The following is a 57,097-nucleotide window of genomic DNA, read 5'->3' as shown; positions in this document are numbered from 1 at the left end:
ACCGGCTGTGGCCCGCCGGGGGCGCGGGGTCGGTGGAGGAGGAACGGCTGCTCCGCCAGCACCCCGACGGGCTGGAGTTCCTGGCCGAACTGAAGGGCATCGGCGCCCATCTGCCGACGGAGGGCCGCCGCCCCCTGCCGCCGGGCGCCCTGCGCCGCGTGCTGCGCCGGCTGGAACGGCCGGAAGGAGTGACCATGACCCACCACATCGCCTACGGCCTGTTCCGCAAGGACGTGTTCCGCAAGGACGGCGCCCAGCCCCGCGGGGTGTTCGTCACGGGCACAGACACCGGCGTCGGCAAGACGCTGGTGTCCGCCTGCCTCGCGCGGGCCTGGGACGCCGCCTATTGGAAGCCCCTGCAAACCGGCCTGAAGGACGAGGCCGGCGACACGCCCACCGTGGCCGCCCTCGCCGCCCTGCCCGCGGACCGCGTGCATCCACCGACCTATGCGCTGGCCGAGCCGCTGTCCCCGCACGCCGCGGCGGAACTGGAGGGCATCGCCATCGACCCCGGCGCCTTGTCCCTGCCCGACACCGGCCGACCGCTGGTGGTGGAGGGGGCCGGCGGGCTGATGGTGCCAGTGACGGAGGACGTCTTCATCATCGACCTGATCGCCCGCTTCGGCCTGCCGGTGGTGCTGGTGGCGCGCAGCACGCTCGGCACCATCAACCACACGCTGCTCAGCCTGGAGGCGCTGCGGGCGCGCGGGCTGGCGGTTGCCGGGGTGGTGTTGAACGGCCCGCCCAACCCCGGCAACCGCGCCGCCATCGAGCGGTTCGGCAAGGTGCGCGTGCTGGCCGAGATTCCCACCCTGCCCCGGCTCGACGCCGAAACCGTCGCCGAAGCGGCGGCGCTCATCCCTTCATTCAACAGCGTGTTTCCATGACCGACACCGTTTCTCTCGACCGGCGCCACGTCTGGCATCCCTTCACCCAGGCGCAGACCGCGCCGGAGCCGCTGGCCGTCATCCACGGCAAGGAAGTCAGCCTGTTCACCGAGGACGGGCGGGAGATCCTCGACCTCATCTCCTCCTGGTGGGTGAACCTGCACGGCCACGCCCACCCGGCCATCGCCGGGGCCATCGCGGAGCAGGCGCACCGGCTGGAGCAGGTGATCTTCGCCGACTTCACTCACAGTCCCGCCGCCCGCCTCGCCGCCCGGCTGGCCGAGGTGCTGCCGGGCGGCCTCGACCGCGTCTTCTACTCCGACAACGGCTCGACCGCGGTGGAGGTGGCGCTGAAGCTCGCTTGGCAATACTGGCGCAACAAGGGCGAGAGCCAGCGCCGCCGTTTCCTGGCCTTCGAGGGCAGCTACCACGGTGACACCTTCGGCGCCATGGCGGCGGGCGTCGGCTCCGGCTTCTACGCGCCGTTCCAGGAGCTTCTCTTCGCCGTCGACCGCATGCCCTACCCGGCCACCTGGGACGGCGACCCGGAGGTCGAGGCGAAGGAGGCGGCGGCGCTGGACTGGCTCGACCGCTGGCTGTCCGCCAACGGCGCGGAGATGGTCGCCGTCATCATCGAACCGCTGGTCCAGGGCGCGTCCGGGATGCGCTTCTGCCGCCCGGAGTTCCTGCGGGCCATGGCCGCGCGGGTGCGGGCGGCGGGCGCGCTGGTGATTTTCGACGAGGTGATGACCGGCTTCGGCCGCACCGGCGCCCTGTTCGCCAGCCACAAGGCCGGAGTCGCTCCGGACCTGATCTGCCTGTCCAAGGGTCTGACCGGCGGCTTCCTGCCGCTGTCGGTCACCGCCTGCGGCGCTTCGATCTACGAAGCGTTCCTCGGCGCCGGCTTCGACCGGGCCTTCGCCCACGGCCACAGCTTCACCGCCAACCCGCTGGGCTGCGCCGCCGCCCTGGCCTCGCTCGACCTGACCACCTCGGCGGAGACCGCCGCCAACCTCGCGCGCATCGAGGCGCGGCACCGCGCCGCCATCGCCGACCTGTCCGGCCACCCGAAGCTGTCGCGCGGGCGCGTCCTGGGCACCATCGCCGCCATCGAGGTGACCGACGCGCAGGGCTACACCGCCGCGGTGGGGCAGACGCTGAAGCGCTTCTTCCTGGAGCGGGGATTGCTGCTGCGCCCGCTCGGCCCCGTGATATACCTGCTGCCGCCCTACTGCGTGACGGACGGGCAGCTGGACCGCGCCTACGCCGCGATCCGCGACGCCGCCGATACCCTTCTCTGATTCGTTTTTCCCGAGGACCGACCATGCCCGACACCGCCATGCAGACCGCGGACTCCACCACCTCCACCATCGCCCGGCGCTGGACCCGCGAGGACATCCTGGCGTTGTTCGAGCTGCCCTTCATGGAGCTGCTGCACCGCGCCCACGAGACGCACCGCCAGCACCACGACCCGAACAAGGTCCAGCTCTCCACCCTGCTGAACATCAAGACCGGCGGCTGTCAGGAGGACTGCAAGTACTGCGCGCAGAGCGTGAAGTACGACACCGGCGTCGAGGCCGAGAAGCTGCTGGACCGCGCCCAGGTGCGCGCCGCCGCCGAGAAGGCCAAACAGGCGGGCGCCGGCCGCTTCTGCATGGGCGCGGCGTGGCGCGAGCTGAAGGACCGCGATGTTGAGAAGCTGGCCAACATCGTCCGCGACGTGAAGGAGATGGGGCTGGAGGCCTGCATGACGCTGGGCATGCTGACCCGCCCGCAGGCCGACGCGCTGAAGGACGCCGGGCTCGACTATTACAACCACAACCTCGACACGTCGGAGGAGTTCTACGAGCAGATCGTCTCCACCCACAGCTACCGCGACCGGCTGGACACGCTGGCCAACGTCCGCGACGCCGGGCTGAAGGTCTGCTCGGGCGGCATCGTCGGGCTGGGGGAGAGCCGCACCGACCGCGCCGGCCTGCTGGAGACCCTGGCGAACCTGTCGCCGCAGCCGGAGAGCGTGCCGATCAACAAGCTGGTGTCGGTCGCGGGCACCCCGCTCGGCGGCGTGGACACGCTGGACGCCTTCGAGTTCATCCGCACCATCGCGGTGGCCCGCATCCTGATGCCGCGCTCCTACGTCCGTCTGTCGGCGGGGCGCCGCTCGCTCAGCGACGAGGGACAGGCGCTCTGTTTCTACGCGGGCGCGAACTCCATCTTCTATGGCGACAAGCTGCTGACCACCGGCAATCCGGAGCATGAGGCCGACCGGCGGCTGTTCGACCGGCTGGGGCTGGAGGCCGACGGCAGCGCCCACTGACGCGCCGGCGTCCCCGGCCCCTGCGCAAGAAACGCCAAGGGGGAGGACGCCGAGCATGGACGACATCGCCGCCAAAGCACCCAAGACCCACTACACCTCGGCCGAGGTCACGGCCCTGTCGCATCTCTACAGGGCCGAGATCTACCGCAGCACCGTCTGGCGGACCCGGCTGGACGCCACCACCAACTGGGCGGTGGTGACCACCGGCATCGCCTTGTCGCTGACCTTCAGCAGCGCCACCGCCTCCCCCCTGCCGCTGGTGCTGGTGGGGCTTCTGGTCGCCGTGTTCCTCTACATCGAGGCGCGGCGCTACCGCTTCTTCGACTTCTGGCGAATCCGCGCCCATGTGCTGGAGCTGTACTTTCTCGGCCCCATCCTGCGCGGCCAGGGCGACCAGTTCGCCCGGGGCTGGAACGAGACGCTGTTCCAGGACTACCAGAACCCCAACCTGCACATCACCTACCTGGAGGCGGTGGGCCGCCGGCTGCGGCGGAACTACGGCTGGATCTTCCTGATCCAGGTGGTGGCCTATCTGGGCAAGCTGATGATCCATCCGGTGCCGCTGTCGAGCCTGGACGAGCTGTTCGCACGGGCGACCATCGGGCCGGTGCCGGGGGAGATCGTCTTGCTCTGCGGCCTCGCCTTTCACGGCACCTGGATGGCCATCGCCTTCCGGACCTTCCGCAGCCGCCGCGGCGCCGACCGCGAACGCCCGCCCCCGCCCGCCACCGACGCCGTGCTGGATCTTGCCCGCGGTCCGTGATGGCCACGGCGGATTTCCCTTTTCGCGCAAAGGATAAGGGGTAGTTTTCCGTCCGGCCTGCCCCTTTCGCGCACCGTGGCATAAATGGGATCAGCACCGTCGCGCTCACGCTATGCAACGGATCGTCTTGTGTTCTCCTTCCGCGGGGGGCTAGAAGGGGCTCCATCGGATGCGGTTGCGCGGTCATACCAGAAGGACACCCGTTCGCAGGACGGATCTTCACCGGTTCCCCGCACAGCCGACGGCCGGACGACCATAGAGGTGAACGAGGATTTCACGATGGCGAGCCAGGGCGAGAACAAGTGGGTTTACTGCTTCGGTGCCGATGCCACCGAAGGCCGGGCAGACATGAAGAACCTGCTCGGCGGCAAGGGAGCCAATCTGGCCGAGATGGCCAATCTGGGCCTCCCGGTTCCTCCGGGTTTCACCATCACAACCGAGGTCTGCACCTATTTCTATGCCAACGGCCGCAACTATCCGCCGGAGCTGAAGGCCCAGGTGGACACCGCGGTGAAGGGGCTAGAGCAGGCCATGGGCGCCACCTTCGGCGATCCGGCCAACCCGCTGCTGGTCTCGGTGCGCTCCGGCGCCCGCGCCTCCATGCCGGGCATGATGGACACGGTGCTGAATCTCGGCCTGAACGACGCGACCGCCGCCGGCCTCGCCAAGCGCTCGGGCGACGCCCGATTCGCCTACGACAGCTACCGCCGCTTCATCCAGATGTACTCGAACGTGGTGCTGGACGTTGACCACCACCACTTCGAGGAGATCCTGGACAACCACAAGCGCGACAAGAACCACAACCTCGACACCGACCTGAGCGCCGCCGACTGGCAGGCCGTCATCGAGGACTACAAGAAGGCCGTCGAGCACGAACTCGGCAAGCCCTTCCCGCAGGACGTGCAGGAGCAGCTGTGGGGCGCCGTCGGCGCCGTGTTCGGCTCGTGGATGAACGCCCGCGCGATCACCTACCGCAAGCTGCACGACATCCCCGCCGACTGGGGCACCGCCGTCAACGTGCAGTGCATGGTGTTCGGCAACATGGGCAACGACTGCGCCACCGGCGTGGCCTTCACCCGCAACCCGTCCACCGGCGAGAACGCCTTCTACGGCGAATACCTCGTCAATGCCCAGGGCGAGGACGTGGTGGCCGGCATCCGCACGCCGCAGCACCTGACCATCGCCGGCAAGGAGGCCAACAAGTCCGACCTGCCCGCCATGGAAGAGGTCATGCCGGAGGTCTTCAACCAGCTGAACGAGGTCCGCCTCACGCTGGAGAAGCACTACCGCGACATGCAGGACATCGAATTCACGGTCCAGCAGAACAAGCTGTTCATGCTGCAGACCCGCAACGGCAAGCGCACCGCCCCGGCGGCGCTGAAGATCGCCGTCGATCTCGCCAGCGAAGGACTGATCGACAAGGCCGAGGCCGTGCGCCGCATCGACCCGGCCTCGCTCGACCAGCTCCTCCACCCGACGCTGGACCCGAAGGCGGAGCGCAAGGTCATCGCCAAGGGCCTGCCGGCGTCGCCGGGTGCGGCCTCGGGCAAGGTCGTCTTCACCGCCGACGAGGCGGAGACGCTGGCCGGCCAGGGCGAGGCGGTCATCCTCTGCCGCGTGGAGACCTCGCCTGAGGACATCCACGGCATGCACGCCGCCCGCGGCATTCTGACCACCCGCGGCGGCATGACCAGCCACGCCGCCGTGGTGGCCCGCGGCATGGGCCGCGCCTGCGTGTCGGGCGCCGGTGACCTGCGCGTGGACTACAAGTCCAAGATCATGTCGGTCCGCGGCGTCACCATCAAGGAAGGCGACATCGTCACCATCGACGGCTCGACCGGCGAGGTGATGCTGGGCCAGGTCCCGACGATCCAGCCGGAACTGTCGGGCGACTTCGCCACCCTGATGGGCTGGGCCGACTCGCTGCGCCGCATGAAGATCCGCACCAACGCGGAGACCCCGCTGGACGCCCGCACCGCGCGGAAGTTCGGCGCGGAGGGCATCGGCCTCTCGCGCACCGAGCACATGTTCTTCGACCCGGACCGCATCCTGGCGGTGCGCGAGATGATCCTGGCGGAGAGCGAGGCCGGCCGCCGCGCTGCGCTCGCCAAGCTGGAGCCCTTCCAGAAGAAGGACTTCGCCGAGCTGTTCACGATCATGTCGGGCCTGCCGGTGACCATCCGCCTGCTTGACCCGCCGCTGCACGAGTTCCTGCCCAACACCGAGGCGGAGATGGCGGAGGTCGCCAAGGCCACCGGCACCGACCAGCTCAAGGTGAACCACCGCGTGGTGCAGCTCCACGAGGCCAACCCGATGCTCGGCCATCGCGGCTGCCGCCTCGGCATCACCTACCCCGAGATCTACGAGATGCAGGCCCGCGCCATCTTCAGCGCGGTCGCCGAGGTCTCCCAGACCACGGGCGAGACGGTGATGCCGGAGGTCATGATCCCGCTCATCGGCACCAAGAAGGAGTTGGACATCCTCAAGGCCGTCGTCGACCGCGTCGCCAAGGAGGTCATGGACTCGACCGGCGTCAGCTTCGAATACATGGTCGGCACCATGATCGAGCTGCCGCGCGCCGCGCTGAAGGCCGGTGAGATCGCCGAGACGGCGGAGTTCTTCTCCTACGGCACGAACGACCTGACCCAGACGACCTTCGGCCTGTCGCGCGACGACGCCGGCGCCTTCCTGCCGGAGTACCAGCGCCAGGGCATCCTGGAGCACGACCCGTTCCAGACGCTGGACCAGGACGGCGTCGGCGAGCTGATCGCCATCGCCACGGAGCGCGGCCGCAAGGTCCGTCCGAACATCAAGCTCGGCATCTGCGGCGAGCATGGCGGCGACCCGGCCTCCATCTCCTTCTGCGAGAAGGTCGGGCTGGATTACGTGTCCTGCTCGCCCTACCGCGTGCCGATCGCCCGTCTGGCCGCCGCCCAGGCGGCGCTCGACGCCGACACGGTGAAGCGCGACTGACCGGTACCCGACGACGCGAAGGCCCCCACCCCTGGGGGCCTTCGTTTTTTGAGGGATGGTTCCGTGGACACTGACCCCGCCCTTCCGACCTCACACATCGACCGGTTGACCGACCGTCTCGTCGCCTGCCTCGACGAGGGCGACGGCTCCGCCGCGGCCCGCGCCGCGGTGGTGGCGGTCCGTTCGGGTCCGCGCTTCTGGACCGCCGGTTTCGCCCGCGGCGGCGCAGCACCTCCGCCGGTCACCGCCCGCTTCCTCGTCTACAGCATCACCAAGACCCTGACCGCCGCCGCCCTGCTGCGCCTGTGCGGACAGGGCCGGATCGACCTCGACGCTCCGCTGGACCGCTGGTTGCCGGACTTCGCGGCGGCCGACCGGATCACCCTGGCCCAACTGCTCGCCCACCGCGCCGGCCTGCGCAATTACGGCGGCAGCCCCGCCTACCACGCCGCCGTGCGAGCGGGCGAAGAGCCGTGGAGCGAGGACGGCTTCCTGGAGCGCTGCCGCGCCGCCGACCTGTTCGCCCCGCCGGGGCGAGAATTCTCATACTCCAACATCGGCTATCTGCTGGCGAAGCGGGTGCTGGAGCGGGCCACCGGCCTGCCCTTCGCCCAGGCCCTCGACCGCGAGCTGTTCCGCCCGCTCGGCCTGACCGGCTGGTCGGTGCCGACGGAACGCGACGACCTGTCCGGCCTATGGACCGGCCCCAGCCCCTATCTCGGCGGCAAGGACGGTCCGCCCGCCGACGTGGCCGCCCTCTACCATCCCGGCTGGGTGGCCCATGGCGTGGTGGCCGCGACGGCGGAGGACATCGCCGGCCTTCTCCACGCGCTGTTCGCGGACGGCCTGCTGCCCGACGCCCAGGCGGCGCGGATGCAGGACTCCTTCCCGGTGCCGGGGACGATGCGCGGGCGCCCCTGGGTGGAGCCGGGCTACGGCCTTGGCCTGATGGTGGAGCGCGACGGGCAGGCCGGACCCTATTGGGGACACACCGGCGGTGGGCCGGGCGGATCGGCCTGCGCCTATCACTTCCCCGCCCGCAGGCCGGGGGAGGAGCCGGTGACCGTCGCCCTCTTCACCGATGGCGAGGACAACGACCAGGCGGAATGGATGACCGTGGAGGCCGCGGAAATCCTGCGCGAGTGATTTCCGTCAGCGCCGCTCGAACAACTCCATCTCGCCCTCCATCGGGGTGCGCCGCAACGCCTGGAGATAGTCCATCTCCTGATGCACCGTCTCCCGCTCCGCCTCGGGGCGCAGCAGACGGCGGAAGGCCCGCCCGGTGGCCGGGAAGAAATGGACGCGCCGCCCCTTGTCCCCGCCGAGATCCTGAACGGCCAGCGTCAGCCCCTCCCGCCGCACATAATCCACCGCGAAGGCGGCGTTGGCGGCGCCGACGTCCAGGCTGGTGTCGATGACGCGGGCCGCCCCGAACAGCTTGACCTCCATCCGCTCGCGGCGGGCGCCGCGCTCCAGCAGGTCGTTGATCAGCCACTCCATCGCCACGCTGCCGTAGCGGGTCGCCACCCCATACCCCTCGCCGCCGGACGGGGAGCCGGGCAGCAGGAAATGGTTCATGCCGCCGATCCGGGCGACCGGATCGTTGATGCAGGCGGCGACGCAGGAGCCGAGCGTGGTCACCAGCATGTCGTCGTCGCGACCGGAGATCCGGTGATGACCCAGCACCACCGGCACCACATAGGCCCCGAACTCGCGGTCCAGATAGCTGCCGTCCGCGCGCGGCCCGTCGCCTTCCGCACCACGGCGGTCGAATCCAGCGGAGGATTGGAAGTGAAGCGGTCCGGACAGAGGCATCACCGTCAGCCTCGAAGGAGCAGAAACGTCGACGATGGTAGCCCGTGGTACTTAAAGAAAATACAACAAGTCCGTATGCCCCGCCGCCCTGGTCGGCCCCGGGGGCTGCGTCACAGCAGAACGACCCAGGACGCCTCTCGCCCCTTCGGCGCGGCGCGCGCCCGCAGCAGCACCCGCTGCCCGGAGTCCAATCCGGTCAGGTTGCAGCGGCGCAGGACGCTCTTGTGGACGAAGACGTCCTTGGCTCCGTCGTCCGCCGTGACGAACCCGAAACCCTGCTCCGGCTTGAACCACTTCACGGTGCCCGTCAGCTCTTCCTCGGGGCCTGATGCCGCGTTGCGGTGCGCGTTGCGGCTCTCAGTGGGGGTACCGGTGCTCATCACCTCCAGGATGTCGGCCACCTGCGGCCCTTTGCCACCCGGAAGCACCCGGCACAGAAGCTCGGCCCCCTCGCCGATCTCGTGCAGCCCGGCCCGGTTCAGAACGGAGATGTGAAGGAAGGCGTCGGTCGTCCCATCCTGCGGTGCTGCGAAGCCGAAACCCTTGATCGGATCGAACCATTTTACCGAAACGCGGAGCGGAGCCGCTTCGCCTGAGGAGGGAACATCCAGAACGTCGCTGGGATGCGAATCGGCTGAAGGCAAGGGTCCGATCCTTTCGGTCAAGGCGCAAGCGCGGAAGGCGGATCGTCCGCCGAACACGAATTTAGCCACACGGAAAATAGGGTTTCCAGCGTAATTTTTTCTTCACGTCCGCCGTTTGCCTCTGGCGACAGCACCGTCACAGGGACCATTTCTCCGGATGAGGGGTTACAAAAAGGGCTACAATGCGCCAAAGGCCCGCAAACAAGCCCGAACAAACAAGAACCGATCATGGGAGGGATAACGATGATGGGGGATGCGGCCCGTACACTGCCGGACCAGAGCTGGACCCTGGGCTACCCACCCGATGTGGACTGGAACGCGCCGATTCCGGTGAAACCGCTGACCGCGCTGCTTGAGGACGCGGCGGCGCGTTTCGCGGAGCGTCCCTTCCTGGACTTCATGGGCAAGCGCTCGACCTACGCGGAGGTGGCGCGGATGGTGGACCGCGCCGCCCGCGGCTTCCAGGCGATCGGCGTCGGCAAGGGCGTGCGCGTCGGGCTGTTTCTGCCCAACACGCCCTATTTCGTGATCTGCTATTTCGCGATCCTGAAGGCCGGCGGGACGGTGGTGAACTTCAACCCTCTCTACGCCGAGCGGGAGCTGCACCACCAGATCACCGACAGCGGCGTCGAGCTGATGGTCACGCTGGACCTCACGGTGCTCTACGGCAAGATGGCGCGGATGCTCGCCGAATCGGGGCTGAAGCGGCTGGTGATCTGCCCGATGGCCGACATCCTGCCCTTCCCCAAGAACTGGCTGTTCCCCATCGTGAAGCGCGCGGAGGTCGCGCGCATCCCCGCCGACGACCGCCACCTGTCCTTCCGCCGGCTCGTCGCCAACGACGGCGCCCCGAAGCCGGTCGCCATCGACCCGGCGGAGGACGTGGCGGTGCTGCAATACACCGGCGGGACCACCGGCGTGCCCAAGGGCGCCATGCTGACCCACGCCAACCTCTACGCCAACACCGAGCAGTGCAGCCTGTGGTTCGTCGGCGCGCGGCAGGGGGAGGAGCGGATGCTGGGCGTCCTGCCCTTCTTCCACGTCTTCGCCATGACCGTGGTGATGAACTTCAGCATCCGCATCGGGGCGGAGATCGTCATGCTGCCCCGCTTCGAGCTGGACCAGGTGATGGAGACCATCCACGCCAAGAAGCCGACGCTGTTCCCGGCGGTGCCGACCATCTACACGGCGATCAATCACCACAAGCATCTGGAGAAATACGACCTCTCCTCGATCCGCTACTGCCTGTCGGGCGGCGCCCCCCTCCCGGTGGAGGTCAAAGAGGCGTTCGAGCGGAACACCGGCTGCGTCCTGGTGGAGGGCTACGGCCTGTCCGAGTCCTCCCCCGTCGCCACCGCGAATCCGATAACCGGGTTGAACAAGGCCGGCTCCATCGGCCTGCCCCTGCCCGGCACGCTGATCGAGATCGTCAGCCTGGAGGAGCCGCGCCGCGTCCTGCCCGTCGGCGAGAAGGGCGAGGTGTGCATCCGCGGCCCGCAGGTCATGAAGGGTTACTGGAACAAGCCGTCGGAAACGGCGCTGACCCTGGTGGAGGGGCGCCTGCACACCGGCGACGTCGGTTATATGGATGAGGACGGCTACACCCACATCGTCGACCGCATCAAGGACATGATCCTGTGCAGCGGCTTCAACGTCTACCCGCGCAACGTCGAGGAAGCGATCTATCTGCACCCCGCCGTCGCCGAATGCGTGGTCGCCGGACTGCCCGACGAGTATCGCGGCCAGACGGTGAAGGCCTACATCCGCGTCGACGACGGCAAGACCCTGACGCGGGAGGAACTGATCGACTTCCTCAAGGACAAGCTCTCTCCCATCGAGATGCCCAAGGCGGTCGAATTCCGCGGCGAACTGCCCAAGACGATGATCGGCAAGCTGTCGCGCAAGGCCTTGCTCGACGAGGAGGAGGCGCGACGGCGCGCGATGTGAGCGGTCCCTATTCCGCATCCTGGCACAGCCTGCCGCGCACCGCCCTCACCGGCGTCCCGCCTTCCACAGCCCGGCTGACACAACACCACCAAAAGCTGGCAAGGCACTTTATTTCGCGGGCGCGGTCGCCAGGGTGACCTTGTTCATGAAGTTCTCCGCCTGTCCCTTCACGACCAGCGGGAAGGCGTCGGCGACGGCGTCGATCAGCGGGTCGAGCCAGCTCTGCTCGGCCTTGGCGAAGTCGTGGAGCACATAGCCGCTGACCCGGTCCTTGTCGCCGGGATGGCCAATGCCCAGGCGGATGCGCCAGTACTCCTTGCCGAGATGCGCGTCGATGGAGCGCAGGCCGTTGTGCCCGCCATGGCCGCCACCTTTCTTGACGCGGATCTTGCCGGGCGGCAGGTCCAGCTCGTCATGGATGACGACGACGTCCTCGGGCTTCATCTTGAAGAACTGAACGGCGGCGGTGACCGACTGGCCGGACAGGTTCATGAAGGTCAGCGGTTCCAGGGCGGTCACCTTCTCGCCCCCGATCATGCCCTCGGCGGTCTGGCCCTGGAAGCGCTTGCGCCAGGGGCCGAAGCCGTGGCGGCGGGCGATCTCCTCCACCGCCATGAAGCCGATGTTGTGCCGGTTGCGCGCGTACTCGGCGCCAGGGTTGCCCAATCCCACCAGCAGCAGCATGGCGCATTCTCCTCATCTCGAAACAGCGTAGGCCGGAAACGAAACAGGGGGCCGAAGCCCCCTGTCGCAACCCCAAAGGCGGCTTCCGATCAGGAAGCGGCGGCCTCGGTGCTCTCGGCCTCTTCGGACTTCAGGCCCGACGGGGCGACGATCGTGGCGATCGTGAAGTCGCGGTCGGTGATGGTCGAGGCGACACCCTCCGGCAGCTTCACCGAAGAGATGTGGATCGAATCGCCGACGTCGTAGCCCTCGCAGGAGATCGTGATCTGCTCCGGGATGTTGCCGGCGGAGACGGTCACGTCCAACTCGTGGCGGACGATGTTGAGCACGCCGCCACGCTTCAGGCCCGGCGACTTCTCCTGGTCGACGAACTCGACCGGAACCTGCACGGTGGTGCGGGTTTCGGCGGAGACGCGCAGGAAGTCGACGTGCAGCGGGACGTCGGTGACCGGATGGAACTGCACGTCGCGCGGCAGGACCCGGTGGGTGGCGCCATCGACGGTGACGTCGAACAGGTGCGTGAAGAAGCCCGCCTGGTTCAGAACACGGGTGAACGTGAACTTCTCCAGCGAAATCATAATGGGGGCCTGCTTGCCACCGTAGATCACGGCCGGGATACGGCCATCACGACGGGTCTGGCGGGCGGTCCCCTTGCCGGCCCGGTCGCGCGCTTCGGCGCTGAGCGGAACGATCTGCGTCATCGGAAGAACTCCTTGAACGGAAAAAAGCGCCAGCCTCCAGGGGTGCTGACGCGTGGGCGCGGTGATTAAGCCATGCGGGGCGCGGCGTCAAGGAAAGAGTCCGGAAACTCCCGGATGGTCCTTATGAAAAGATGGCGCCAATGAAAAAAGCCCTTCCCCTGCGAAGGGGAAGGGCTTTTCGCGTGGTAGGCCGGCGCCGTTACGAGAACAGGCTCGACACCGAACGCTCCTCGCTGATGCGGGTGATCGCGTCGGCGAGCAGCGGGGCGATGGTGAGCTGGCGGATGTTGCGGGACACGCGCACGGCCTCGGTCGCCTGGATGCTGTCGGTGGTGACCAGCTGCTCCAGCGGCGACACGGCCACGCGGGCCACCGCACCGCCCGACAGGACGCCGTGGGTGCAATAGGCGTGGACGGACTTGGCGCCGGCGTCCATCAAGGCGACCGCGGCGTTGCACAGCGTGCCGCCCGAATCCACGATATCGTCGAGCAGGATGCAGCGGCGGTTCTTGACGTCGCCGATGATGTTCATCACCTCCGACACGCCGGCGCGCTCACGCCGCTTGTCGATGATGGCGAGATCGGCGTCCAGCCGCTTGGCCAGCGAGCGGGCGCGCACCACGCCGCCGACGTCGGGCGACACCATCGTCACCTCGCCGATGTCCTCGAAGGTCGCGCGGATGTCCTTCTCGAACACCGGGGCGGCCATCAGGTTGTCGGTCGGGATGTCGAAGAAGCCCTGGATCTGGCCCGCATGCAGGTCCATGGTCAGCACGCGGTTGGCGCCGGCCTGGGTGATGAGGTTGGCGACCAGCTTGGCCGAGATCGGCGTGCGCGGGCCGGTCTTGCGGTCCTGACGCGCATAGCCGTAGTAGGGGAGGACCGCCGTGATGCGCCGGGCCGACCCGCGACGCAGGGCGTCGATGGTGACCAGCAGCTCCATCAGGTTGTCGTTGGCCGGGAACGACGTCGACTGGACCACGAACACGTCTTCGCCGCGCACGTTCTCCAGGATTTCGACGAACACCTCCATGTCCGAAAAACGGCGGATGCTCGCTTTGGTCAGCGGCACGCCGAGACAGGTGGAGATGGCCTCGGCCAGCGGACGGTTGCTGTTGCCGGCAAGCACCTTCATCGCAGTCGGCTCTCTCTGCAGGGAATAGGTTCCGGTGCGCCCGTCAGTCCCTTGCCGACGCCGCCCCTTGAAAACGCGGCGGACCATAACAAAGGGGCGCACCTATGTAAACGTTCCATGACGGGCGGTTCAAGACGCCGCAGCCAGCCGGCCCTGCGATTCCCGCATGGCGCAAGCGTGGCGGCAGGCGGTGGGCGAGGGCCGCCCGCGCATCACCGCACCGCGAACTTCGCAAGGTGCGATTTCATGGGCAGGTCGGCCTTCACGAAATGGTCGAAGAACCAGAATTGCAGAAGCTCGTCCGCCTTGGCCTTCACATAGCTGTATTCGAAGGCCGACTCCTCGGCGTCCACCTGCCCGACGATGTCGTCCAGGAGGGTGGCCAGCCGGCGGTGCTGCGCCCGGTGCTCCTCCAGATGCGGGTAGCGCATCGAAGCCTGGACCCGCTCCTCCCGCAGGAAATGGCGGACCGAGACGCGGCGCAGCTCATTCAGCAGCGCCAGCGCCGGCTTGCGCTCGGATTCCTCGCCCGGCAGGGCGACGAAGCGGCGGATCAGCTCGTGCTGCATCCGGTGGTCGGCGTCCAGCCCGCCGTTGTCGAGCACCATCCGCGCGCTGCGCCAATCGCCCCGCCCGTCGCCCCGATGCGTGTCTTCCCGGTGCGCGTCCATCGTCATGCCGGCGTCTCCCTGTCCGGAGTGCCCTCACCCCTGAGAATCAATCTTACCCGAAATGGGTCGTATCGCAATCAGTCAGAGGTAAGAACAAATTTCGGGTGGGTACTTTTCCATCCTGTTCAGCCCTGAAGGACGATGGCCGAGAGGCCGCGCCCATAGTCCTTTTCGCCACGCAGGCAGGACCGGCGGTAGCTGAAGAAGCGGTCCTCCTCGACCACCGTGTCGTTGGGGCAGCGCTGGATGATCTCCACCCCGGTGTCGCCCAGGCGGCGGGTGATGTAGCCGGCCAGATCGAACAGGAAATGATCCGGGCGGCGGGCCGGCGCGAAATAGTCGCGGTTGCGCGGGTCTTCTTCCAGGAAGGGGGCGGGGAATTCCGGCCCGACTTCGTAGGAGCGCTGGGCGATGCAGGGGCCGATGGCGGCGACGATGCGGTTGCGCTTGGCGCCCAGTTCCTCCATGCGCTCGATGGTCGCCTCCAGCACGCCGCCCTTGGCGCCCTTCCAGCCGGCGTGGGCGGCGCCGATGACGCGGGCCTTTTCGTCGGCGAACAGCACCGGGGCGCAGTCGGCGGTCAGGATGCCCAACGCGATGCCCGGACGGTCGGTCGCCATGGCGTCGGCGTGGGGCGCCTGATCGGGGGTCCAGGGCTCGGTGACGGCGACGCAGGTCGGGCTGTGCACCTGATAGCAGGTGACGAGCCGTTCCGGCGGAACGTCCATGCGGGCCGCGGCGCGCGCACGGTTCTCCGCCACGGCGGCGGGCGCATCCCCGGACCCGAAGCCGACGTTCAGCGAGGCGTACAGCCCCGTCGACACGCCGCCGGTGCGGGTGAAGAAGGCGTGTCGGATGTGGGTGATGTCGTTCAGCGCGCCAAGCGTAATCACGAACCCGTCCCTTTGCTGTCGCGGTCTCTTGTTAGGATGCCAATTCCGGGCTTTCGAAGCCCGCCGGAGGCCCCAAGCCGGGCGAGGCGAGGGCCAACACCTTGAAGAGGGTGCCCATTTGGTCGGGCGCGATCAAGCGGGCCAGTGCGGAGTCGATGTCCGTAGCCTGCTTCGCCGTGGCGCTGCGCTTCAGCGCGGCGGCGCGCGGCTGGATGCCCAGCCGGATCAGCCAGTCGCCCTGGTCCACCGGGCCGAAGCTCTCCGCCCCACCCTCGCGCGCCGCCGCGGCGATGGCGGCGAAATCCACATGGGCGGTCAGGTCGGCCTCGCCCGGCGCGTCCAGCACCGGGGCGTAGGCGTGGCGCCGCAGCGCCTGGAGCGTGTCGCCGATTGCCGGCCCGCCGCGATAACCGTAGTCGATCACCAGCGCCGCGCCGGGGTGGGCGGCCAGACGCTCCCCGATCAGCCGGGCGACCGCCTGGGACGCCGGGGAAACCTCGACCACGCTGCCCTCCGGCGCGTCGCGCAGGGCCGGTGGGATCAGCCGGGCGCCGGCGCTGCCGAAGGCCTCCAGGACGAAGCGGAAGCGGGGCGTGTCGGCGGGCACGGCGGGGTCGATGTCGACCAGCCGCTCGAACCAGCCGTGGCTGGTCTTCTGGACCTGACGGATGGGCAGGGCGTCGAAGAACTCGTTGGCGAGGATCAGGGTCGGGCCTTCGGGCACGTCCTCCAGCCGGTCGTGCCACGTCACCGGGAGGGCGCCCAGAGTCTCGCGCTGGCGGGCGCGCAGCGTCGAGCTGGTTTCCACGAGATGCACCCGGGCGGCCTCGCGGAAGGCGGGGACGAGCGCGGCGGCGCGCAGGGCGTCCTGCATCAGCGTACCGCGGCCCGGCCCCAACTCCACCAGATGGAAGGGGGCGGGGCCGCCCAGCCGCGCCCAGCTGTCGACGCACCACAGCCCGGCCAACTCGCCGAACATCTGGCTGATTTCCGGGGCGGTGGTGAAGTCGCCGGACACGCCGAAGGGGTCCTGGCGCATGTAGTAGCCGAAGCGCGGATGCCCCAGCGCCTCCGCCATGAAGGCGGCGACCGACAGCGGCCCGTCCATCAGGATGCGGCGGGCGAGATGATGGGCGAGGCTGTCCGGGGCGGCATCACTCATGACGGAACCTTCCGACCTCAGACGGCGGCGGGGCGGCGGCGGGCCTGGGCGACCAGCCAGACACCGAACAGAACCATCGGCACCGACAAAAGTTGTCCCATCGTCGCCCCGGCGTAGAGGAAGCCGAGTTGCGCGTCCGGCTCGCGGAAGAACTCCGCGATGATTCGCGACAGGCCGTAGCCGATGAAGAAGATGCCCGCCGTCATCCCCGCCCGCCCGCGCACGGCGGGCATCCGCACCAGGATGGCCAGGAGGACGAACAGCACCGCCCCCTCCAGGAAGGCTTCATAGAGCTGGCTGGGGTGCCGCGGCACCTGCAGCGGGTCGCGCGGAAACACCACCGCCCAGGACACGTCGGGCGCCGGGCGGCCGTACAGCTCGCCATTGATGAAGTTGGCGATGCGGCCGAAGAACAGCCCGATGGGGGCCGCCGCCGCGATCAGATCACCGAAGGCCAGCGGCGAGAGGCCGCGCTTCCAGCAGAACAGCAGGATCGCGCCCAGGACGCCGATCAGCCCGCCGTGGAAGGACATGCCACCGTGCCAGACCATCAGCGCGTCGAGCGGATTCTGCAGGTAGAAGGGCAGGTTGTAGAACAGCACATAGCCGATCCGCCCGCCCAGGATGACGCCGACCACGGCCCAGGTCAGGAAGTCGTCGTAATCCTCCGCCGAGGGACGGCCCGGCGTGCTGCGGGCCAGCGCCAGGCAATAGCGCCAGCCGAGCACGAAGCCCGCCAGATAGGCCAGCGCGTACCAGCGGATGACGATCGGCCCGAGTTCGAACGCCACGGGGTCGATGGCGGGGAAGGCGATGGCGAGCATGCGCAGCGGGTGCCTTTTGTTGTTTGGGCCCTTGTTGGGGCGTTTCCCCCGTCGGCGGGGGAGGCGGGACCGTCAGCGGTAGGGGTCGGGCTGCGACAGGAAATCCTGGACGTAGCGGCGCACGCCCTCCTCCAGCTCGGTGAAGGGCCGGTCGAATCCGGCGGCGCGCAGGCGTTCGGTGCGCGCCTCGGTGAAATACTGGTATTTGCCCTGAAGCTCGGCCGGCATGTCGAAATACTCGACGCGCGGCTCCAGCCCCAGCGCGGCGAAGGTGGCGAGCGCCAAGTCCTTGAAGCTGCGCGCCTTGCCGGTGCCGACGTTGAACAGCCCGCTGACCTGCGGGTTGTCGTAGAGCCAGAGCATCACGGCCACGCAGTCGTCCACATGGATGAAGTCGCGGAGCTGCCCGCCGTCCTCGAACTCCGGGCGGTGCGACTTGAACAGCCGCGCCGGCTCGCCGGCCTTGAGCTTGGGGTGGAGCTTGGCGACGACGCTCATCATGTCGTCCTTGTGCCGCTCGTTCGGGCCGTAGACGTTGAAGAACTTCAGGCCCGCCCACTGCGGCGGCAGGATGTCGCCCTCCGTCACCACGCGGGCGACGCGGCGGTCGATCAGATGCTTGGACCAGCCGTAGGCGTTGAGCGGGCGCAGGGTCGCCAACGCCTCCGGCGACCCGTCGTCGTCGAAGCCGGCGGAGCCGTCGCCGTAGGTCGCGGCGGAGGAGGCGTAGATCAGCCGAGCCCCCCGCCAGGAGGACCAGCGCCAGAGGTCCAGCGTCAGCGCCACGTTGTTTGCGACGATCCGGTCCACGTCGCGCTCCGTCGTCGCCGAGATGGCACCGAGGTGGAAGATCACGTCGATCTCCGCCGCGTGCTGGTCGAGGAAGGCGAGCGCGTTCTCCGGCGCGACGAGGGTGGCGAGTTCCCGCTTGGCGAGGTTCTGCCACTTCTCCCCGTCGCCGAAGCGGTCGATCACCGCGACGTTGGTGATCCCGCGCGCGGCCAGGGCCGCCACGAGGTTCGAGCCGATGAAACCGGCCCCACCGGTGACCACGATCATGCGCTTTTCCTTGCCGCCGGACCGAAAGAAAGGACGAGCGTCCTTATAGGGTCCGGGGAGCGGGGCTGCAAGGTGGCGAGGGTCTCAAGGCTGTTCAGAAAGTGGCCGAACGTCGCCGCAAGGCGCCCGACACACACTGTGAGCGAACACCGTGTTTATGACGCGGTGGAATCAACACCGGGCCGCCGTCGAGGACCGGATCACGCCTCCGCCGGAGCGGCGGCGCGGCCGGTCCATACCGCCAGCAGCCCCTTCTGCAGCAGAATGAAGACGAACAGCAGAACGCCGATGGCGATCTTGGTCCACCAGCTGCTGAGGCTGCCGTCGAAGGTGATGTAGGTCTGGATCAAGCCCTGGATCAGCACGCCGATGAAGGTGCCGATCACGTAGCCGTAGCCGCCGGTCAGCTGGGTGCCGCCGATCACCACCGCGGTGATGGTGTCCAGCTCCACCCCCGTCGCCGCCAGCGAGTAGCCGGCCCCGGTGTAGAGCGAGAAGACGATGCCCGCCAGCCCGGCCAGCAGCCCCGACAGGGCGTAGACCGCCACCGTGGTGCGGCCCACCGGCACGCCCATCAGCTCCGCCGACTGCCGGTTGCCGCCCAGCGCGTAGAGGTTGGCGCCGAAGCGCGTCCAGTGGGCGCAGACCACCGCGGCGGCGACCACCCCCAGCATCAGCAGCGCCGGCAGGGTGAGCTTGCCACCGCCGTCGAAGCGCAGCGCCAGATCGCCCAGCTCCGCGTAGAGCGGGTGGTTGATCGGAATGGAATCGGTGCTCAGCACGAAGCCGAGGCCGCGGGCGACGAACATGCCGGCCAGCGTGACGATGAAGGGCGGCATCTGGAAGACGTGGATCACGGCGCCCATCGCCGCGCCGAAGCCGCCGGCCACCGCCAGCGCGACCGCGAAGGCGGAGACGGGGTGCCAACCGCCTTGCTCGATCAGCACGGCCAGCAGCACGGTGGTGAAGCCGATCACCGCCCCCACCGACAGGTCGATGCCGCCCGACAGGATCACGAAGGTCATGCCGACCGCGGTGATCCCGAGAAAGGCGTTGTCGGTCAGCAGGTTGCCGACGACCCGCAGCGAGGCGAAGTTGGGAAACTGCGCGGCGCAGAGCAGGAAGCCGACCACCAGGACGGTGCTGGTCACCAGCAGGGGCAGAAAGCGGTGGATCATGGCGTCACGCTCCCGCGCTCGGGCTTGGGCTCTCGGGCTTGGCCCGTGGCGGGGTCGGCGGCCGGACCGGCGGCTGGGCGGGCCGGTGGCCGGCCGGGCGCGGCAGGAACAGCGTCAGGGTCGGCGACTGCAGCAGCAGGACCACCATCAGGACGCCCGCCTTGACGATCAGGTTGAACTCCGGCTTGAAGCCGCTCAGCAGGATGCCGGTGTTCATCGCCTGGAGGATCAGCGCCCCGATCACCGACAGCAGCAGCCCGAACCGGCCGCCGAGCAGCGAGGTGCCGCCGACCACCACCGCCAGGATGGCGTCCAGCTCCAGCCACAGGCCGGCGTTGTTGGCGTCGGCGCCGCGGATGTCGGCGGCGACCACCAGACCGGCGACCGCGGCGCACAGGCCGCACCAGACATAGACGGCGATCAGCACGACCGGCGTGTTGACGCCCGCCCCGGCACTGGACAGCCGGTTGACGCCGACCGCCTCGATCATCAACCCCAGCGCGGTGGTCCGGACCAGCAGCGCAGTCCCCCCCAGCAGGACGGCGGTGATGACCACCGGCATCGGTACGGTCAGGAAGGACCCGCTGCCGATGAAGGCGAGGCCGGGGCTGGTGAAGGTGACGATCTGCCCTTCGGTGACGAGTTGGGCGATGCCGCGGCCGGCGACCATCAGGATCAGGGTGGCGACGATCGGCTGGATGCGCAGGACCGCCACCAGCAACCCGTTCCACAGGCCGCAGAGCAGGCCGGCCCCCAGCGACGCCGCGAGCACCGGCGCCAAGCCCCAGCCCGCCTGGGTCAAAGTGGCGGCGACCGCGCCCGAGATCGCCATCACCGCGCCCACCGACAGGTCGACGCCGCGGGTGGCGATGACCATGGTCATGCCGATGGCGAGCAGCGCCACCGGAGCGCCGCGGTTCAGCACGTCGATCAGGCTGCCGAACAGCCGGCCGTCCTGCAGGCGGATGGAGAAGAAGTCGGGAAAGAGCAGCCAGTTGGCCAGCAGCACGGCGGCCAAAGCGCCGTATTGCGGCAGGTTGCGCGACGGGCCGGGAAGCGACCGCGTCATGGGCGCGGCTCCTCGGGAACGGGCTCCGACGCGATGGCGGCGACGATGCGGTCCACGGCGACCTCCCCTCCCCTCAGCTCCGCCACGTGGCGGCGGTCGCGCAGCACGACGACGCGGCGGCTGTAGGCGACGATCTCCTCCAGCTCGGACGAGACCACCAGCAGGGCCATGCCGTCGGCGCACAGCCGTTCGATCAGGCGGATGATCTCGGCATGGGCGCCGACGTCGATGCCGCGCGTCGGCTCGTCGAGAATCAGCAGGCGCGGCTCGGTCACCAGCCAGCGGGCCAGCAGCGCCTTCTGCTGGTTGCCGCCGGACAGGAGCTGGATCGGCTGCTCGGCGTGCGGCGTGCGGATGTCGAGCAGCCGGATGAAGCGGTCGGCGATCTCCTCCTGGCGGCGGCGCGGGATCGGCCGCAGCCAGCCCTGCCGCGCCTGGAGCGCCAGGATGATGTTCTCGCGCACCGACAGCGCGCCGACGATGCCCTCCTTCTTGCGGTCCTCCGGGCAGAAGCCGAAGCCGAGCCGGATGGCGTCGCGCGGCCCGCGCAGCCGCACCGCCCGGCCGTCCACCGCCGCCTCGCCGCGGTCGGCGCGGTCCATCCCGAAGACCAGCCGCGCCGTCTCCGTCCGGCCGGAGCCAAGCAGCCCGGCGAGCCCCACAACCTCGCCGGGGCGGATGGCGAGGTCGAAGGGCTCGACGCTGCGCGCCTTGCCGTATCCGCGGAAGCGGACAAGCGGCGGCCGGGCGTCCTCCTCCCCGTCGTCAACCGGCAGGGCGATGCGGTGGGCCGCCGCCTCCAGCTCCCGCCCCAGCATCATGGCGACGAGGTCGAGGCGCGGCAGCTCCGCGGTGCGCCGCTCCCCCACCAGACGGCCGTTGCGCAGCACGGTGATGCGGTCGCACAGCGCGTAGACCTGATCGAGGAAATGGGTGACGAAGACGATGCCGATGCCGCGCGACCGGAGGGTCCGCATCACCTTGAAGAGGACCGCCACCTCCTGCGCGTCGAGGCTGGCGGTCGGCTCGTCGAGGATCAGCACCTTGGCCGACATGTCCACCGCGCGGGCGATGGCGACGATCTGCTGCGTCGCCACCGAGAAGCGGCCGAGCGGCGCCGTCACGTCGATGGACAGGCCGTAGGGGATCAGCACCGCCCGCGCCCGCCGCCGCATGGCGCCGCGGTCGACCAGACCAAAACGCATGGGCTGCCGGCCGAGGAACAGGTTCTCCGCCACCGACAGGTTCGGCAGCAGGTTCACCTCCTGATAGACGGTGCCGATGTGCAGGCGCTGCGCCTCCTCCACGCGGCGGGGGGCGATCGCCCGCCCCTCCAGCGTCACGGTGCCGGCGTCGCGCTGGTAGACGCCGGTCAGCGTCTTGATCAGCGTCGACTTGCCGGCGCCGTTCTCGCCGAGCAGAGCGTGGATCTCGCCATGGCGCACGGTGAAATCGACGCCGTCGAGCGCCTGGACACCCAGGAAGGCCTTGGACAGGCCGCGCACCGCCAGCAGCGGCGGCGACGCGGTGGGGGTGGGGTCCGTCATGCGGGGGCCTCGCCGGCGATGCGTCGGGACGCCGGGTTAGTAGGCGTCCTTGCGGCGTTCGTACTCGGCCTTGGCGGTGTCGGGGGTGAACAGCGCCGATTCCGTCTGGATCCATTTCGGCGGCGCCTTGCCGTCCGTCTTGAAGGCGATCAGCGCGTCGAAGGCCGGGCCGGCCATGTTCGGCGTCAGCTCCACGGTCGCGTTCGCCTCGCCCTCGGCCATCGCCTTGAAGATGTCGGGCACGCCGTCGATGGACACGACCAGGATGTCCTTGCCCGGCTTCAGCCCGGCCTCCTTGATCGCCTGGATGGCGCCGACCGCCATGTCGTCGTTGTGGGCGTAGACCGCGCAGATGCCCTTGCCGCCGTTCTCCGCCTTGATGAAGCTCTCCATCACCTCCTTGCCCTTGGCGCGGGTGAAGTCGCCGGACTGGGTGCGGACGATCTTCATGCCGGGGTTCTTGGCGACGACCTCGTCGAAGCCCTTCTTGCGGTTGATGGCGGGGGAGGAGCCGACGGTGCCCTGGAGTTCGACCACGTTGCAGGTGCCGCCGGTCTGCTTGGCCAGCCATTCGCCGGCGACCCGGCCTTCGAGCACCGTGTCGGAGGTGACGGCGGTCATGTAGAGGCCGGGGTCCCGGGTCTCGATCTGGCGGTCGAGCAGGACGACGGGGATCTTCGCCTCCTTGGCCTCCTTCAGCACCGAATCCCAGCCGGTCGCCACCACGGGGGCGATGAAGATGGCGTCCACGCCCTGGGCGACGAAGGAGCGCACGGCCTTGATCTGGTTCTCCTGCTTCTGCTGGGCGTCGGAGATCTTCAGGTCGATCCCACGCTTCTCGGCCTCCGCCTTGGCGGTCTTGGTCTCGGCGGCGCGCCAGCCCGATTCCGAGCCGATCTGCGAGAAGCCAACGACCAGCTTCTTGTCGGCGGCCTGCGCACCGCCGAGCCCGATCAACAAGGCCGCGGCGGCAGCGGCGGAGATCAGCCATGTCCTGGACATACCGTTTCACTCCCCTGGGTGTCTTGTCATCGATCCGGGCGGCGCCCGCTCGCATCTGTTCGTTGGGCCAACATTAGGCATCGAAAACCATATCTGTCCAATATGATTCTCGACCGAAGCGATACCGAAACCGGCATGATCGCCCGATGCGGGCAGAGCGTTGCCGGTCCTTCCCTCACCTCTGTCCGGGCACGCCGTCGATCCGCCGCCACAGGCCGAGCGGATTGCCGTCGCGCAGCGCCTCCGGCAGCAGGGCGGCGGGAATGTCCTGGTAGCAGACCGGGCGCAGGAAGCGCCGGATCGCCAAGGTGCCGACCGAGGTGGTCCGGCTGTCCGAGGTCGCCGGGAACGGGCCGCCATGCACCATGGCGTGGCAGACCTCGACGCCGGTCGGCCAGCCGTTGGCGAGGATGCGGCCCGCCTTGCGCTCCAGCGTCGGCAGCAGTACGGCCACCGCGTCGCCGTCCGCCGCGTCCATCTGCACGGTCGCGGTGAGCTGGCCCTCCAGCCGCTCGGCGACGGTCCGCATCGCCGCCACGTCCGGGCAGCGGATCAGCAGGGACGCCGCCCCGAACACTTCATCCTGCAGACTTGGGTCGGCGAGGAAGGCATCGGCCGTCGTCCCGAACAATGCGGCTTGCGCCTGGTTCGGGCCGCTGCACGCCAGCCCGCGGGCGAGCGTCGCCACGGCGGCGCTGCCGGACAGCCGCGCCACCCCCGAATCATAGGCGGCGTGGATGGCCGGGGTCAGCATGGTCGTGGCGGTGCTGCCGCCCAGCGCCTCCACCGCGGCGGCCAGGAAGCGGTCGAGGTCCGGCCCGTCGACGCCCAGCAGGATGCCGGGGTTGGTGCAGAATTGGCCGGCGCCCATTGTCAGCGAGGCCACGAAGCCCTTGCCCAGCGCCTCGGCCCGCGCCGCCAGCGCCGCCGGCATCAGGAGAACCGGGTTGATGCTGCTCATCTCCGCATAGACCGGGATGGGTTCGGGCCGGCGGGCCGCCGCTTGCATCAAAGCCAAGCCGCCGCCACGCGAGCCGGTGAAGCCCACCGCCTTGATGCGCGGGTCGGTGACCAGCGCCGTTCCGATGGGATTGCCGACTCCGAACAGCAGCGAGAAGACGCCCTCGGGCAGTCCGCAGGAGGCCACCGCCGCCCGGATGGCCCGGCCGACCAGTTCCGACGTGCCGGGATGGGCGGAATGGCCCTTGACCACCACCGGGCAGCCGGCGGCCAGCGCCGACGCGGTGTCGCCGCCGGCCACCGAGAAGGCCAGCGGGAAATTGGACGCGCCGAACACCGCAACCGGGCCAAGCGGGATGTGGCGCTGCCGGACGTCGGGGCGTGGCAGCGGCTGGCGCTCCGGCTGGGCCGGGTCGATGCGGGCCTCCAGCCAGCCGCCCTCGCGCACCGTCTGGGCGAACAGGCGGAGCTGGCCGACCGTGCGGCCCCGCTCCCCCTCCAGCCGCGGGCGCGGCAGGCCGCTCTCGGCCATGGCGCGGGCGATCAATTCGTCGCCGAGGTCGAGGATGTTCGCGGCGATGGTTTCCAGGAAGGCGGCCCGCGCCTCCAGCCCGGTCTCGCGGAAGGCGTCGAAGGCGGCCCAGGCCAGCGCGCAGGCGCGCTCGACCTCCGCCGCTCCGCCGCCGCCGAAGACCGGCTCCAGCTCCGCGCCGGCGGCGGGATCGATGGCGCGGAAGGCGCCGTCGGAGCCGCGGTGGCTGTGGGCGCCGATCAGCATCTCGCCGGTGATGGTCGTCATCATAGGTCTCCCGGTTTGGCGGGTCGTGGTGGCGGCGCCCTCAGCGCGCCCAGCGCAGGACCAGCGGGTCGAGGCGGCGGGCGGCGTCGAGCAGGCCGGCGCGGCTGGCCGGGTGCGGGTCGGCCAGCGGGTGGCGCACGGCGTCGCAGGCGATGATGCCGCCCTCCTTCATCAGGATCTTGGCGGTGGCGAGCCCGCACTGGCGGTTCTCGTGGTTGATCAGCGGCAGCCAGCGCCCGTAGGCGGCCACCGCCGCCTCGCGGTCGCCGGCCAGGAAGGGGTCGATGATCTGGCGGATGCCGTCGGGATAGCCGCCGCCCGTCATGGCGCCGGTGGCCCCGGCGTCGAGGTCGGCCAGCAGGGTGATCGCCTCCTCGCCGTCCCACGGCCCTTCGATGGCGTCGTCGCCCAGCTCGATCAGCCGGCGCAGCTTGGCGGCGGCCTGCGGCACCTCAATCTTGAAATAGGCGACGTTGGCGATCTCCCGCGCCATGCGCGCCAGCAGTTCCGCCGACAGCGCGGTGCCGCTGACCGGGGCGTCCTGGATCATGATCGGGATGTCGATGGCGTCGGACACCCGCTGGAAGAAGGCGGTGATGCCGGCTTCGGGCACGCGGATGGTGGCGCCGTGGTAGGGCGGCATGACCATCACCATGGCGGCCCCCAGTTCCTGGGCGCGGCGGCTGCGCGCGGCGCAGGCGGCGGTGCTGAAATGGGTGGTGGTGACGATGACCGGCACCCGGCCGGCGACGTGGCCGAGGATGGTCTCCATCAGCACTTCGCGTTCGGCGTCCGTCAGCACGAACTGCTCGGAGAAGTTGGCGAGGATGCACAGGCCGTCGGAGCCGGCGTCGATCATGAAATCGACGCAGCGCGTCTGCCCAGCGAGGTCGAGGTCCCCCGTCTCGGTGAAGATGGTGGGAACGACGGGGAACACTCCCCGGTAGGGGCGAGCGCTGGGGGCCATGGCCGTTGGGGTCCTTCTGTCGGGTATGCGGAGGGGCAGGGTCAGCCCGGCGGGTGCCCGAAACGGCCGGGCGGCAGGCCGCGCACGCCGCCGGGATCGCACTCGAACAGCGCACCGGCCAGCGGTTCGTCGGGGCGGCCATCGCGGCCGATGCCATGCGCCGCGGTGGTCACGAACAGCCGGTCGAGGGCGGGGCCGGCGAAGACGCAGGAGGTGACGCGCGAGACCGGCAGCGCGATCGCGCGGTCCAGCGTGCCGTCGGGCCGGAAGCGGCTGACCCGCCCGCCGTCCCAATGGGCCACCCACAGGCCGCCCTCGGCGTCGCAGGTCATGCCGTCGGGATAGCCGTCGGCCTCGGCGAAGCGGATGTGGACGCGCTTGCCGGACAACCGCCCCTCGCCGTCCAGGTCGAAGGCGTGGATCGTCCGCGCCGCGCTGTCGGTGTGGTAGAGCGTCCGCCCGTCCGGCGACAGGGCCGGTCCGTTGGCGACGGTGTAGCCTTCGTCCACACGCGCGATCGCCCCGTCGGGGTCGAGCCGGTGGAAGGCGCCGGACGGCGCTTCCTCCCCGTCGTCCATGCTGCCGATCCACAGGCGCCCCTGCGCGTCGGCCTTGGCGTCGTTCAGCCGGTTGCCCGGCCGGTCGGGGTCGATCCACGCCAGTTCCCCGGCGATCACCGCACGGCCCGGCTCCAGCCGCAGGCGGACCACCCGGCGCGAGCGCAGCCCGGCGATGAAGCCGTCACCATCGGCGCATTCCACCAGCCAGCAGGCGGCGTCCTCCAGCGCCCAGTCCATTCGGGTCCCGTCATCAAGCCCGTGGCGCAGAATCCGCGAGCCGTGGATGTCGACAAAGAAGACGGCGCCCTGCCCCGGCGACCACAGCGGGCCTTCGCCCAGGAGCGCCCGGGCGGGCCAGACGCAACGAACCTCCTGCGGCATGCCGTCTCGCCTCCCCCTCGCGGTCCCGTTCCGAATTTTGTTGACCATGCGAACAATAGAGGGCGTTCTGATACGCGTCCAATACGAATATCGGCGCCGGCGATACGAGATTCCGTATGTCGGTGCTATCGCCAGACCGGAGGCCCCCGCCCGTGACCCCGCACCGTTTCCCGGCCAACTGGTTCCTCAAGGCCCGGCTGAAGCTGCGCCATCTTCAACTCTTCGTGGCTCTGGACGAGCACCGCAACCTGCACCGCGCCGCCGCCAGCCTGACCATGTCGCAGCCCGCCGCCTCGAAGCTGCTGGGCGACCTGGAGGAGTCGCTGGGCGTCACCCTGTTCGAACGCCATGGCCGCGGCGTCGAGCCGAACTGGTACGGCAGCCTGATGATCCGCCACGCACGGATGATCCTCAGCGGCCTGCAGGAGGCGGGGGAGGAGCTGAACGACCTGCTGGCCGGCCACAGCGGCAGCGTCTCCATCGGCACGGTGATGGCCCCGGCGGTCGAATTGGTGGTGCCGGTGATCACCACGCTGACCCGCGATCACCCCGACCTGAAGATCGCCGTGGCGGTGGAGACCAGCGACGTGCTGGCCGAGCGGGTGCAGCAGGGCGTCATGGATTTCGCGGTTGGCCGCCTGCCCGGCCATGTCGACGCCGCGTGCTTCGACTATCAGGAGATCAGCAGCGAGGAGCTGTGCTTCGTCTGCCGCGACGGCCACCCGCTGCTGCGGCTCGGCCGCCCGCTGACCGCCGCCGATCTGGTGGACGCCACCTGGATTCTCCAGCCGCTGGGCAGCCTTCTGCGCAGCCGGGTCGAAGCGCTGTTCCGCGCCGAGGGGGTTCCGCCGCCGCGCAAGGTGATCGAAAGCGCCTCCCCGGTCATCTCCCTGGCGATGGTCGCCGAGAACGACTCGGTCACCGTCTTCGCACGCGCGCTCGCCCAGGTGTTCTCGCCCACCGGCTGCTGCACCATCGTGCCCTTCCACAAGCGTTTCAGCGTCGAGCCCTACGGCATTTTCTGGCTGAAGGACCGTCCGCTGTCGCCGGGTGCCCGAACCGCCCTGGCCGCCTTGCGGGCGGCGTCCGACGCCAAGATGCGCCGCGCGCTGGAAACGCCGCAGCCCAGCCCCTCAAGTGATATCGACCCGCCAAGTGATATCGAAATGTGTATGGATTCCGCCAATAATCGTATTTGACAGTTATGGTATTTCGGCCGATTGCTAGACCTACAAACATTGCGCCACCCGACACCCGTTCAAGAGCCGCGGGTGTGGCCAACCCGGTGCCGCAGAAGGGGGAGGAAATCGGCCCATGTCTTATCGGCCCAAATCTTCATTCGCGACCACACTGGCCGGGATGGCCGTCGGCGTGCTGGCCCTCACCGTCGCCGCCGCACCGACACTGGCGCAGGACAAACCCACCGTCGGCATCGCGATGCCCACCAAGTCCTCGGCCCGCTGGATCGACGACGGCAACAACATGGTCAAGCAGTTCCAGGCCAAGGGCTACAAGACCGACCTGCAATACGCCGAGGATGACATCCCCAACCAGCTCGCCCAGATCGAGACGATGGTCGCCAAGAACAGCAAGGTTCTGGTGATCGCCGCCATCGACGGCACGACGCTGACCGACGTGCTTCAGCAGGCCAAGGACCGCGGCGTGAAGGTCATCGCGTATGACCGGCTGATCCGCGGGTCGGAGAATGTGGACTATTACGCGACCTTCGACAATTTCCAGGTCGGCGTGCTCCAGGGCAGCTATATCGTCGACGCGCTGGGCCTGAAGGACGACAAGGGTCCCTTCACCATCGAGCTGTTCGGCGGCTCCCCCGACGACAACAACGCCTACTTCTTCTACAACGGCGCCATGTCGGTGCTGCAGCCCCACATCGACAGCGGCAAGCTGAAGGTGGGCAGCGGCCAAGTGGGAATGGACAAGGTGTCCACCCTGCGCTGGGACGGCGCCACCGCCCAGGCCCGCATGGACAACCTGCTGAGCGCCTTCTACGGCAACCGCCGCGTCGACGCCGTGCTGTCGCCCTACGACGGGATCAGCATCGGCATCATCTCCTCGCTGAAGGGGGTCGGCTACGGCTCGCCGTCGCAGCCGATGCCGGTGGTGACCGGCCAGGACGCCGAGGTGCCCTCGATCAAGTCGATCCTGGCGGGCGAGCAGCGCTCCACCGTCTTCAAGGACACCCGCGAGCTTGCGCGGGTCACGGTGGAGATGGTCGACGCGGTGCTGGGTGGCGGCACGCCCCCGGTCAACGACACCAAGACCTACGACAACGGCAAGAAGGTCGTCCCGGCCTACCTGCTGAAGCCGGTCAGCGTGGACGCCTCCAACTGGAAGAGCACGCTGGTCGACAGCGGCTACTACACCGAAGCCCAGTTCAAGTGATGCGGCGCGGGGCGGGCGCATTCGGCTTTCATAACCCTCTCCCCTCTGGGGAGAGGGTGGCCCGGAGGGCCGGTGAGGGGGATGCGCGTGGAGATGCGTTCGGCAAAAGCGCATCCCCCTCACCCTAACCCTCTCCCCAGAGGGGAGAGGGGATTTCAAGTGCGATCACCCTGCGGAGCGATTGCAGGTTTCTCGGAGGTGTTCATGGGCGCCATCCTGGAAATGACGGGCATCACCAAGACGTTTCCCGGCGTGAAGGCGCTGGACGACGTCAACCTGTCGGTCCGCGAGGGCGAGATCCACGCGCTGATCGGCGAGAACGGCGCCGGCAAGTCGACGCTGATGAAGGTGCTGAGCGGGGTCTACCCGCAGGGCAGCTTCGACGGCGAGATCCGCTTCCGCGGCCAGCCCCAGGCCTTCCGCGGCATCGCCGACAGCGAGCGGCTGGGCATCATCATCATCCACCAGGAGCTGGCGCTCGTCCCCCTGCTGTCGATCACCGAGAACCTGTTCCTCGGCAACGAGCAGGCGCGCCGTGGAGTGATCGACTGGGACGCCGCCACCCTGCGGGCGCGGGAGCTGCTGCGCCTCGTCGGGCTGCACGACCCGCCGGAGACCCTGATCACCGACATCGGCGTCGGCAAGCAGCAACTCGTGGAGATCGCCAAGGCGCTGTCCAAGGAGGTCAAGCTGCTGATCCTGGACGAGCCGACCGCCAGCCTGAACGAAAGCGACAGCGACGCCCTGCTGGAGCTGCTGCTGCAATTCAAGGCGCGCGGCATCGCCTCCATCCTCATCTCGCACAAGCTGAACGAGATCGCCAAGGTCGCCGACCGGGTGACCATCCTGCGCGACGGCACGACGGTGGAGACGCTGGACTGCCGCGAGGCCGTGGTCAGCCAGGACCGCATCATCCGCGGCATGGTCGGGCGCGCCCTGTCGGACCGCTATCCCAGGCGGACCACCGTCCCCGGCGAGGTGCTGTTCGAGGTCAAGGGCTGGAGCGCCGACCACCCGGCCCATCCCGGCCGGCGCGTCGTCCGCGACGTGAACCTGACCGTCCGCCGCGGCGAGGTGGTGGGCATCGCCGGGCTGATGGGCGCCGGCCGCACCGAATTCGCGATGAGCCTGTTCGGCCGCTCCTACGGCCAGAACATCCGCGGGCGGGCCTTCCTGAACGGGCGGGAGATCGACGTCTCCACCATCAGCCGGGCCATGGCGAACGGCCTCGCCTACGCGACGGAGGACCGCAAGCATCTCGGCCTCGTGCTCGACAACGACATCCGCCACAACGTCACTCTGGCGAACCTCAAAGGGGTGGCAAGGCGCTGGGTCATCGACCATGAGCGCGAGGTCCAGGTGGCCGAGGAGTTCCGGCGCCGGCTGCGCATCCGCTGCGCCGACGTGTTCCAGGAGACGGTCAACCTGTCGGGCGGCAACCAGCAGAAGGTCGTGCTCAGCAAGTGGCTGTTCGCCGACCCGCAGGTGCTGATCCTCGACGAGCCGACCCGCGGCATCGACGTCGGCGCCAAGTACGAGATCTACACCATCATCAACCAGCTGGTCGCCGAGGGCCGGGGCGTCGTCCTGATCTCCTCGGAGATGCCAGAGCTGCTGGGCGTCGCCGACCGCATCTACGTGATGAACGCGGGTGCGATGGTCGCCGAGATGCCGGCGGCCGAGGCCAGCCAGGAGAGGATCATGGGGGCGATCATGCGCTCCGGCGAGACGCTGATGTCCGGGGAGGCTCTGCCATGAGTGCCGAACTCAACCTTCCGGCCCGCGGTCCGCGGGTGTCCATGGGACGGTTCGTGAAGGCGCACATGCGCGACTACGGCATGCTGTTGTCGCTGGTCGCGATCGTCCTGTTCTTCCAGTACATGACCGACGGCACGCTGCTGCAGCCGTTGAACCTGACCAACCTCGTGCTGCAGAACAGCTACATCGTCATCATGGCGCTGGGCATGCTGCTGGTGATCGTCGCCGGGCACATCGACCTGTCGGTGGGCTCCGTCGTCGCCCTCATCGGCGCGCTGGCGGCGACGCTGATGGTGCGGCTCCACCTGGACATCGTCACCACGACGCTGCTGTGCCTGCTGGCCGGGGCGGCGATCGGGGCGGTGCAGGGCTTCTGGGTCGCCTATCTGCGCATCCCGTCCTTCATCGTGACGCTGGCCGGCATGCTGGTCTTCCGCGGCCTGTGCCTGATCCTGCTGGCCGGCCAGTCGGTCGGCCCCTTCCCGGTGGAGTTCCAGCGCCTCAGCTCCGGCTTCATCCCGGACGTCCTGGCGCTGGACGCCTTCAGCCTGGGCAAGTTCCACCTGACCAGTCTGCTGCTCTGCGCGGCCGTGGCCGCCGCGATGGTGGCGATGAACACCAGGGCGCGCCTGCGCCGGCAGAGCGTCGCCATAGAGCAGGAGCCCCTGCCGCTGTTCGTGGCGAAGAACGTCGCGCTGGCCGCCGTGCTGATCTATGTCGGGCAATTGCTGGCCTCCTACCGCGGCCTGCCCAACGTGCTGATCATCATGAGCGTGCTGATCGCGCTCTACAGCTTCGTCACCCGCAACACCACGGTGGGGCGGCGCGTCTACGCGCTGGGCGGCAACGAGAAGGCGGCCAAGCTGTCCGGCATCGACACCCGGCGGCTCAGCTTCTACACCTTCGTCAACATGGGGGTGCTGGCGGCGCTGGCCGGGCTGATCTTCGCCGCGCGCCTGAACACCGCCACGCCGAAGGCCGGCGTCTCGTTCGAGCTGGACGTGATCGCCGCCTGCTTCATCGGCGGCGCCTCCGCCTCGGGCGGGGTGGGCCGGGTGACCGGTGCGGTGATCGGCGCCTTCATCATGGGCGTGATGAACAACGGCATGTCGATCCTGGGCATCGGCATCGACTGGCAGCAGGTCATCAAGGGCATGGTGCTGCTCGCCGCCGTCACCATCGACGTCTACAACAAGAACAAAGCGTGAGGGCCGTCATGACCCGTTCCACCCCCGCCCCTCTTACGCTCGGCATCGTCGGCTTCGGCAAGATCGCCCGCGACCAGCATGTCCCGGCCATCGCCGCCACCGGCCTGTTCCGCCTCGCCGCGGTGGTCAGCCCGCACGGCCCCCCCTCCGAAGAGACCGGGCTCGGCGACGTACCGGTCTTCCGCAGCCAGGGGGAGATGCTGGCCGCCCTGCCCGACCTCGACGCCGTGGCGATCTGCACGCCGCCCGCCGTCCGCCACGCCCTGACGGTGGAGGCGCTGCGCGCCGGCAAGCATGTCCTGATCGAGAAGCCGCCGGCCGCCACCCTGACCGAGCTGCGCCTGCTGCTCGACGCGGCGGAGGGGGCCAAGCGCACGCTGTTCGCCGCCTGGCACTCCCGCTTCAACGCGGCGGTGGAGGAGACGCGGCGGCGGCTGGCCGGCGCCACCGTCCGCCACGTCGCCATCACCTGGAAGGAGGACGTGCGGCGCTGGCATCCCGGCCAGGACTGGATCTTCGCGGCGGGGGGCTTCGGCGTCTTCGATCCGGGCATCAACGCCCTGTCGATCCTGACCGAGATCCTGCCCGGCCCCGTCGTCGTCCGCGACGCCGAGCTGCGGGTCCCCGCCAACCGCGACACGCCCATCGCCGCGACGCTGCGCATGGAGGGGGTTGCGGGCTCCGCCGTCGGGACGGTGACAGCCGCCTTCGACTTCCTCCAGGAGGGCGAGCAGACCTGGACCATCGCCATCGAGACGGACGGCATCGGGGCGGAGGGTGGGCGGCTCGACCTGATCCACGGCGGGACACGGCTGAGCGTGGACGGCGTGCCCGTGCTGGCCGAGCCCGACACCGAGTACCAAGGCATCTATCGCCGCTTCCACCACCTGATCGCGGACGCGGCGGGCGATGTGGACGCCCGTCCGCTGCAACTGGTCGCCGACGCCTGTCTGGTCGGGCGCTGGCGCACCACCGAGGCCTTTCACTGGTAGGACACAGGGCGAACCGCCCCTGAGACTTCGAGCGAGGCTCCGAACAAATCCGGCGCCGGCCGCCCCCGGTCCGCGCCCCCAACCCGAATTGGTGCCGATATGTCCGATACGAAACCCTTCTCCCAGCACCCGGAAATCGGCTCCGGCCGGCGGCTGCGGTCGCGCGCGTGGTTCGACAACCCCGACAACCCCGACATGACCGCGCTCTATCTGGAGCGCTACCTGAATTTCGGGCTGACGCGGGAGGAGCTGCAATCGGGCGCGCCGATCATCGGCATCGCGCAGACCGGCTCCGACCTCAGCCCCTGCAACCGGCACCATCTGGTCCTGGCCGAACGGCTGCGCGAGGGCATCCGCACCGCCGGGGGCATCGCCATCGAGTTCCCCGTCCACCCGATCCAGGAGACCGGCAAGCGGCCGACCGCCTCGATCGACCGCAACCTCGCCTATCTCGGCCTCGTCGAGGTGCTGCACGGCTACCCGCTCGACGGGGTGGTGCTGACCATCGGCTGCGACAAGACCACCCCCGCCTGCCTGATGGCGGCGGCCACCGTGAACATCCCGGCCATCGCCCTGTCGGTCGGCCCCATGCTGAACGGCTGGTTCCGCGGCGAGCGCACCGGCTCGGGCACCATCGTGTGGAAGGCGCGGCAGATGATGGCGGCCGGCGAGATCGACTATCAGGGCTTCATCGAGCTGGTGGCGTCGTCCGCGCCCTCGACCGGCTATTGCAACACGATGGGCACGGCCTCCACGATGAACTCGCTGGCCGAGGTGCTGGGCATGCAGCTTCCCGGCTCCGCCGCCATCCCCGCCCCCTACCGCGAGCGCCAGCAGGCCGCCTACGAGACCGGCAAGCGGATCGTCGAGATGGTCCGCGAGGACCTCAAGCCCTCCGACATCCTGACCCGCGACGCCTTCCTCAACGCCATCGTCGTCAACTCCGCCATCGGCGGCTCGACCAACGCGCCGATCCACATCAACGCCATCGCCAAGCACATCGGCGTGCCGCTGACGGTGGAAGACTGGCAGACCCACGGGCACGACGTGCCGCTGCTGGTCAACCTCCAGCCGGCCGGCGAGTATCTGGGCGAGGACTTCCACCGCGCCGGCGGCGTGCCCGCGGTCGTCGCCCAGCTCATGGGCAAGGGGCTGATCCGCGAGGGGGCGCCCACCGTCAACGGCCGGACCATCGGCGAGAACTGCCGCCACCAGCCGATCCTCGACACGCGGGTGATCCACCCCATCGACGAGCCGCTGATGCCCAGCGCCGGCTTCGTGGTGCTGCGCGGCAACCTGTTCGGCGCCGCCATCATGAAGACCAGCGTCATCTCCGACGAGTTCCGCGAACGCTACCTGTCCAACCCGCAGGACCCGGAGGCGTTCGAGGGCAAGGTCGTCGTGTTCGACGGGCCGGAGGACTACCATCACCGCATCGACGACCCCAGCCTGGGCATCGACGCCTACACCATCCTGGTCATCCGCGGCACCGGCCCCATCGGCTATCCGGGGGCGGCGGAGGTGGTCAACATGCGGCCCCCCGCCACGCTGATCCGCCGAGGCGTCCATTCCCTTCCCTGCATCGGCGATGGCCGCCAGTCCGGCACCTCGGGATCGCCCTCCATCCTCAACGCGTCCCCGGAGGCGGCGGCGGGCGGCGGGCTGGCCCTTCTGCGCAGCGGCGACCGGGTGCGCATCGACCTGCGCCGCGGCAGCGCCGACATCCTGATCTCCGAGGGCGAACTGGCCGACCGCCGCGCCGCTCTGGAGGCCGCGGGCGGCTACCCCATCCCGCCGTCGCAGACCCCCTGGCAGGAGATCCAGCGCGGCATCGTCGACCAGCTCGACGAGGGCATGGTGCTGAAGCCCGCCGTCAAGTACCAGCGCGTCGCCCAGACCATGGGCATCCCGCGCGACAACCACTGACGGAACGGCGGTGCGGCGCGTCAGTCTCCGCCCGCGAACCGGTCATCCAGCCAGTCGAGGACGCGGAGGTTCAGGAGGGAGCGGTTGCCCATCTCGCAATGCCCGTCGGCGCCTTCGGCGGCGGTGAAGCGCATCAGCGTCTTCGGGCAGCCGAGCGCGTCGAAGAAGGCGCCCGCGCCGGCCGACAGCGTGTCGTTCTCCGCCTGGGTGATCAGGGTGGGGCAGGCGATGAGATGCGCCCGCCCCCGCATGGTGAACAACTCCACAGAGGCGAGGTAGGAGCGCAGGTCCGCGACGCCATGCACCCAGAAGCCGCGCTGCACAACCTTCCAGTTCAGTTGGCGGTGGCTGCGGATGAAGGCGTCCATGCGGTCGATGACCGCTTGGTCCAGGGCGCCAAGATCAGCCGCCGCCTCCGGCGCGACGCCGAGCTTGTGCACGACCACGTCGCGGAAGCCATCCGCGATGCTCCAGGTGCCGGGGTCGGCGATCAGCGCCGCGATGCGCGGCTCGCCCGACGCGCCGCGCGGGGCGAGATGCCCGCCGAGGCTCCAGCCGCTGAGCGCGATGCGCGCCGCATCGACGAGCGGCAGGGTTTCGGCGAAATCGACCACCGCCGCGATCACCGTTTCCCAGTCCGGGCGCAGCGGGACGCCGTGCTCGTAGAGCATGGCCCCCTGGCCGGGGCCGTCGAACAGCAGGCTGTGATAGCCGCGCCGGGAGGCCGCCACCGCCGACGCGAAATACATGTCGGCGATGGTGCCGTCGTAGCCGTTGGTAAAGACGATCAGCGGGCGGACCCGGGTCTCGAAGCCCTCTGCCGGAATGAAGCGGCCGGGCATCGCCATCCCGCCGAAGGGAATGGCCAGCGGGATGGCCGGGCGCGGCCCGAGCGAGAGCGCCTTGTCGAGCGCCGCCGTCCCCTTGCGGAACGCGGCGATCAGGCGCGGATCGACGGGCGCGCCGTAGAGCGGGTGAAACGAGGCGTTGTGGAAGGCGCTTGCCCGCAGATAGAGGGCGCGGGCGGTCGCCTTGTGGCCCTTGGCCAGGGCGATGTCGGCCTCGTGCGCCAGCCGGTTGCCCGCCGCGGTCCAGGCGTCGTAATAGGCGCCGTCGTCACCGTCGCCGATGGCCTCGGCGACCGCCTTGATCTCGCCGAACTCCGCCCCGCCATAGGGAATATAGGCGACGGGCCAGGTGCCGAAATCCTCGTGCAGAGCGTCGTGAAAGAGGGTGGTCACGGCTGTCCTCCCCAGTCCCGCCCGCCGGTTCACGGAGCCCCGGCAACCCTCAATGGTCGCCTTGCCGGCATCATCGGGCCATCGCGCAGAAGGTGAGACGCCCGAACGGACGTGACTCCGACCATCGACGACCCTCGGGTTGCGACGATCAGACACAGCCCGAGAGCGTGGAGAAACGCCGCACACTCCCGCAGTCCGTGTACCGTTCCAACCGAGGGCGTTCATGACCGCTCTGCCCGTGTTCGAAATCCTCCCCTTCGACCCGCACAGCGCCCCGCCGGAGCTGTGGGCGGAACGGCACGTTTTCCGCCGGGCGCGGCACGCGCAGTCCGGCGCGGACGATCTGCCGCCCTCCGACGCCTGGTTCGAAGCGATCGAACGGCAGCCGAGCGCTTTCGGGCGCAATGTCCACTGGGTGGCACGGGCAGAGGGCCGAATCGTCGGCATCGTCGGCGCCTTCCTGCCCAACCCCGACCAACCGGACATCCAGGCGGCGCTGCCCCACCTGCACGCCGACGGCTTCGTGCTGAAGGAGTGGCGGCGCCAGGGGATCGGCCGGCGGCTGCTGGCGGAAATCCACGGCCTAATGGTTGTGCATGGGAAGATCATGCTGACCCTGGTCACCGACGATGCGGACGGCCACGCCTTCCTGAGCGCCATCGGAGCCGAAGAACGACTGCGGTCGGTGGACAGCCGGCTGGCGCTGGACGGTGTCGATTGGGCGATGGTGGAGGGCTGGTACGCGGCGATGCGCCGCGCGCTTCCCGGTCTGACGGAAACCATCCATGCCGGCGAGGTCCCGGACGCGGAGTTCGAAGCGATCCTGCCGCTGCACAACGCCCTGCTGCCCGACCTGCCGCGCGACCGGCTGGACCAGCCGCTCATCCCGGTGACGATGGCGATGGTCCTGGAATGGAAGCACAACATCCAGTTCCAGCAGGTGGAGCATCACATGGTCGTGCTGCGCGACGCCGACAGGTCGGTGATCGGCTTCAGCGACGTTTTCTGGCACCCGGAGATGACCGACCGGGTCCATCAGATCGTCACCGGCGTGCGCCGCGACCGGCGCGGGCTGGGGGTGGGCAAAGGGCTGAAGGCCGCCCTGCTGCGACATCTCCGCTTCGCCCGGCCCTCCGTCCGGCTGATGATCACCCGCAACGCGGCGACGAACGGGCCGATGCTGGCGATCAACCACCAGCTCGGCTACGCTGAGCACACGACTCTCCGAACCCACCAGATCGACGTCGCGGCGCTGGGCGCAGCCCTGGCCCGCTGACACCTCCAAACATTCGACGTGCGGCAAAAGCGCCCGATCCGGCGGCGGGCGCTTTTCTCCTTCCGGCCTTCATAACTGATATATTAATATATCCAACATCCTTCCGGTCCAAGGGGCACCCACGCCATGACGCCTTATGCCGACCTCCGGCGCGAGGATTTCCGCGCCACCATCGACGGCACGCCGACCGACCTGTTCACCCTGCGCAACCGCCGGGGCATGGCCGTCCGCATCACCAATTACGGCGGCAAGATTGTCCAGATCCTGGCGCCCGACCGCGACGGCGCCCTCGGCGACGTGGTGCAGGGCTACGAGACGCTGGAGCAAACGATGGCCGGGCAGCCCTCCATGGGCTCCTTCATCGGGCGCTATTGCGGGCGCATCGGCGGCGGACGCTTCACGCTGAACGGGGTGGAGCACCGCACCGCCGTCAACGCGCCGCCCAACACCCTGCACGGCGGCCAGCGCGGCTCCCGCTTCCGCACCTTCGCCGCTCGGCAACTGGACGAGACGAGCCTGGAACTGACCTACGTCTTCCAGGACGGGGAGGAGGGCTTCCCCGGCACCCTGCCCGTCCGGCTGGTCTATACGCTGGACGAGGACAACGCCCTGACCATCGCCTGGACCGCCGTGGCGGCGGACAAGGCAACCGTGGCGAACTTCACCGACCACAGCTTCTTCAACCTGTCGGGCGACGCCGGGTCCTCCATCCTCGACCATGTGGCGACGGTCAACGGCAGCCGCTATCTGGCGCTCGACGCCACCGCGGTCCCCACCGGGGAGCTGGTGGACGTGACCGGCACGCCCCTCGACTTCCGCGGCCCCGTCGCCTTCGGGGCGCGGATCGCCGCCGACCACCCGATGCTGGCGCTCGGCAAGGGCTACGACCTGCATTACGCGGTGGACAAGCCGGAGGGCGCGCTGGGGCTGCACGCCCGCGTCGTCCACCCCGGCAGCGGGCGGGTGCTGGAGGTCCTCTCCACCGAACCCGGCGTGCAGGTCTACACCGGCAATTTCCTGGACGGTCAGACGCCGCGCGACCTGGGCAAGGGCGGCACGCTCTACACCCGGCACAGCGCCTTCTGCCTGGAGCCGTCGCACTTCCCCAACGCCGTCAACATCCCGTCCTTCCCCTCCACCACGCTGGCCCCCGGCCAGTGGTGCACGGGCCGCATCGTCTACCGCTTCGGCGTCGCCTGAACCCGCTGCCAGCGCATTCCGATTCTCAAAGGACCTTCCGTCATGCCTCTTCTCTCCCGTGAATCGCTCGCCGCCGGGGCCTTCGCCATTGCTAACACGACGGTTGCGCACACGGCGGGCGCCCCGCGGTTGCCCGTCACCGTCCTTCAGATCGGCGACGGCAACTTCCTGCGCGGCTTCGTCGATTGGATGGTGGACGTCGCCAACGGCGCCGGGCTGATGAGCGCCGGGGTCGCCGTCGCCCAGCCGCTGGACCAGGGCGTCGCCGGCCTGCTGAACGCGCAGGAGGGACTCTACACCGTCCTGCTGCGCGGCATCGAGCAGGGCAAGGAAGTCGAATCCCGCCGGGTGGTGAGCTGCGTGTCCGAGGCGCTGAACCCCTACGCGGAGTGGGAGCGCATGCTGGCCCTGGCCACCGCCCCGGCGCTGCGCTTCCTGGTGTCCAACACGACGGAAGCCGGCATCGCCGACGTGGCGGAGCCCTACACCCCCGGCGCCTGCCAACAGAGCTTCCCGGCCAAGGTCGCGGCGCTGCTGCACGCCCGCTTCACCGCGCTGGGCGGCACGCCGGAGAGCGGCCTCGTCCTCCTGCCCTGCGAGCTGATCGAGGCCAACGGCGCCAAGCTGAAGCGGATCGTCCTGGCCCACGCCAAGCGCTGGGGCCTGGAGTCCGGCTTCGCCGCCTGGGTCGAGGCGCACAACCATTTCCTGAACACGCTGGTCGACCGCATCGTCCCCGGCTACCCGCGCGACGAGGCCGCGGCACTCGCCGCCAAATGGGGCTATGAGGACCCGCTGGCTGTGGCCGGCGAGCCCTTCCATGTCTGGGTCATCGAAGGGCCGGCGGCCCTGGCCGAGGAGTTCCCGCTGCACAAGGCCGGGCTGAACGTGGTCTGGACCGACGACCTGAAGCCCTACCGCACGCGCAAGGTGCGCATCCTGAACGGCGCCCACACCGCCAGCGCGCTCGCCGCCTTCGTGGCGGGGGTGGACACGGTGAAGGGCATGATGGATGACGCCACCCTGTCCGCCTACCTGAACACGGTGATGTTCGGGGAGATCGTGCCCTTCGTACCCCTGCCGGACGCCGAGCGCCAGGATTACGCCCGCACCATCATGGAGCGCTTCGGCAACCCCCACATCCGGCACGAGCTGATCGCCATCGCGCTGAACTCGGTGTCGAAGTGGCAGGTGCGCGTGCTGCCCAGCCTGAAGGATTACGCCGCCGCCCATGGCGAGGCGCCGGACGGCCTGTCCTTCTCGCTGGCCGCCCTGCTGCGCTTCTACAAGGGCACGCTGGCGGCGGACGGCGCCTGCAGCGGCAGCCGCGACGCCGGCCCCTACCCCATCCGCGACGACGCCGCGGTTCTGACGGCGCTGGCCGGCGCCTGGGCGGCGCAGGACGGCGACCCGGCGGCGCTGGTCGACTCCGTACTGTCCAACGCCACTCTGTGGGGCGAGGATCTGACCCGCATCCCCGGTCTGGCCCACCGCACCGCCATCCATCTGGCGGTGATCGAGGAACGCGGCATGCGCGGCGCCCTTGAGGCACTGGTGGCCTGACCCCCAAAGGGACCGGGCCAACGGATGGCTCAGCCGCGGGTCCGCAGCCGGTTGCGGACCCGCTTGAGCGGCTGTTTCAGCTCCATCGCGTCGAGCAGCGCCACCGCCGCCTGCCGCAGCGAGGCGGCGGTGCCCTTCATCGCCCGGATATGCCGAGGCTCGGGAGAACCAGGATCGGATTGGCCAAAGTCCGGCTGGATGGCGCACACCCGCTCCTTCAGCCGCTCCAGCCATTCCCCCTCCACCGCGTGCTGGCGGGCGTAATCGAGGATGGAGCGGAGTTCCGCCGCCTGCGGCTCGTTGCGCACGGGGATGCCGGCGATGCGCGCGGGGTCGAGCGGCCCGTCGAAGCAGTCCGGGGCGGCCACCCCGGCGGCGGCGAAGTTCATCCGGGTGCGCACGCATTTCTCGCAGACGCCGCAGTTCCGGAACTGCTCCGCCCCCTCCCAGCAGACACGCAGGGAGCGCACCGCCTCCGGATAGGCGGCGACCGCCGCCGCCTTCTCCGTTCGGGAATAGGCGGCCCCGTCATGGACGATGGAGAAACCGTCGCCGGACAGCAGATGGTCGGCGATCGGCGTGGTGCCGTAGGGGATGACCAGCGCGTCGTAGGGCTTGGTGCTGCCGATCAGCCCGAACTCGAACTCCGCGGCGTAGAGGTGCAGGCAGGCCGCCAACTCCGCCGCGTGGGAATCCTGCCAGTTCTGGAGATGCAGCTCCTTGCTGTTTGTACGCACCACGCGCAGGTCCAGCCCGACCAGCTCGCGGAAGGACCGGGTGCGCTCGACCAGCCGCTCGAAATCCTCGGGCCGGTCCAGTTCCACGTCGAAGCCGTGCACCATGAGGAGCGCGCCGACATGGTGGCGGCGTTCCGGCGGCAGGAGAAACCGGTGGCGCAGGATGGTGAAGGTACTGTCCAGCCCGCTGGAATAGGCGGCGATGGCCCGGCGCCCCGGCTTGGGCGCGTTGCGGTCGACCACCGTCTCCGGGATGATCTCCACCGTCCGGTAGCGGTCGGGACGCCAGCGCCGCCACACCCCCTGGAGCGTGTCGATGTTGTGCAGCGCCGTCCGGGTCAGCGACCCGTGGACATGGACGGGAAGGCCCCGCTGCATGGCGTGGAACAGGACGGCCATGACCGCCCCGTCCATCGGCCGGTCCGCCGTTCCGGCCGGATCCTCGAACTCGTAGACCACGCGGTCCCGGCGGCGGGCGCCGTCCTCGGACAGCAGAACGGTGCGGCGGACCAGACCGCCGCTCGCCGTCTCCTCGAATCCGATGTGCAGCCCCTTGCCCGCCATGCCCGCCGACGCCCTCTTCAGCCCGTGTTCCGGGATGACAGACGGATACGGGCCGCAATCGTTCCCGCGGTCCTTACCGTTTCCAATCGGCGAGCCAGCTGTCGATGTAGTTGGTCAGCTTGCCGTAGGAGTTGTCGCGTACCTGCACCGGCAGCCCCATCATCAGGGCCAGCAGCATCCCATGCAGGCGGTTGGTGACCACGGCGTTGGCCGCGCCAAAATGGGCGACGGCCTTGCGGACCAGCCGGTCGCGGATGGGATACCAGCCGCGCAGTGGATCGGCGGGAAGCGGCACCGCGTCGTCCAGCCGGATCAGCCGGGCGGCCAGCGCGAAGCCGGCGAAATCCTCCGGCCCGCAGAGATCCTCCCAGTCGAAGACCGGCGAGTCCTGGCGCAGCCAGTGGCGCCCCGCGCATTCCTGGTCGCGCCGGGCCATCACGAGCAGGGTGGTGTCGTGGGCCGGGCGCACCGGCGTCAGCCGCGTCGGGTAGCGCGTCAGGTAATGGGCGAGGTCCGGCACCTGGATCGCCCGCTCCCCCAGAAAGGGCCGCACCAGATCGAGCGACGGGGCGTCGCGCGCCATGAAGACCAAATTGCGGTGGGCCGCCCAGCGCTTCATGTCATGGCGCAGCCGGTCGTGGTCGCGGTAGTAGACGGTCTGCGGCAGCAGCACGACGCGGCTGGACGGAAAGCTCTCCAGCACCTTCTGCCGGAACGTCTCGTGATGGGGGTAGAGGTCGCCGAAATTGCCGCCGCCGTGCAGCAGGATCGCCGCCTGCCCATCGCGCTGGCGGCGCAGCAGGCGCCGGGCGTTGCCCAGCGTCACCCGCTCCCGGATATCCACCCCACCGTCGGTGAAGAGGGTTTCCGCCCCCTGGTTGATCAGCAGATCCCCGACGTTCAGATGGACCGGGATGTCCGCATAGACGGCCGGCCCGCTGCCCAGATGCGGCAGAACCGAGTCCCGCACCCGCAGCGACAGCGCCTCCAGCGCCGCAAGGTCCGGGTCCAGCCAGAGGTCCGCCGCACCGGCGGCACCGCCGGCAGACCCACCACCAGACCCGCCAACGGACTCTCTGGACGAGCGCCCCCCGGCACCGCCGTCATAACACCACGTATCCATGGCCAATGGCCGCCCCCGCAGAAGATTGGTTCCGGAACATTGGTCGCCGCCCCCGGAGATGGAAGAGAAGTGACACGTCCCCGTCCAATGTGAATGGGAGTGATGCGTGAAAGTTCGCTCCCAAAGGAATGCGTCTGGATTTGCCGGTTTCATCCGTCCGAACCGGCGCGGGGCTTTTGCGGTACCCGTTCCGGCGCGGTCGGGCCGCGCCGGAATCTTCGTGTTCATATGGTTTGTTCGCACACCAATTCGGTCATCATGCCGGTCGCCATGTGCAGAAGGTTGTGACAGTGCAACGGCCAGCGCCCAGGATTGTCGGCGTCGAAGGCGATGGTGGCGGAACCGTTCATCGGCACCAGCACCGTGTCGCGCACCGCCCCGGCCAGCGCCGTCCCGTTGAGCGCGGTCACCTGGAAATGCTGGCCGTGCAGGTGCATCGGGTGGGCCATCGGGCTTTCGTTGACCATGGTGACGGTCACGCGCTGGCCCTTGCGGACCGTCAGCGGCCGGTGCTCGCCGAAGGGGCGGTCGTCGATGGTCCAGACATAGGGGGCCATGCCGCCGGTCAGCCGGATGGTGAAGGCCGAATCCGTGGGGCGCGGGGCCAGGGGGGCGAGTGCCGTCAGCCGCCGCTCCAGCGACAGGTCCACCGGCCCGGCGGCGCCGTCCGCGAGGCCGGCGGTCTTGCCCACCGTGGCGCCGGGGGTGGCGAGGACGATGCCGGTGCGCTGACGCTCCCCTTCCCGTTGCGCCAGGACGGGGAAGGCGCCGCCTTCGGCGGGAAGCTGGAGGAGGATGTCCAGCCGCTGTCCCATGACCATGCCGAAGCGCCGCCCGCTCACCGGTTGGACCGGGTTGCCGTCCGCCGCGACCACCGTGCCATCGAGGGCGCCGAGGTCGATGTGGAAGGCCGTGGAGGTCGCCCCGTTGATCAGCCGCAGCCGGACCCGCCCGCCGCGTTCCACCCGCACCACCTCCGGGTCGTCGAGCGTGCGGTCGTTGGCAAGATAAGCGTCATACTCCACGTCGTTGAGGTCCATGGCGGCCATGGCCATGCCGCCCATGCCCTTCCTGTCCCCCATCCCCTTCATGTCCATGGAATGGTTCATCATCGGCATGGCTCCGCCATGGCCGCCGTGACCGCCTCCATGGCCCCCGCCATGCCCGCCACCGTGATCCATCCCGCCATGATTCATGGTGCCGCCGGTCAGCCCGGCGAGGACCTCGGCGGGGTCCTTGAAGGTGAAATCGTGCAGCAGCACGGTGACCTCCTGGACGTCCGCGCGCCGGTCTTCGGCGGTGCGGACGATCAGGGGAGCCGCCATCAGCCGCTGCTCCTGGAGGCCGTGGTGCGAGTGCATCCAGTGCGTGCCGGGCCGCGGCTCGAAATCGTAGTTCTGGCTGGCGCCGTCTCGGATCAGCGGGCGGTTCGCGTCGGCGACGCCGTCCTGGGCGTAGGGCGGGGTCATGCCGTGCCAGTGGATGACGGCGTCCTCCCCGGCCCGGTTCGCCAGATCGACCAGGAAGCGCTGCCCCGGATCCAGGAACAGGCCGGAGGTGCCGTCCGGCTGGCGGATGCCGAAGACGGAGGCGGGCTTGCCCATCACCTCCAGCACGCGCCGCTCAACGGCGAGACGGAGGGGCGCCGCGGCCCATGCGGGGCGCACGGCTGCAGGAAGAAGGGTGGAAAGGCCGCCCAGCGCGGCGACCGAAGCCGCGGACGCCAGGAAACGGCGGCGGGTCTGAAGAATCGTCATGATGCGATGGTCCGTTTTTGCGATATGCCGGCCCAGAGCGCGCGGTGAAGGCGCAACTCGGGCATGGAGTCCGGTCAAACGGCCATGCGCGGTGGTCTGAGGACCGGTGGCGGGCCGATTCCCTCCGGTAGCAACCCGGCGGGCCCGAAGGGCGCGGCGGCACGGAGCGGCGGCGTCGGAAAGGCCGCCGTGGTGGCGATACCCGACAGCATCATCGGACAGGCGCCGCCGCAGGACAGCCCGTTCCTGCCCGCGCAGGCGTCGTCCGCCGGTGGCGTGTGGTCGGCATCGCCCACCCAAACGCTCGCGGCCGGCGTTGGCGCCGAGGATGCGGCATGGCCTTGAGAATGGGCGCCGGAATGGACATGCGCCTGCGCGGGGGACGGAGCGAACAGCACCAGCGCGGCCAGCATCAGCAGCCCCGTCAGCAGCCGCCTGATCGACATCATCCCGCCAAGGGTGCACCCACCCCGCGCCATCGCTGTTTCCCGTTCCTGCATCGGCATCACGGCTCACAGTCTCCACCTTCCAGCGGCGGGAAGGTCAAGCGCAAATTCGCGCTGACGCCAGTGGTTGTAGGGAGCCCGCTCTGGACAGCCTGACCGCGCCGTGATATCTCCGGCCCAGCAAGGTGAGTTAGTGCTCACTTATGGAATAGGGTTAATCATGGGACGGCTGGACAACTCGGCCCGGCGCGCAGCGATCATCGACGCGGCCCTGCCGCTGTTCGCGCGCAAGGGATTCGCCGCCACCACGACGAAGGAGATCGCGCAGGCCGCCGGCGTGTCGGAGGCGTTGATCTTCAAGCATTTCCCCAGCAAGGCCGCCCTGTACGAGGCGATCTTCCGCTCCTGCGTGGATGGGGACGAGGATCTCGCGAAGCTCCTGGCGATGCCGCCGAGCACGGAGACGCTCGCCGCCTACGTCCAGGCGATGGTGAGCTGCTACGTCAGCGAACTGCCCAGCGACCGCGACATCATGCTCCCCCGCTACCGGCTCTACTTCATGAGCCTGCTGGAGGACGGGGAGTTCGCCCACATGGTGCGCCGCTGGATGTCGGAACACATCGCTCCGCCCTTCGTGGCCTCGCTGCGCGCCGCCCGAGACGCGGGGGACCTCATCCCCTCGGCCCCGGTGTCGGAAAACGCCTTCTGGCTGGCGGAGATGCTGGGCTCCACCCTGGCCACCATTCACCTGCCGCCGACGCCGCTCGTCCCCTCCTTGGCCGAGCCGCGGCGCACCGTTCGCGACGCGGTCGCCTTCATCCTGCGCGGCCTCGGCCTGAGGGAAGAAGCGGTGGCTCTTTACACGCCATCATTGCATTGCACCCAATCAACAGAACCAGAATCGACCTGTTCGAGAGAGGCTGATCGTGACGAGTGACATCGACCATTCCGCTCACGCGCCAGAGCGGACCACCGCACGCCGTCCGGTCACCCGCGGGCGGCTGGCGTTCCGGATCATCATCATGGCCGTCATCCTGGCCGTGCTGTTCGGCGGCCTGTACGCCTTCAACAATTTCCGGAACAAGGCCATTGCCGACTTCTTCGCCGGCAACAAGCCGCCGCCGACCCCCGTCTCGGTCGCCGAGGCGACGGCGCAGTCCGTTCCCAAATACACCACCGCCATCGGCACCCTGACCGCCAGCCGGCAGGTCACCGTGGCGCCGGAGGTGGTCGGGCGCGTGACCCAGATCTTCTTCGAATCGGGCGCCCGCGTGAAGGCCGGCGCACCGCTGGTGCAGCTCAACGACGCTCCGGACCAGGCCGACCTGCTGGCCTACCGCGCCCAGGCGAAGCTGGCCGAGAACAACCTGCAGCGCGCCCGCAACCTGCTGCGCAACCAGGCCGGCCCGCAGGTCACCGTGGACCAGAACCAGGCCCAGCTCGACGAGGCCAACGCCAACATCAAGAAGACCGAGGCGCTGATCGCCCAGAAGCTGATCCGCGCCCCCTTCGACGGCGAGCTGGGCATCCGGCAGGTGAATGTCGGCGAGTATGTCAGCGCCGGCGGCCCCGTCGTCACGCTGACCGACCTGACCAACCTGTTCGTCGACTTCACCCTGCCCGAGCAGGCGCTGAGCCAGATCCGCATCGGCCAGCCGGTGCTGATCTCCGCTGACGCCGCCCCCGGCGCCAACTTCGACGCGGCGATCTCGACCATCGAGCCGCAGGTCAGCCCGGACACCCGCGCCATCAAGGTGCGCGCCACGCTGCAGAACCCGGAGCGCAAGCTGCTGCCCGGCATGTTCGCCAACATCCGCGTCGTCCAGCCGCCGGCCCACAACCGCATCGTCGTTCCGGAAACCGCGGTGGACTACACGGTCTATGGCGACAGCGTCTTCGTCGTCGCGGCCCAGAAGGACGCCGAGGGCAAGGACGGCCATGTCGCCAATCGCGTTCCGGTGAAGACCGGCGACCGCTTCGACGGCAAGGTGGAGATCCTCGACGGGGTGAAGCCCGGCGACCGGCTGGTCTCCTCCGGCCAGCTCAAGCTGAACAACGGCGCCGCCGTGGTGCCGACGGAAGCGAGCGCGCTGGTGCCGCCGCAGACCGTTCCGCGCAACTGAGGACCCGGCCATGTCATTCACCGACATCTTCATCCGACGGCCGGTCCTGGCGCTGGTGGTCAGCCTGCTGATCCTGCTGGTCGGCGTCCGCTCGCTGACGGATCTGCCGATCCGGCAGTATCCGGAGTTGCAGAACACCGTCATCACCATCACCACCTCCTACGCCGGCGCCTCCCCCGACCTGATGCAGGGCTTCATCACGACGCCCATCGAGCAGGCGGTGGCGACGGCGGAAGGCATCGACTACATCACCTCCTCCTCCACCCAGGGGGTGAGCCTCGTCACCGCCTACATCCGGCTGAACTTCAACCCCAACGTCGCGATGACCGACGTGATGTCGAAGGTGCAGCAGGTCAAATACCAGCTTCCGCGCGAGGCCAACGACCCCGTGATTCTGAAGTCCACGGGCGAGACGACCTCCATCCTCTACATGGGCTTCGCCAGCCCGGAGCTGTCCGGCGCGGCCATCTCCGACTATCTGACGCGCGTGGTGCAGCCGCTGCTGTCCACCGTGTCCGGCGTCGCCGAGGCGCAGATCCTGGGCGGGCAGACCTTCGCCATGCGCGTCTGGCTCGACCCGGAGCGGATGGCCGCGCGCAACATCGCCGCCGCCGACGTGCGGGCGGCGATCCAGGCCAACAACTACCAGTCCGCCCCCGGGCAGACGAAGGGCGTCTTCGTCGTCTCCAACATCACCACCAACACCGGCCTGACCGACGTCGAGCAGTTCCGGCAGATGGTGGTGAAGTCCAAGGACGGCGCGCTGGTCCGCATGAAGGACATTGCCCAGATCGAGCTGGGCGCGCAAAGCTCCAACGCCAGCGTGTCGATGAACGGCCAGCAGGCGATCTTCATCGGCGTCAACTCCACGCCGACCGGCAACCCGCTGACCATCGTGGAGGACATCCGCAAGCTGGTGCCGGAACTGGAGCGCAACCTGCCGCCGTCGCTGAAGATGGAGATCGTCTACGACTCCACCCGCTTCATCCAGGCCTCCATCGACGAGGTGCAGAAGACGCTGCTGGAGGCGGTCGGCATCGTCATCGTGGTGATCTTCCTGTTCCTGGGCTCCTTCCGCTCGGTGCTGATCCCCATCGTGACCATCCCGCTGTCCATCGTGGGTGCGGCGACGATCATGCTGGCGATGGGCTTCAGCCTGAACCTGCTGACGCTGCTCGCCATGGTGCTGGCCATCGGCCTCGTGGTGGACGACGCCATCGTGGTGGTGGAGAACGTCCACCGCCACCTGGAGGAGGGAAAGTCGCCCGTCGAATCCGCGCTGATCGGCGCGCGGGAGATCATCGGGCCGATCATCTCGATGACCATCACGCTGGCCGCGGTCTACGCCCCCATCGGCTTCCTCGGCGGGCTGACCGGCGCGTTGTTCCGCGAGTTCGCCTTCACGCTGGCGGGGGCGGTCATCATTTCCGGCGTGGTGGCGCTGACGCTGTCGCCGATGATGTGCTCCCTCCTGCTGACCCGCGACATGAACGAGGGCCGCTTCGCCCGCTTCGTCGACCGCACCTTCGAGAGGCTATCCGGCTGGTATGGGCGGCGGCTGGCCGGCGCGCTGGACTACCGGGCGGCGACCCTGCTGTTCGGCTTCGGCGTTCTGCTCAGCGTCGGCTTCCTCTTCGCCAACACCATGTCGGAGCTGGCGCCGGAGGAGGACCAGGGCATCCTGTTTGGCATCACCAAGGGGCCGCAGTACGCCAACCTCGACTACATGGACGCCTACGGCCGCGAGATGGACGAGGTGTTCACCCACTATCCGGAGACCGACACGCGCTTCGTGCTGAACGGCCTGCCGACCCTGACCCAGGGCTTCGCCGGCATGATCCTGAAGCCGTGGGACGAGCGCACCCGCAGCGCCAAGGAACTGCAGCCGCTGGTCCAGGCCGAGCTGAACAACGTCAGCGGCACGCAGGTCTTCCTGGTGTCGCCGCCGGCCCTGCCCGGCTCCACCGGCGGTCTGCCGGTGCAGATGGTCATCAACAGCCCCGGCGACTACCAGACCATCTTCAACGCCATGGAGCGCATCAAGGCCGCCGCCATGGAAAGCGGCATGTTCATCGTCACCGACAGCGACCTGCAGTTCAACAGCCCGGTCGTCCGGCTGCACGTCGACCGGTCGAAGGCGGCGGACCTCGGCCTGTCCATGCAGTCGATCGGCGACACGCTGGCGGTCCTGGTCGGCGGCAACTACGTCAACCGCTTCAACCTGAACGGCCGCTCCTACGAGGTCATCCCGCAGGTGCCGCGCGACAAGCGCCTGACGCCGGAGACGCTGACCCGCTACTACGTCACGGCGGGCAACGGCGCGCAGATCCCGCTGTCCACCGTCGTCTCGATCGAGATGGCGACGGAGCCGAACGCCCTGACCAAGTACAACCAGCTTCCCTCCGCGACCTTCTCCGCGGTGCCGATGCCGGGCGTGACGATGGGCCAGGCCGTGGAGTTCCTGGAGCGGCAGGCCCGCGAGATCCTGCCCGCCGGCTTCGGCCACTCCTACCTGTCGGAGTCGCGCCAGTACGTGACGGAGGGCAGCCAGCTTATGGTCACCTTCGTCTTCGCGCTGGTGGTCATCTATCTGGTGCTGGCGGCGCAGTTCGAATCGCTGCGCGACCCGCTGGTGATCCTGATCTCGGTGCCGATGTCGATCTGCGGGGCGCTGCTGCCGCTGTTCTTCGGCCTGTCCACCATGAACATCTACACGCAGGTGGGTCTGGTGACGCTGATCGGCCTGATCAGCAAGCACGGCATCCTGATGGTGGAGTTCGCCCGCGAGATGCAGATCAACGAGCGGGTGGACCGCCGCACCGCCATCGAGCACGCGGCCCGCGTCCGCCTGCGCCCGATCCTGATGACCACGGCGGCGATGGTGGTGGGCCTCCTGCCGCTGCTGACCGCTGCCGGCGCCGGCGCGGCCAGCCGCTTCTCCATCGGTCTGGTGATCGTGTCGGGCATGTTGATCGGCACGCTGTTCACGCTGTTCGTCCTGCCGGCGGTCTACACCGTGCTGGCGAAGGACCACTACGCGGCGTCGGTCTCCCGCCGCGCGCGGGAGATCGCGGCGGCCTCGCAGTAAGCGTCGTCGGACCGTAGCCTCTCAGAAAAAGCCCCTCTCGCCTGTGCATGGCGAGGGGGGCTTTTTCTTTGCCGGCCTGCCTTTATCGGGGCAAGGCGGCGGCCACGGCGGCGGACAGCGGCGTGGTCGGACGCCCGATCAGCGCCGACAGCTGACGCCCGTCGTCGAACAGCGCGCCCTTCGACGCATCGGCATCCCAGGAGGCGATGCCCTTCGCGAAGGCCTCGGGAAGGCCGAAGCCGGCGAGAATGGCGGCGTAGTCCGCCTCCGGCAGGTTCCGGTAGGGGATGTCCTTGCCGGACTGGCGGGAGATTTCCGCGGCAAGGTCGGCCAGCGTCACCGCCTCGTCCCCGGCCAACTCGTAGGTCTTGCCGTCATGGCCGGTGCCGGTCAGCACCGCCACCGCCGCGTCGGCGTAATCGGCGCGCGTAGCGGAGGAAATCCGCCCGTCGCCGGCGCTGCCGATGAAGGCGCCCCCGGCCAGCGCCGCGCCGACCGAACCGGTGTGGTTCTCGGTGTACCAGCCGTTGCGCAGGATCGTGAAGGGGATGCCCGACGCCTTCAGTTCCTCCTCCGTCTCCCGGTGCTCCCCGGCGAGGCTCAGCGGCGAGCGGTCGGCGTGGAGCAGGCTGGTGTAGACGATCCGCCCGACGCCCGCCGCCTTCGCGGCGTTGACGACGTTGCGGTGCTGCGCCGCCCGCTGCCCGATCTCGTTCGACGAGATCAGCAGCAGCGTGTCGACGCCGGCAAGCGCGCGGGCGAGCGCGTCGGGGTTGCCGTAGTCGGCCTCGCGGGCCTCGACCCCCAGGTCGACGGCCTTGGCGGGGGAGCGCACCAAGGCGACGATGCCGGAGGCCGGAACCGTCTCCTTCAGGCGGGCGATGACGAGGCGGCCAAGCTGGCCGGTGGCACCGGTAACGGCGATGGTCATGGTCGGGTGTCCCGTTTGCGGTTGGGTGGTGCCCACCTACCTAAACCACTTGCTTACTTTTCGTAAGTACGTACATAAATGTAAGTGTGCAGATTTTTTCCATCGGGAGAGCGACGATGCCGGAACCGGACGATGACTACATTCCGCTGCCGCTGTCGGAGCGGATGCAGCGCGGCGACCTGATGGCCGCGGCCTGCCCCTCGCGGGAGGTGCTGAAGCACGTCACCAGCCGCTGGGGCGTCCTGGTTCTGATCGCCCTGGAAAGCGGAACGCTGCGCTTCAGCGAACTCCGCCGCACCATCGGCGGGGTCAGCGAACGGATGCTGGCCCAGACGCTGCAATGGCTGGAGGGCGACGGGCTGGTCAAGCGCACCGCCCACGACGTGGTGCCGCCGCATGTGGACTACAGCCTGACGCCGCTGGGGCGGGAGGCCGCCGAGAAGGTGCGCCTCCTCGCCGACTGGATCGAGTTCAACCTGCCGCGGATCGCCGAGGGCTGGGCGAACCGGCAGGGCGCTTCCATGGACTGACCCGTCCCATAAAAAGGAGCCGTCGGACGCGAGGGGGTGCGTCCGGCGGTGCCAAGTGTTCGGGCGTTGGGCTCAGCCGGCCACGGCCGCCTCTTCGGTCGCCGCGGCCGCCGTCACCCCCAGCCGCTTCGCGATGCCCGCGCCATAGGCGGGGTCCGCCGCGAAGAAGTGCCTCAACTGGCGCCGCTGGATGAAGCCCGGCGCCTCCCCCAGCGAGTTGGCGATGGTGTCCATCAGCCGCTCCTGCGCCTCCGCCCCGATCAGGCGGAACAGCGCGCCGGCCTGGGCGTAGTCGTCGTTGCCCTCGCGATGGTCGTAGCGGGCGGCGTCGCCGGAGATGCGCAGCGGCGGTTCGGTCACCGCGCGGTTCTGCACCGGCCCGCCGAAGCTGTTCGGCTCGTAGTTCGGGCTGCCGCCGCCGTTGCCGTCGAAGCGCATGGCCCCGTCACGCTGGTGGTTGCGGACCTCCGCGGCGTGCGGGCGGTTGACCGGCAGCGCCTGATGGTTGGCGCCCAACCGGTAGCGGTGCGCGTCGGCGTAGGCGAACAGCCGGCCCTGCAGCATCTTGTCCGGGCTGAAACCGATGCCGGGGACGACGTTGGCCGGGCTGAAGGCGGCCTGTTCGACCTCGGCGAAGAAGTTCTCCGGGTTGCGGTTCAGCACCAGCTCGCCGATCTCGACCAGCGGGTAATCGGCGTGCGGCCACACCTTGGTCACGTCGAACGGGTTGATGTGGTAGGCGTCGGCCGCCACCTCCGGCATGATCTGCACTGAGACGGTCCAGGCCGGGAAATCGCCGTCGCGGATGGCGGCGAACAGGTCGCGGGTGGCGTGGTCGGGATCGACGCCGGCCATGCGGACGGCCTGCTCCGCCGTGAAGTTCTGGATGCCCTGGCGGGTCTTGAAGTGAACCTTGACCCAGAAGCGCTCGCCCGCCGCGTTGATCCACGAGAAGGTGTGACTGGAGAAGCCGTCCATGTGACGATAGCCGCGCGGCGTGCCGCGGTCGCTGAACAGGATCGTCAGCTGGTGCATCGTCTCCGGCGACAGCGAGAAGAAGTCCCAGACCGCGGTCGGGTCCTTCAGGTTGGTCGCCGGGTTGCGCTTCTGCGTGTGGATGAAGTCCGGGAACTTCAGCGGGTCGCGGACGAAGAAGACCGGCGTGTTGTTGCCGACCAGATCGTAGTTGCCGTCCTCGGTATAGAACTTGACGGCGAAGCCGCGCGGGTCGCGCTCGGCGTCGGCGGAGCCCTTCTCGCCGCCGACGGTGGAGAAGCGCAGGAACACCTCCGTCTCCTTGCCCACCGCCGACAGGAACTTGGCCGCGGTGTATGGCGTCACGTCCCGGGTCACCCGGAAGACGCCATAGGCGCCGGCCCCCTTGGCGTGGACCACCCGCTCCGGAATGCGTTCGCGGTTGAAGTGGGCCAGCTTCTCGATCAGGTGGAAATCCTGCATCAGCACCGGACCGCGCGGGCCGGCGGTCAGCGAATTCTGGTTGTCGGCGACGGGGATGCCGGCAGCGGTGGTCAGGGTGCTCATGACTCAACTCCTTCTGGCGTTTCTTATGATGGGCGCGTCCGCTTTGCCCTCTGGTTATCCCGCCGCCGCGTTGATATATCCAAGACATCGTCTCACATGCTTCGATAGCCATAACCTATGAATCTCGCCGGCCTGTCCCTTCGCGATCTGGAATATGTGGTGGCGGTGGACGAGCAGCGGCATTTCGGCAAGGCGGCGGAGCGCTGCTCGGTCAGCCAGCCGTCGCTGAGCGCGCAAATCCGCAAACTCGAAGACCTTCTCGGCATTCCCCTGTTCGAGCGGACGAGCCGCCGCGTGCTGCCCACCCCGCAAGGGGAGGTGGTGATCCGCCAGGCCCGCGTCGTCCTGGAGGAGGCGCGCCGCCTGCTGGCGCTGGCCCGTGGGACGGCGGGAGCCCTGCACGGTCCGCTCTCCATCGCGGCGATCCAGACGCTGGGGCCGTACCTGTTCCCCCACGTCCTGCCCGCGATGCGCCGGCACCTGCCCGACGTCCAGCTCGTGCTGTCCGAGGGCCGCACCGACGGCCTGCTGGAGGAATTGCGCGAGGGGCGGCTCGACGCGGTCCTTCTCGCCCTGCCTGTCGAGGCGGAGGGGCTGACCTGCGACGCCCTGTTCTTCGAGCCCTTCGTGCTGGCCCACCCCACCGGCCACCGGTTGGAAAGCCTGCCCTCCATCGCCCTGGCCGACCTCGACCCCGGCGAACTGGTGCTGCTGGAGGAGGGGCATTGCCTGCGCGATCAGGCGCTGGCCGCCTGCGGCGCCACCACCCGCGGCATGCGACACGCCACCGGGCTGGAGACGCTGCGCCACATGGTCGCCAGCGGCACCGGCTACACGCTGATGCCGCGGCTGGCCACGGGGGATGGGGAGGCGGCGACGGTGGGCGGCTTGGTCGCCTACCGCGCCTTCCAGGGCGACCCGCCGGGCCGGGTCATCGGGCTGGTCTGGCGGTCCAGCGACCCGCGCGCCGCGGGTTTCCGCGCGCTCGCCCGGAGCCTGCGCGACGCCACCCCGCCCGGCCTACGCCGGATCGACGGCTCAGCCGATCCCTGAGTCCGGCTCCGCCATGAAGGCGAGGTGGTGCAGGACGATCCCGCTGGTCGTGGCGACGTTCAGGGAATCGAAATCCGGCGCCATGGGGATGCGCACCGTCCGCGTCCGCGCCAGGACGGACGCCGGCAGGCCCGGCCCCTCCGACCCCAGCAGCAGCGCCGCGCGCGCCGGACGGCGCAGACCGGCCAGAGTGACCGCTCCCGCCGGGCTCAGTGAGATCGCCGCGAATCCGTGCCGCTCCAGCAGCGCGACCGGATCGGTCCCCGCCGGAATCCGCAAGAACGGCACCCGCAGCACCGCCCCGACCGAGACGCGGATCGCCTTGCGGTAGAGCGGGTCGCAGCAGCCGGAATCGAGCAGGACCGCGTCCACCCCGAAGGCCGCCGCGTTGCGGAAGATACCGCCCACATTGTCGTGGTTGCCGATCCCGCAGAGCACCAGCACGGTCGCCCGCGACCCCAACCCGGACAGCAGCGAGTCCGGCTCCGGCATCGGTGCCGCCCGCCCCAAGCCCAGGATGCCGCGGTGCAGGGGGAAGCCGGCGATGGCGTCCAGCACCTCCTGCCGGGCGCTGTAGACCGGCACCGCGGCGGGCAACGCCTCCAGCATCGGCGCCAGCCCGGCGATCCGCTTCTCCGCGATCAGCAGCGACAGGGTCTCGTGGCGCGAAGCGGTCAGCAGCGTCCGCAATACCACCGCCCCCTCGGCGATGAACCGCCCCTCCCGTCCCACGAGGTCACGCTCCTTCACGTCGCGGTAAGCGGCGATCCGCGGGTCGTCCGGGTCGTCGATGGGGATGATGGAGGGGGGAATGATGGCTGGCATGGGCGCCTGTGTAGCGCCCCTGCCGTTCCATCGGAAGTCCGGAAAGCGCGGGGCCGGTGTGAAGGGGGCCACTTCCCCACCGGCCGAAGCCCGTTAGACAGGACCGGCAACGCGGGGCGGCAGTCCCCGCCCGAACGGAGGAATCGCCCATGCCGACCCTGACCGCCGTCCGCGCCTTCGGCGCAACCCTGCCAAGGTCGCTCACCGCCGCGCTGCTGGGAGCCTGCCGCAGCTTGAAGGAGCGCCGGAAGCAACGGGCCGCCACCCCCGACCGCCTTGACGACCGATTGCTGAAGGACATCGGCGTAAGCCGCAGCGATCTGATGGCCGCCGAACGTCTGACGAAGCCGCCTAAGCGCAGCCGGGGCCGCTGAACCGACGCTTACGGTTTGCCTGCCGGAGTCACCCGCAGGATCTCGCCCCGATTCTCGTCGGTCAGCAGATAGAGCGCGCCGTCCGGTCCCTGGCTGACCTGCCGGATGCGCTTGCCCAGATCGCGGAACATGCGCTCCTCGTGCTTGACCTTGTTGCCGTCGAGTTCGAGCCGCACGACCTCCTTGGTCGCCAATCCGCCGTTGAACAGGCTGCCCTTCCAGCCCGGCAGCGTGTCGGCCGTGTAGAAGGTCATGCCGGAGGAGCCGATGACGGGAGTCCACTGGTACACCGGCTCCTCCATCCCGGGCGCGCTCGACTTGCCCGTCCCGATCGGCGTCCCGTTGTAGTTCACGCCGTAGGAGACCACCGGCCAGCCATAATTCTTCCCCGGTTCGGGGACATTGACCTCATCGCCGCCGCGCGGGCCGTGCTCGTTGATCCACAGCGCGCCGGTCTGCGGGTTCAGCGTCGCGCCCTGGATGTTGCGGTGACCGTAGGACCAGATTTCCGGCAGCGCGCCGGAGCGGTTCACGAAGGGATTGTCCGCAGGCACGGAGCCATCGCGGTTGATCCGCACCAACTTGCCCAGATGCGAGTCGAGATCCTGCGCCTGTGTCCGGAACTGTTCCAGCGAGCGTTCGCCCAGCGTCACGTACAGATGGCCCTGCCGGTCGAAGACCAGCCGGGACCCGTAATGCATCCGGCTTTCCACCTTGGGCTTCTGCGAGAAGATCACCCGGACGTCGGTCAGGGCGGTCTCGTCGGCGTTCAGCGCACCGCGCGCCACCGCGGTGGAGTTGGTGCCGTCCTCCGTCCCAGGCTCGGAAAAGCTGAGATAGACGAAGCGGTTCTGCGCGAAGTCCGGATCCAGCGCCACGTCGAGCAGACCGCCCTGCCCGCGGTCGTCGACCTTCGGCACGCCCTTCACCGGGGCGGACACCGTGCCGTCCGGCGCCACGATGCGCAACCGGCCGTCCTTCTCGGTCACCAGCATCCGCCCGTCGGGCAGAAAGGCCAGTCCCCAGGGATGGCTGAGGCCGCTGGCGACGGTTTTCACCGACACCATCGCCTTTTCGGTTTTGAACACCTTGTCCACGGCGCTCGCGTCCGTGACGCTCAGGCAAGCCGCAAGGGTGGTGGCGGTCATCAGGGCGGCGGTTCGGCCCATGTGCATTCCTCGTCCTCCCGCATCGTCGCTGTCGATGGGTAGGTGGGGGCGCCACGGCCACGAACAAGACACCCGGCCCCTGGTTTCCCTCTTTGATCCCCTCCCCTGCGCAGCGGGGGAGGGTCAGGGAGGGGGCCCGCAGCGACACCCCAAACACGACGAAAAGCCGGCGCCTCCCACAGGGGAAAGCGCCGGCCTTGCCGTTCATGAAGCCGATTGTCAAGTGTGTTTGAGCCCTGCTCCGTCCACGTCCTTGGATGGTTTGGCGTGTGCCGTGGTGACCTGGCGGCGACCTACTCTCCCACGTCTTAAGACGCAGTACCATCGGCG

Annotated in this window: 48 protein-coding genes (1 of these 48 cut by a window edge); 22 read left to right on the top strand and 26 right to left on the bottom strand. The window is 69.2% G+C overall.

The annotated features are described in order from the left end of the window. The 6 genes from bioD to AC1DVI_RS10290 all read left to right on the top strand — a co-directional run. Positions 1-887: the 3' portion of a dethiobiotin synthase gene (gene bioD, locus AC1DVI_RS10315; RefSeq protein WP_476957888.1), read on the top strand. 538 nt of this gene lie to the left of the window's left edge; the window shows 887 of its 1,425 coding nt (coding positions 539-1,425); its start codon lies off the left edge, out of view; the stop codon is at positions 885-887. Continuing rightward, a complete protein-coding gene (gene bioA / locus AC1DVI_RS10310) occupies positions 884-2,188 on the top strand; it encodes an adenosylmethionine--8-amino-7-oxononanoate transaminase (protein ID WP_476957887.1) in 1,305 nt (434 codons plus the stop codon). The genes bioD and bioA overlap by 4 nt, the downstream gene beginning before the upstream one ends. Before the next feature lie 23 nt (positions 2,189-2,211). Further along, a complete protein-coding gene (gene bioB, locus AC1DVI_RS10305; protein ID WP_476957886.1) occupies positions 2,212-3,204 on the top strand; it encodes a biotin synthase BioB in 993 nt (330 codons plus the stop codon). Between the two features lie 55 nt (positions 3,205-3,259). Then, a complete protein-coding gene (locus AC1DVI_RS10300; protein ID WP_149166239.1) occupies positions 3,260-3,967 on the top strand; it encodes a DUF2270 domain-containing protein in 708 nt (235 codons plus the stop codon). Between the two features lie 279 nt (positions 3,968-4,246). Next, positions 4,247-6,940, top strand: a complete 2,694-nt coding sequence (ppdK, locus tag AC1DVI_RS10295; protein ID WP_476958007.1) for a pyruvate, phosphate dikinase — start codon at positions 4,247-4,249, stop codon at positions 6,938-6,940. Between the two features lie 63 nt (positions 6,941-7,003). Then, entirely contained in the window at positions 7,004-8,086 is a 1,083-nt protein-coding gene (locus AC1DVI_RS10290) for a serine hydrolase domain-containing protein (RefSeq protein ID WP_476957885.1), read from the top strand. 6 nt (positions 8,087-8,092) lie between these two features. On the opposite strand, the gene AC1DVI_RS10285 is transcribed toward AC1DVI_RS10290, so the two are convergent. Both AC1DVI_RS10285 and AC1DVI_RS10280 read right to left on the bottom strand, forming a co-directional pair. Continuing rightward, entirely contained in the window at positions 8,093-8,755 is a 663-nt protein-coding gene (locus AC1DVI_RS10285) for a chemotaxis protein (protein ID WP_476957884.1), read from the bottom strand. Positions 8,756-8,865: 110 nt separating this feature from the next. After that, the gene (locus AC1DVI_RS10280) at positions 8,866-9,399 is read right to left on the bottom strand and encodes a cold-shock protein (protein WP_476957883.1); all 534 of its coding nucleotides are present in this window, start codon (positions 9,397-9,399) and stop codon (positions 8,866-8,868) included. A gap of 246 nt (positions 9,400-9,645) precedes the next feature. Between AC1DVI_RS10280 and AC1DVI_RS10275 the strand changes: the two genes are divergently transcribed. Then, on the top strand, positions 9,646-11,346 hold the full coding sequence (locus AC1DVI_RS10275) for a long-chain-fatty-acid--CoA ligase (protein WP_476958006.1): 1,701 nt from the start codon (positions 9,646-9,648) through the stop codon (positions 11,344-11,346). Between the two features lie 108 nt (positions 11,347-11,454). Here AC1DVI_RS10275 and pth read toward each other — a convergent pair whose 3' ends face one another. The 15 genes from pth to AC1DVI_RS10200 form a co-directional block, all read right to left on the bottom strand. Then, the gene (gene pth / locus AC1DVI_RS10270) at positions 11,455-12,030 is read right to left on the bottom strand and encodes an aminoacyl-tRNA hydrolase (protein WP_476957882.1); all 576 of its coding nucleotides are present in this window, start codon (positions 12,028-12,030) and stop codon (positions 11,455-11,457) included. An 89-nt stretch (positions 12,031-12,119) separates the two neighbouring features. Then, entirely contained in the window at positions 12,120-12,731 is a 612-nt protein-coding gene (locus AC1DVI_RS10265) for a 50S ribosomal protein L25/general stress protein Ctc (protein WP_376998382.1), read from the bottom strand. Positions 12,732-12,930: 199 nt separating this feature from the next. After that, positions 12,931-13,866: a ribose-phosphate pyrophosphokinase gene (locus tag AC1DVI_RS10260; RefSeq protein WP_014199935.1), complete on the bottom strand. Its 936-nt coding sequence runs from the start codon at positions 13,864-13,866 to the stop codon at positions 12,931-12,933. Positions 13,867-14,078: 212 nt separating this feature from the next. Continuing rightward, the gene (locus tag AC1DVI_RS10255) at positions 14,079-14,543 is read right to left on the bottom strand and encodes a bacteriohemerythrin (RefSeq protein WP_476957881.1); all 465 of its coding nucleotides are present in this window, start codon (positions 14,541-14,543) and stop codon (positions 14,079-14,081) included. Positions 14,544-14,662: 119 nt separating this feature from the next. After that, a complete protein-coding gene (gene pgeF, locus AC1DVI_RS10250; protein ID WP_476957880.1) occupies positions 14,663-15,430 on the bottom strand; it encodes a peptidoglycan editing factor PgeF in 768 nt (255 codons plus the stop codon). Between the two features lie 31 nt (positions 15,431-15,461). Further along, a complete protein-coding gene (locus AC1DVI_RS10245; protein ID WP_476957879.1) occupies positions 15,462-16,592 on the bottom strand; it encodes a class I SAM-dependent methyltransferase in 1,131 nt (376 codons plus the stop codon). Between the two features lie 17 nt (positions 16,593-16,609). Further along, a complete protein-coding gene (gene lgt, locus AC1DVI_RS10240; protein WP_109469398.1) occupies positions 16,610-17,416 on the bottom strand; it encodes a prolipoprotein diacylglyceryl transferase in 807 nt (268 codons plus the stop codon). A gap of 72 nt (positions 17,417-17,488) precedes the next feature. Further along, positions 17,489-18,475 carry an ADP-glyceromanno-heptose 6-epimerase gene (gene rfaD, locus AC1DVI_RS10235; RefSeq protein ID WP_476957878.1) on the bottom strand — a complete coding sequence of 329 codons (987 nt, stop codon included), beginning with the start codon at positions 18,473-18,475 and terminating at the stop codon, positions 17,489-17,491. A gap of 200 nt (positions 18,476-18,675) precedes the next feature. Continuing rightward, positions 18,676-19,653, bottom strand: a complete 978-nt coding sequence (yjfF, locus tag AC1DVI_RS10230) for a galactofuranose ABC transporter, permease protein YjfF (RefSeq protein WP_476957877.1) — start codon at positions 19,651-19,653, stop codon at positions 18,676-18,678. 4 nt (positions 19,654-19,657) lie between these two features. Further along, the gene (locus AC1DVI_RS10225) at positions 19,658-20,722 is read right to left on the bottom strand and encodes an ABC transporter permease (RefSeq protein WP_476957876.1); all 1,065 of its coding nucleotides are present in this window, start codon (positions 20,720-20,722) and stop codon (positions 19,658-19,660) included. Further along, positions 20,719-22,269 carry a galactofuranose ABC transporter, ATP-binding protein YtfR gene (gene ytfR, locus AC1DVI_RS10220; RefSeq protein ID WP_476957875.1) on the bottom strand — a complete coding sequence of 517 codons (1,551 nt, stop codon included), beginning with the start codon at positions 22,267-22,269 and terminating at the stop codon, positions 20,719-20,721. The genes AC1DVI_RS10225 and ytfR overlap by 4 nt, the downstream gene beginning before the upstream one ends. 36 nt (positions 22,270-22,305) lie before the next feature. Further along, a complete protein-coding gene (gene ytfQ, locus AC1DVI_RS10215; protein ID WP_476957874.1) occupies positions 22,306-23,271 on the bottom strand; it encodes a galactofuranose ABC transporter, galactofuranose-binding protein YtfQ in 966 nt (321 codons plus the stop codon). Positions 23,272-23,446: 175 nt separating this feature from the next. Beyond that, entirely contained in the window at positions 23,447-25,033 is a 1,587-nt protein-coding gene (locus AC1DVI_RS10210; RefSeq protein WP_476957873.1) for an aldehyde dehydrogenase (NADP(+)), read from the bottom strand. A gap of 37 nt (positions 25,034-25,070) precedes the next feature. Beyond that, complete coding sequence (locus AC1DVI_RS10205) at positions 25,071-25,997, bottom strand: dihydrodipicolinate synthase family protein (RefSeq protein ID WP_476957872.1); 927 nt, start codon at positions 25,995-25,997, stop codon at positions 25,071-25,073. Positions 25,998-26,038: 41 nt separating this feature from the next. After that, complete coding sequence (locus tag AC1DVI_RS10200; protein WP_476957871.1) at positions 26,039-26,938, bottom strand: SMP-30/gluconolactonase/LRE family protein; 900 nt, start codon at positions 26,936-26,938, stop codon at positions 26,039-26,041. Positions 26,939-27,090: 152 nt separating this feature from the next. On the opposite strand from AC1DVI_RS10200, the gene AC1DVI_RS10195 reads away from it, so the two are divergent. The 6 genes from AC1DVI_RS10195 to AC1DVI_RS10170 all read left to right on the top strand — a co-directional run bounded on the left by AC1DVI_RS10195 (position 27,091) and on the right by AC1DVI_RS10170 (position 35,225). Continuing rightward, complete coding sequence (locus AC1DVI_RS10195; protein ID WP_476957870.1) at positions 27,091-28,137, top strand: LysR family transcriptional regulator; 1,047 nt, start codon at positions 27,091-27,093, stop codon at positions 28,135-28,137. 115 nt (positions 28,138-28,252) lie between these two features. Beyond that, the gene (gene chvE, locus AC1DVI_RS10190) at positions 28,253-29,341 is read left to right on the top strand and encodes a multiple monosaccharide ABC transporter substrate-binding protein (protein ID WP_476957869.1); all 1,089 of its coding nucleotides are present in this window, start codon (positions 28,253-28,255) and stop codon (positions 29,339-29,341) included. A 204-nt stretch (positions 29,342-29,545) separates the two neighbouring features. Beyond that, positions 29,546-31,099: a multiple monosaccharide ABC transporter ATP-binding protein gene (mmsA, locus tag AC1DVI_RS10185; protein WP_476957868.1), complete on the top strand. Its 1,554-nt coding sequence runs from the start codon at positions 29,546-29,548 to the stop codon at positions 31,097-31,099. Continuing rightward, the gene (gene mmsB / locus AC1DVI_RS10180; RefSeq protein ID WP_476957867.1) at positions 31,096-32,307 is read left to right on the top strand and encodes a multiple monosaccharide ABC transporter permease; all 1,212 of its coding nucleotides are present in this window, start codon (positions 31,096-31,098) and stop codon (positions 32,305-32,307) included. The genes mmsA and mmsB overlap by 4 nt, the downstream gene beginning before the upstream one ends. A gap of 8 nt (positions 32,308-32,315) precedes the next feature. Then, positions 32,316-33,299: a Gfo/Idh/MocA family protein gene (locus tag AC1DVI_RS10175; protein WP_476957866.1), complete on the top strand. Its 984-nt coding sequence runs from the start codon at positions 32,316-32,318 to the stop codon at positions 33,297-33,299. 99 nt (positions 33,300-33,398) lie between these two features. Next, the gene (locus AC1DVI_RS10170) at positions 33,399-35,225 is read left to right on the top strand and encodes an IlvD/Edd family dehydratase (RefSeq protein WP_476957865.1); all 1,827 of its coding nucleotides are present in this window, start codon (positions 33,399-33,401) and stop codon (positions 35,223-35,225) included. Positions 35,226-35,245: 20 nt separating this feature from the next. Here AC1DVI_RS10170 and AC1DVI_RS10165 read toward each other — a convergent pair whose 3' ends face one another. Further along, positions 35,246-36,466, bottom strand: coding sequence for an alpha/beta hydrolase family protein (locus AC1DVI_RS10165; RefSeq protein ID WP_476957864.1), 1,221 nt, complete (start codon positions 36,464-36,466; stop codon positions 35,246-35,248). A 223-nt stretch (positions 36,467-36,689) separates the two neighbouring features. Here AC1DVI_RS10165 and AC1DVI_RS10160 point away from each other — a divergent pair, with 223 nt between their 5' ends. The 3 genes from AC1DVI_RS10160 (at position 36,690) to AC1DVI_RS10150 (ending at position 40,505) form a co-directional block, all read left to right on the top strand. Further along, on the top strand, positions 36,690-37,742 hold the full coding sequence (locus AC1DVI_RS10160) for a GNAT family N-acetyltransferase (protein ID WP_476957863.1): 1,053 nt from the start codon (positions 36,690-36,692) through the stop codon (positions 37,740-37,742). 126 nt (positions 37,743-37,868) lie between these two features. After that, a complete protein-coding gene (locus tag AC1DVI_RS10155) occupies positions 37,869-38,942 on the top strand; it encodes an aldose epimerase family protein (protein ID WP_476957862.1) in 1,074 nt (357 codons plus the stop codon). A 42-nt stretch (positions 38,943-38,984) separates the two neighbouring features. Continuing rightward, positions 38,985-40,505 (top strand): tagaturonate reductase, encoded by a 1,521-nt coding sequence (locus tag AC1DVI_RS10150; RefSeq protein WP_476957861.1) that lies wholly within the window; start codon positions 38,985-38,987, stop codon positions 40,503-40,505. 29 nt (positions 40,506-40,534) lie between these two features. Here the strand turns inward: AC1DVI_RS10150 and AC1DVI_RS10145 are convergent, their stop codons facing one another. The 4 genes from AC1DVI_RS10145 to AC1DVI_RS10130 all read right to left on the bottom strand — a co-directional run bounded on the left by AC1DVI_RS10145 (position 40,535) and on the right by AC1DVI_RS10130 (position 45,192). After that, positions 40,535-41,806, bottom strand: coding sequence for a hypothetical protein (locus tag AC1DVI_RS10145; RefSeq protein WP_476957860.1), 1,272 nt, complete (start codon positions 41,804-41,806; stop codon positions 40,535-40,537). Positions 41,807-41,879: 73 nt separating this feature from the next. Then, on the bottom strand, positions 41,880-42,929 hold the full coding sequence (locus AC1DVI_RS10140; protein ID WP_476957859.1) for a polysaccharide pyruvyl transferase family protein: 1,050 nt from the start codon (positions 42,927-42,929) through the stop codon (positions 41,880-41,882). A gap of 224 nt (positions 42,930-43,153) precedes the next feature. Then, positions 43,154-44,686: a multicopper oxidase family protein gene (locus AC1DVI_RS10135; protein WP_476957858.1), complete on the bottom strand. Its 1,533-nt coding sequence runs from the start codon at positions 44,684-44,686 to the stop codon at positions 43,154-43,156. A gap of 74 nt (positions 44,687-44,760) precedes the next feature. After that, positions 44,761-45,192 carry a hypothetical protein gene (locus AC1DVI_RS10130; protein ID WP_476958005.1) on the bottom strand — a complete coding sequence of 144 codons (432 nt, stop codon included), beginning with the start codon at positions 45,190-45,192 and terminating at the stop codon, positions 44,761-44,763. 160 nt (positions 45,193-45,352) lie between these two features. Here AC1DVI_RS10130 and AC1DVI_RS10125 point away from each other — a divergent pair, with 160 nt between their 5' ends. The 3 genes from AC1DVI_RS10125 to AC1DVI_RS10115 are packed head-to-tail and all read left to right on the top strand — an operon-like array spanning position 45,353 to position 50,343. Then, positions 45,353-46,069: a TetR/AcrR family transcriptional regulator gene (locus AC1DVI_RS10125; RefSeq protein ID WP_476957857.1), complete on the top strand. Its 717-nt coding sequence runs from the start codon at positions 45,353-45,355 to the stop codon at positions 46,067-46,069. Then, entirely contained in the window at positions 46,059-47,255 is a 1,197-nt protein-coding gene (locus AC1DVI_RS10120) for an efflux RND transporter periplasmic adaptor subunit (RefSeq protein WP_149168263.1), read from the top strand. The genes AC1DVI_RS10125 and AC1DVI_RS10120 overlap by 11 nt, the downstream gene beginning before the upstream one ends. A gap of 10 nt (positions 47,256-47,265) precedes the next feature. Beyond that, the gene (locus AC1DVI_RS10115) at positions 47,266-50,343 is read left to right on the top strand and encodes a MexW/MexI family multidrug efflux RND transporter permease subunit (protein WP_476957856.1); all 3,078 of its coding nucleotides are present in this window, start codon (positions 47,266-47,268) and stop codon (positions 50,341-50,343) included. Between the two features lie 82 nt (positions 50,344-50,425). Here the strand turns inward: AC1DVI_RS10115 and AC1DVI_RS10110 are convergent, their stop codons facing one another. Further along, a complete protein-coding gene (locus tag AC1DVI_RS10110; RefSeq protein WP_476957855.1) occupies positions 50,426-51,274 on the bottom strand; it encodes an SDR family oxidoreductase in 849 nt (282 codons plus the stop codon). A gap of 116 nt (positions 51,275-51,390) precedes the next feature. Between AC1DVI_RS10110 and AC1DVI_RS10105 the strand changes: the two genes are divergently transcribed. Continuing rightward, entirely contained in the window at positions 51,391-51,804 is a 414-nt protein-coding gene (locus AC1DVI_RS10105) for a winged helix-turn-helix transcriptional regulator (protein WP_476957854.1), read from the top strand. 72 nt (positions 51,805-51,876) lie between these two features. Here the strand turns inward: AC1DVI_RS10105 and AC1DVI_RS10100 are convergent, their stop codons facing one another. After that, positions 51,877-53,346, bottom strand: a complete 1,470-nt coding sequence (locus AC1DVI_RS10100) for a catalase (protein WP_476957853.1) — start codon at positions 53,344-53,346, stop codon at positions 51,877-51,879. Positions 53,347-53,463: 117 nt separating this feature from the next. Between AC1DVI_RS10100 and AC1DVI_RS10095 the strand changes: the two genes are divergently transcribed. Next, entirely contained in the window at positions 53,464-54,399 is a 936-nt protein-coding gene (locus tag AC1DVI_RS10095; protein ID WP_476957852.1) for a LysR substrate-binding domain-containing protein, read from the top strand. Here AC1DVI_RS10095 and AC1DVI_RS10090 read toward each other — a convergent pair. Next, complete coding sequence (locus AC1DVI_RS10090; protein ID WP_476957851.1) at positions 54,385-55,224, bottom strand: TrmH family RNA methyltransferase; 840 nt, start codon at positions 55,222-55,224, stop codon at positions 54,385-54,387. The two genes, AC1DVI_RS10095 and AC1DVI_RS10090, sit on opposite strands and share 15 nt — an antisense overlap. 149 nt (positions 55,225-55,373) lie before the next feature. Between AC1DVI_RS10090 and AC1DVI_RS10085 the strand changes: the two genes are divergently transcribed. After that, positions 55,374-55,598 (top strand): DUF1127 domain-containing protein, encoded by a 225-nt coding sequence (locus AC1DVI_RS10085; RefSeq protein ID WP_476957850.1) that lies wholly within the window; start codon positions 55,374-55,376, stop codon positions 55,596-55,598. Between the two features lie 8 nt (positions 55,599-55,606). Here AC1DVI_RS10085 and AC1DVI_RS10080 read toward each other — a convergent pair whose 3' ends face one another. Then, positions 55,607-56,773 (bottom strand): PQQ-dependent sugar dehydrogenase, encoded by a 1,167-nt coding sequence (locus AC1DVI_RS10080; protein WP_476957849.1) that lies wholly within the window; start codon positions 56,771-56,773, stop codon positions 55,607-55,609. Positions 56,774-57,097: the final 324 nt, after the last annotated feature.

The organism is Azospirillum sp. P4_B5 (assembly GCF_056402275.1).
The sequence above is the reverse complement of the archived record's forward strand: the minus strand, read 5'-3'. Positions and strand labels throughout refer to the sequence as shown.

Excerpts from the sequence above, each read along its gene's own strand:
- AC1DVI_RS10085 (WP_476957850.1), top strand. The coding sequence starts at position 55,374 with ATGCCGACCCTGACCGCCGTCCGCGCCTTCGGCGCAACCCTGCCAAGG.
- yjfF (WP_476957877.1), bottom strand. The coding sequence starts at position 19,653 with ATGATCCACCGCTTTCTGCCCCTGCTGGTGACCAGCACCGTCCTGGTG.
- AC1DVI_RS10210 (WP_476957873.1), bottom strand. The coding sequence starts at position 25,033 with ATGATGACGACCATCACCGGCGAGATGCTGATCGGCGCCCACAGCCAC.
- AC1DVI_RS10140 (WP_476957859.1), bottom strand. The coding sequence starts at position 42,929 with ATGGATACGTGGTGTTATGACGGCGGTGCCGGGGGGCGCTCGTCCAGA.
- AC1DVI_RS10115 (WP_476957856.1), top strand. The coding sequence starts at position 47,266 with ATGTCATTCACCGACATCTTCATCCGACGGCCGGTCCTGGCGCTGGTG.
- lgt (WP_109469398.1), bottom strand. The coding sequence starts at position 17,416 with ATGCTCGCCATCGCCTTCCCCGCCATCGACCCCGTGGCGTTCGAACTC.
- AC1DVI_RS10105 (WP_476957854.1), top strand. The coding sequence starts at position 51,391 with ATGCCGGAACCGGACGATGACTACATTCCGCTGCCGCTGTCGGAGCGG.
- AC1DVI_RS10125 (WP_476957857.1), top strand. The coding sequence starts at position 45,353 with ATGGGACGGCTGGACAACTCGGCCCGGCGCGCAGCGATCATCGACGCG.
- AC1DVI_RS10100 (WP_476957853.1), bottom strand. The coding sequence starts at position 53,346 with ATGAGCACCCTGACCACCGCTGCCGGCATCCCCGTCGCCGACAACCAG.
- pth (WP_476957882.1), bottom strand. The coding sequence starts at position 12,030 with ATGCTGCTGCTGGTGGGATTGGGCAACCCTGGCGCCGAGTACGCGCGC.
- chvE (WP_476957869.1), top strand. The coding sequence starts at position 28,253 with ATGTCTTATCGGCCCAAATCTTCATTCGCGACCACACTGGCCGGGATG.
- AC1DVI_RS10155 (WP_476957862.1), top strand. The coding sequence starts at position 37,869 with ATGACGCCTTATGCCGACCTCCGGCGCGAGGATTTCCGCGCCACCATC.
- AC1DVI_RS10245 (WP_476957879.1), bottom strand. The coding sequence starts at position 16,592 with ATGAGTGATGCCGCCCCGGACAGCCTCGCCCATCATCTCGCCCGCCGC.
- AC1DVI_RS10175 (WP_476957866.1), top strand. The coding sequence starts at position 32,316 with ATGACCCGTTCCACCCCCGCCCCTCTTACGCTCGGCATCGTCGGCTTC.
- bioA (WP_476957887.1), top strand. The coding sequence starts at position 884 with ATGACCGACACCGTTTCTCTCGACCGGCGCCACGTCTGGCATCCCTTC.
- ppdK (WP_476958007.1), top strand. The coding sequence starts at position 4,247 with ATGGCGAGCCAGGGCGAGAACAAGTGGGTTTACTGCTTCGGTGCCGAT.
- AC1DVI_RS10255 (WP_476957881.1), bottom strand. The coding sequence starts at position 14,543 with ATGACGATGGACGCGCACCGGGAAGACACGCATCGGGGCGACGGGCGG.
- ytfQ (WP_476957874.1), bottom strand. The coding sequence starts at position 23,271 with ATGTCCAGGACATGGCTGATCTCCGCCGCTGCCGCCGCGGCCTTGTTG.
- AC1DVI_RS10170 (WP_476957865.1), top strand. The coding sequence starts at position 33,399 with ATGTCCGATACGAAACCCTTCTCCCAGCACCCGGAAATCGGCTCCGGC.
- AC1DVI_RS10095 (WP_476957852.1), top strand. The coding sequence starts at position 53,464 with ATGAATCTCGCCGGCCTGTCCCTTCGCGATCTGGAATATGTGGTGGCG.
- AC1DVI_RS10300 (WP_149166239.1), top strand. The coding sequence starts at position 3,260 with ATGGACGACATCGCCGCCAAAGCACCCAAGACCCACTACACCTCGGCC.
- AC1DVI_RS10145 (WP_476957860.1), bottom strand. The coding sequence starts at position 41,806 with ATGGCGGGCAAGGGGCTGCACATCGGATTCGAGGAGACGGCGAGCGGC.
- mmsA (WP_476957868.1), top strand. The coding sequence starts at position 29,546 with ATGGGCGCCATCCTGGAAATGACGGGCATCACCAAGACGTTTCCCGGC.
- AC1DVI_RS10260 (WP_014199935.1), bottom strand. The coding sequence starts at position 13,866 with ATGAAGGTGCTTGCCGGCAACAGCAACCGTCCGCTGGCCGAGGCCATC.
- AC1DVI_RS10080 (WP_476957849.1), bottom strand. The coding sequence starts at position 56,773 with ATGCACATGGGCCGAACCGCCGCCCTGATGACCGCCACCACCCTTGCG.
- AC1DVI_RS10110 (WP_476957855.1), bottom strand. The coding sequence starts at position 51,274 with ATGACCATCGCCGTTACCGGTGCCACCGGCCAGCTTGGCCGCCTCGTC.
- AC1DVI_RS10265 (WP_376998382.1), bottom strand. The coding sequence starts at position 12,731 with ATGACGCAGATCGTTCCGCTCAGCGCCGAAGCGCGCGACCGGGCCGGC.
- AC1DVI_RS10275 (WP_476958006.1), top strand. The coding sequence starts at position 9,646 with ATGGGGGATGCGGCCCGTACACTGCCGGACCAGAGCTGGACCCTGGGC.
- AC1DVI_RS10130 (WP_476958005.1), bottom strand. The coding sequence starts at position 45,192 with ATGCCGATGCAGGAACGGGAAACAGCGATGGCGCGGGGTGGGTGCACC.
- AC1DVI_RS10150 (WP_476957861.1), top strand. The coding sequence starts at position 38,985 with ATGCCTCTTCTCTCCCGTGAATCGCTCGCCGCCGGGGCCTTCGCCATT.
- AC1DVI_RS10225 (WP_476957876.1), bottom strand. The coding sequence starts at position 20,722 with ATGACGCGGTCGCTTCCCGGCCCGTCGCGCAACCTGCCGCAATACGGC.
- AC1DVI_RS10160 (WP_476957863.1), top strand. The coding sequence starts at position 36,690 with ATGACCGCTCTGCCCGTGTTCGAAATCCTCCCCTTCGACCCGCACAGC.
- bioB (WP_476957886.1), top strand. The coding sequence starts at position 2,212 with ATGCCCGACACCGCCATGCAGACCGCGGACTCCACCACCTCCACCATC.
- AC1DVI_RS10205 (WP_476957872.1), bottom strand. The coding sequence starts at position 25,997 with ATGGCCCCCAGCGCTCGCCCCTACCGGGGAGTGTTCCCCGTCGTTCCC.
- rfaD (WP_476957878.1), bottom strand. The coding sequence starts at position 18,475 with ATGATCGTGGTCACCGGTGGGGCCGGTTTCATCGGCTCGAACCTCGTG.
- AC1DVI_RS10285 (WP_476957884.1), bottom strand. The coding sequence starts at position 8,755 with ATGCCTCTGTCCGGACCGCTTCACTTCCAATCCTCCGCTGGATTCGAC.
- mmsB (WP_476957867.1), top strand. The coding sequence starts at position 31,096 with ATGAGTGCCGAACTCAACCTTCCGGCCCGCGGTCCGCGGGTGTCCATG.
- AC1DVI_RS10090 (WP_476957851.1), bottom strand. The coding sequence starts at position 55,224 with ATGCCAGCCATCATTCCCCCCTCCATCATCCCCATCGACGACCCGGAC.
- ytfR (WP_476957875.1), bottom strand. The coding sequence starts at position 22,269 with ATGACGGACCCCACCCCCACCGCGTCGCCGCCGCTGCTGGCGGTGCGC.
- AC1DVI_RS10135 (WP_476957858.1), bottom strand. The coding sequence starts at position 44,686 with ATGACGATTCTTCAGACCCGCCGCCGTTTCCTGGCGTCCGCGGCTTCG.
- AC1DVI_RS10200 (WP_476957871.1), bottom strand. The coding sequence starts at position 26,938 with ATGCCGCAGGAGGTTCGTTGCGTCTGGCCCGCCCGGGCGCTCCTGGGC.